The following is a 57,671-nucleotide window of genomic DNA, read 5'->3' as shown; positions in this document are numbered from 1 at the left end:
GATGAGTAATGATTTGGATCAGTCTCCAGCAGACATGAGGATCTTCCACCCCGTGTCCGTTGGACTGCCGCCAAGCAGTGGAGATGTCCGACTGATCTCGCCTGAGTGCTACAGCAGAAGGAGAAATCGATGCTGCCAAGTTCCGTTACGGAAAGGATCCTGTCTCGCGGATTGATGGACGTGCTCATTCGAGCTGGCCTGGTCACGATCCTTGCCATTTCCTGCTACCAGGTCTTCTATCCGTTCCTCAACCTGATGCTCTGGGCGTTGATCCTTGGCGTCACCTTCTACCCGCTACACCTCAGTCTCAAGGACAAACTGGGCCTGCGTGATGGCCATGTGGCCACGCTGATCGTCCTGGTTTCCCTGATCCTGCTGATGGTGCCGATCTACCTGCTGGCGTCTTCCATGGCGGAGTCGGTGCAGGGGGCCATCGAACTGGTCAAGGCGGGCGAGCTGAGCATCCCGCCGCCCAATGAGTCCGTCGCCAGTTGGCCCCTGATCGGCCAGCAGCTGTTCGACTTCTGGCAGCAGGCCTCGGGTAACCTGACCAGCCTGATCAAGGAGCTCCTGCCGCATCTGCGCGGCTTCGGCCTGAGTGCGCTCGGCAAACTGGCCGGGGTCGGGGCGGGCTTCCTGCTGTTCATCGCCGCGCTGATAGTGGGTGGCATCTTCATGGCCTTTGGCGAGAAAGGCCACCTCAGTGCGGTGCAGATCGCCACGCGCATTTCCGGGCCGGACCGCGGGCCGCAGATTGCCCAGCTGTGCACGGCGACCATCCGCGCCGTGGCTCAGGGCGTGGTCGGCATCGCCTTCATCCAGATGCTGCTGGTGGGGGTCGGTTTCGTGCTCATGGGTGTTCCGGGCGCCGGTCTGCTGGCCCTGGCCGTGCTGCTGCTCGGCATCATGCAACTGCCTGTGGTGGTGCTCACCATCCCGGTGATCGTCTTCGTTTTCGCCACCGAAGGGGCGACTGTCGCGACCATCATCTTCGCCATCTACAGCTTTGTCGCCGGGATGTCCGACAACATCCTCAAGCCGCTGCTGCTGGGGCGCGGCGTCAATGTTCCGATGCCCGTGGTGCTGATCGGCGCCCTCGGCGGCATGGTCACCGGCGGCATCATCGGGTTGTTCATCGGCCCGGTGATCCTCGCGGTGGGCTACATGCTGTTCTGGCACTGGGTGGAGGATCAGCCGCCGGCGCAGGCGCTTGAAGACGCGGAAGACGAGGGGCGAGCGGCCTGATCCGGACCAGGCGCCATGCTCCGTTCTACCTGTCTCCGTCTAGTCCTGCTGGGCGCGCTCGGCGTTGGCGGCTGCGTGCGCGTGGGACCGGACTTCCAGTCGCCCCGCGAGCCCTGGGTCGAGCACTGGAACAGCCCGGCTATCCTGCAGATGAGTCTCGAACGGCCGCAGCCCGACTTCCTGCATTGGTGGCAGGTGTTCGAGGACCCGGTCCTCGACGCCCTGATCGCCGAAGCGGACGCCTACAACCCCGGCCTGGAGATCGCCGGCCTGCGGGTAATGGAGGCCCGTGCGCAACTGGGCATCGCCTTGAGCGGCCGCTATCCGCAGTTCCAGCAGGCCAGTGCCGACAGCCTCTACCTGGACCGCCAGCAATCCGGTGGCCGGAACCCCCAGGACAGCCACTTCTGGCAGTACAGCGCCGGTTTCGACGTCGCCTGGGAACTGGACTTCTGGGGGCGCTTCAGCCGCGCCATCGAATCGGCCGACGCGGCCTATTTCGCGGCCCAGGCCAACTACGAGGATGCCTTGGTGCTGCTGCGCGCCCAGGTGGCGGACACCTACTTCGTGCTGCGGACCTTCGAGGCGCGACTGCGCATCGCCCGGGAGAACGCCGATCGGCAGAAGCGCAGCTTCGAAATCACCGAACGCCTGTTCCGCAGCGGCGACAGCTCCGAACTGGATTTCCAGCAGGCCAAGACCCAGTACCTGGGCACCCTGGCCACCATCCCCGACCTGGAGCAACAGGTCGTGCGCACCCGCAACGCCCTCGCGGTGCTGATCGGCCGTCCGCCGGGCCCCCTGAGCGAACTGCGCGAGCGGGAAGGGCTGATTCCGCTTCCCGACCGCGCGGTGCTGCAGGACGTCCCGGCCAACCTGCTGCTGCGCCGGCCGGATGTGCGCTCCGCGGAACTGGCGGTGGCCGCCCAGTCGGCTCTGATCGGCGTGTCCGAGGCTGATCTCTACCCCTCGGTGACCCTGTTGGGCAGCATCGTCTGGAGCGCTTCGACCCTCGATGGCGCTTCCAACACCCGCGACCTGGCTGCCGGCCCCAGCCTGGCCTGGAACGTATTCGACTACGGCAGGATCAAGAACGACGTGCGGGTGCAGGACGCCCGGCTGCAGCAGCTGATCGAGGCATACCGCGACCGGGTGCGCCAGGCCGCGCGCGAGGCCGATGACGCGGCCACCGGGTTGGCCCTGGCCCTGGAAAGCGAGCGCATCCGCCGCGAGAGCGCCCTGGCCGCCCTGCGTTCGCTGGACCTGGCCAATGCCCAGTACCGCGAAGGTTTCGCCGACTTCCAGCGGGTCCTGGATGCCCAGCGCGAGCTGTTCCAGCAGCAGGATAACTACCTGCTCAGCCGCAGCGATGCCGTGAGCAACCTCATCGCCCTGTACAAGGCCCTCGGCGGTGGCTGGTACCGGGACGGGCCGATGATCGACGACAGCACCCGCGATCAGATGAAACAACGCACCGACTGGGATGACCTGCTGGACGAACCGCAGCCCCCGGACCGGTCGGACGCCGATATCGAGCAAGGTGGACGAGAATGAGCGAACAACCCAAGGTCCCGGTCGAGGATTCGGCCAAGCCCGAGCCGGCCGCTGCGCCCGACGCCGCCGCGAAGGGCACCCGATGGGTGGCGCTGGTCATCATCCTGACCCTGGCCTGGTACCTCCTGGCTGATCGCTTCACCCCCTACACCCAGCAGGCGCGGGTGCAGGCCTTCGTGGTGCCGGTGGCTGCCGAGGTGGCGGGCCGGGTCGTGCGGGTGCAAGTCCGCAACAACCAGGACGTGGAGGCCGGCGCGGTGCTCTTCGAAGTGGACCCGAGCCAGTACCAGATCGCCGCCGACCGTGCTCGCGCCGACCTTGAAACCATGCGCCGACAGATCGGTGCCAGCACCGCCGGCATCGAGTCGGCGCAGGCGTCGCTACGGGCGGCCCAGGCCAACGAGCTGAAGGCCCGGCAGGACAACGACCGTCTCGAGCGCCTCTACCGAGAGGACCCGGGCACCATCTCCGTACGCCGCCTGGAAGTGGCGCGGGCGACCCTCGAACAGTCCATCAGCCAGGTGGCCGCGGCGCGGGCCGAGGTGCAGCGGGCGCGGGAGCAGCAGGGCGGCAGCGAGGAAGAGAACGCCCAGCTGCGCAGCGCCGCCACCGCGTTGGAGAAGGCCGAACTGGACCTGGCCAACACCCAGGTGCGGGCGCGTTCCGCCGGGCTGATCACCGACCTGCGAACCGACGTCGGCCAGTTCGTCGGTGCCGGCAGCCCGGTCATGACCCTGATCGCTATCCACGACCTCTGGCTGAGCGCCGAGATGACCGAGAACAACCTGGGCCATGTCCAGGTCGGCACGCCCGTGGCCATCGTGCTCGACGCGCTGCCGGGGCGGGTGTTCGACGGTCGCGTGCGCAGCGTCGGCTATGGCGTCAGCACGGGCCAGGCCCCGGCGCCCGGTACCTTGCCGACGGTGGAGAACAGCCGCGACTGGCTCCGCCCGGCCCAGCGCTTCCCGGTGATCGTGGAGTTCGCCCCCAGCGAGCTGGACGAGCTGAAGGGCCTGCGCGTTGGCGGCCAGGCGGAGGTCATGGCCTTTCCCGCCGAGGGCAATCCGCTCAATCCCCTGGGGCGGCTGTTCATTTACCTGATGAGCTGGCTGTCCTATGCCTACTGACGACCCGCGTGGCCGGCGCGCGCTGCGCCTGGCCAGCGGCGTGGCCCTGTGTGTGGCGATCAGTTTCGGCCTGGCCTTGCCGATTCCCTTCCTGTCGCCGATCTTCGTCATTCTCCTGCTGGCCATGAGCAACCGCCCGCTGCCGCTGAAGGCCGCCCCGGCGCTGGCGCTGGTGGTCATGCTCACCACCGGCATCGGCCTGCTGATGATTCCGCTGCTGCAGCATGCTCCACCCAGTGGGGTCCTGCTGGTGGGGCTGTGCCTGTTCCTCTGCTTCCGCTTTGGCCTGCGTGGCGGGAATGCCCTGGTGAGCCAGTTCCTGGTGATCGGCCTGACCATGATCTCGGCGGCCGGCACCTTTTCCTTCGGCCTGGCGGTCACGGTCATCGAGGCCCTGGCCAAGGGCATCATCCTCGCCGTGCTGATGGCGCTGGTCAGTCACATACTGTTCCCGGAACCGGCCAATGCCCCGACGCCGCCGCCCCGTCCCGCGCCGGACGCGACCGAGTCCGCCTGGATCGCCCTGCGTGCCACCCTGGTGGTGCTACCGGCCTTTCTCCTGGCGCTGATCGACCCGTCCAGCTACATGCCGCTGATCATGAAGGCGGTCAGCCTCGGCCAGCAGGTCTGCGGCGCCTCCGCCCGCACCGCGGGCCGCGAGCTGCTGGGTTCGACCCTGCTCGGCGGCCTGCTCGCCATGCTGTTCTGGAGTGCGCTCAGCCTGTTCCCGCACCTGTGGATGTTCTTCCTCTGGATGCTGTTGTTCGGCCTGCTGCTGTCCCGTCGGCTTTACGCCCTGGCGGCGACCCGACAGACGCCGGGGTTCTGGCTGAACACCCTGGTGACCCTGATCATCCTGCTCGGCCAGTCGGTGCAGGACAGCGAGGCCGGCAAGGACGTCTACACCGCCTTCGCCGTGCGCATGGGGCTGTTCATCGCCGTCACCCTGTACGCCTGCGCGGCGGTCTACCTGATAGATCGCCGGCGTTTCCAGCGGCAACGCCGCCAAGCCCGCTGAGAGGTCGCTGTCATGCTGCTCAATCTGCTGGTCGGGATTCCCGTGATGGTGCTCTGCCTGGTCATGCAGGCCGTGTTCGTGGCCTTCAGCCTGAGGCCGTACGTTCGCTATGTGCGGGGAGGGCGGGTCAGCGCATCGCCGTGGCGCGTCACCCTGCTGCTATCGACCGTGATGCTGGTGATGTTGTTGGGCAATTTCGTGCAGATGGGGATCTGGGGCGCGCTGTTTCTGGCACTCGGGGAGTTCGACAGCTTTGCCAAGGCGCTTTACCACTCGGCGGTGAACTTCGTCACGTTGGGCTACGGCGACATCGTCATGAACGAGCGGTGGCGGCTGCTGGGGCCGCTGGAGGCCGCCAACGGCGTCCTGATGTTCGGGGTTTCCACGGCGGCCCTGACGGCGACGCTGTCGGATGTCATCAAGTCCCAGTTCGAGAAGGGCAAGCCCAACTAGCACACGGCTAGACTGAAACTGTTCGTTCCCATGCAGCGACTCCGGGAGGTGCAGCATGGCGATCCGCGAAGGTTTCATCGGTAGCGTCGGCAACACACCCCTGCTGCGTCTCATTGGCCTCAGTGCCGAAACCGGCTGTGACATTCTGGCCAAGGCCGAATTCCTCAACCCCGGCGGCTCCGTCAAGGACCGCGCGGCCCGTTTCATCATCGAAGACGCCGAGCGCCAGGGCCGCCTGCTGCCGGGTGGCACGGTGGTGGAGGGCACCGCCGGCAACACCGGCATCGGCCTGGCGCATATCTGCGCCGCCCAGGGTTATCGCTGCATCATCGTGATCCCCGACAACCAGTCCCCGGAAAAACTGGACCTGCTGCGCACCCTGGGGGCCGAGGTGCGCCCGGTGCCGCCCAAACCCTACAGGGACCCGGACAACTACCAGAAGATCGCCGGTCGCCTCGCCGCCGAGCTGCCCGGCGCGATCTGGGCCAACCAGTTCGACAATACCGCCAACCGCCAGGCCCACTTCGAGACCACCGGTCCGGAGATCTGGGCCGAAACCGATGGCCGGCTCGACGCCTTCGTCTGCGCCACCGGCACCGGCGGCACCCTGGCCGGGGTGGCGCGCTACCTCAAGGCGCAAGACCCGAAGGTGCGCATCGTCCTCGCCGACCCCATGGGCAGCGCGCTGTACAACTGGGTGAAGACGGGCGAACTGCTGGCCGAAGGCAGCTCCATCACCGAAGGCATCGGCACCACGCGGGTCACCGCGAATCTCGAAGGCACGCCCATTGACGATGCCGTGCAGGTGGACGACCCGGCCTGCGTGGCCATGGTCTACCGGCTGCTGCGGGAAGAGGGGCTGTTCGTCGGCGGCTCCTCCGGCATCAACCTCGCGGCCGCCGTGCAGGTCGCCCGCGAGATGGGGCCGGGCCATCGGATCGTGACCTTGCTCTGCGATCGAGGCGGGTTGTACGCCGGGCGGTTGTTCAATCCGGAGTGGTTGAAGGAGAAGGGGTTGGCGGAGGCGGCGGGGGTTTAATCCGGTGGCGCGGAGCCTATTGTAGGGTGCGCCATGCGCACCGAAACACCGTGCGGAGGTTTCGGTGCGCGCAGCGCACCCTACGGGCAGGGGAGTGCGGATTACCAGCCGAGCTGCTTGTTGAAGCCGAGCGCGTCGTAGTAGTCGCCCTGGTAGGTGATCTTGCCGTTCTTCACCCGCACGAAGCTGACACCTTCGAACTTCAGCGGCTTGTTGGTGGCCGGGGTCTCGGCGCTCCAGGCGCCGCTGTTGGTGCCGGCAAACTCCCACTGGAAGGCGATGCCATCGGCGCTGACGATGGGCTCGCTGGTCATCTTCCAGGTCAGGTTCGGCACGGCGGTGATGAACACCTTGATCACGTTGTCACGCGCCGCCGCGCGGCCCTGTTGCGGGGTGCCGACGGTGGCATCGAAGTAGACGGCGTCCTCGGCCATGAAGCTGGCGGCCTTGTTGACGTCGTGGGCGTTCCAGGCGGCCATGTAGCCATCGACTATGGCCTTGGCATCTTCCGTCGCCTGGGCCATCCCGGCCATGGCGCAAAGCAGGATGAAGCTGAAATTACGCAAGGTGTTACGCATCGCTTGTTCTCCTGGTGGGGTGGTGCGGGGTACATCCTGTGGGGCATTTCTTCCTGTAGGGGCGAATTCATTCGCCAAGCAGGCCGCAGGCCTGCCCTTGAAACCCTCATGGGGCAGCTGAGCTGCCCTTGGCGAATGAATTCGCCCCTACAAGGAGCCGGTCGGAGCCAGCCCGTTAGTGCTTGAACATCACATGGCGAATGGCGGTGTAGTCCTCCAGCCCGTACATGGACATGTCCTTGCCGTAGCCGGAGTGCTTGACGCCGCCGTGGGGCATTTCGCTGACCAGCATGAAATGAGTGTTGACCCAGGTGCAGCCGTACTGCAGGCGTGCGGACAGGCGGTGGGCGCGACCCACATCAGCGGTCCACAGGGAGGAGGCCAGGCCGTAGTCGGAGTCGTTGGCCCATTCCAGCACCTGCTCTTCGCTGTCGAATTGGGTGACCGAGACCACCGGGCCGAACACTTCGCGGCGGACGATTTCATCGTCCTGGCGGGCGCCAGCCAGCACGGTGGGCTGGAAGAAGAAGCCGGGGCCTTCCACGCGCGCACCGCCGGTGACCACCTGGATGTGCGGTACGGCGGCGGCGCGCTGGACGAAGCCCTCGACGCGTTGCAGGTGTTGCTCGGTGATCAGCGGGCCGAGCTCGGTGGCCGGGTCGTCCTGCAGGCCAGTCCTGATGCTGCCGACGGCCTCGCCCAGCTTGGCCACGAACTTCTCGTAGATGCCTTTCTGCGCGTAGATGCGGCAGGCGGCGGTGCAGTCTTGCCCGGCGTTGTAGAAGCCGAAGGTGCGGATGCCGTCCACGGCGGCTTCGATGTCGGCGTCGTCGAAGATGATCACCGGGGCCTTGCCGCCCAGTTCCATGTGCATGCGTTTCACACTGTCGGCGGTGCCGGCGATTATGCGGCTGCCGGTGGCGACCGAACCGGTGAGGGAGACCATGCGCACTTTCGGGTGGGTTACCAGCGGCTCGCCAACGCTCGGGCCACGGCCGAACACCAGGTTGACCACGCCTGCGGGGAAGATGTCGGCGATGAACTCGGCCAGCTTGAGGGCGGTCAGCGGGGTCTGCTCGGAGGGTTTCAGTACCACGGTGTTGCCGGCAGCCAAGGCCGGGCCCAGCTTCCAGGCCGCCATCATCAGCGGGTAGTTCCACGGCGCGATGGAAGCGACCACGCCCACCGGATCGCGGCGGATCATCGAGGTGTGGCCGGGCAGGTACTCGCCCGCTGCGGAGCCGCTCATGCAGCGGCTGGCGCCGGCGAAGAAGCGGAACACGTCGGCGATGGCCGGCAGTTCATCGTTCAGTGCGGCAGCGTAGGGCTTGCCGCAGTTCTGCGATTCCAGCCGGGCCAGCTCTTCGGCATGGGCGTCGATCTTGTCGGCGAGCTTCAGCAGCAGGGTGGAACGGTCTTTCGGCGAGGTCTGCGACCAAGCCGGGAAAGCGGCATCGGCGGCACGCACGGCGGCGTCCACCTGGGCCGGGCTGGCCTCGGCAATTTCCACCAGGGCGGTGCCCAGGGACGGGTTGAGCACGGCGAGGCTGGGGCCTTCGCCGGCGATCAGTTGGCCGTTGATCAGGAGTTTGGTTTGCATGGGGTAAACCTCGCTGAGTGCTAGCCCCTCTCCCTCCGGGAGAGGGGTTGGGGTGAGGGAAATTCGGTGCGGCTCGGACTACTCTCATCCGATCGCGGCCCGCCCCGGCCCCTCTCCCGGAGGGAGAAGGGAGGGGAGAAAAGCGAAGGAGAGGGAGCCGGTCTGAAACTGTCGTTACTTCCCGCTACCCGCCACGCTCTCGCCACCCTTGGTCAGGTAGTAGGCGGCAAGGATGGGCAGCATGGTCACCAGCATTACCAGCATGGCCACCACGTTGGTCACCGGGACGTCGCGCGGGCGGCTGAGTTGGTTGAGCAGCCAGATCGGCAGGGTGCGTTCGTGGCCGGCGGTGAAGGTGGTGACAATGATCTCGTCGAAGGACAGCGCGAAGGCCAGCATGCCGCCCGCCAGCAGGGCCGAGCCGAGGTTCGGCAGGATGATGTGGCGGAAGGTCTGCCAGCCGTCCGCGCCCAGGTCCATCGAGGCTTCGATGAGGCTGTGGGAGGTGCGGCGGAAGCGCGCGATCACGTTGTTGTGGACGATCACCACGCAGAAGGTGGCGTGGCCGATGACGATGGTCAGCAGCCCCGGCTCGATGCCAAGCCCCTTGAACGCCGAGAGCAGCGCGATGCCGGTGATGATGCCGGGCAGGGCGATCGGCAGGATCAGCATCAGCGAGATGCCTTCCTTGCCGAAGAAGTCGCGGCGGTACAGCGCAGCCGCGGCCAGGGTGCCCAGCACCATGGCGATCAGCGTGGCGATGCAGGCAACCTGCAGCGACAGCTTGATCGCTTCCACCACATCGGCGCGGCCGAAGGCGACGCTGAACCAGTGCAGGGTGAAGCCCTGCGGCGGGAAGCTGAAGGCGGCGTCTTCGGTGTTGAAGGCGTACATGAAGATGATCAGGATCGGGATGTGCAGGAATGCCAGCCCGCCCCAGGCGGCGGCTTTCAGCCCCCAGGAAGCGCGTTCAGAGTGCATCGAAGGCCCCCAGACGTTTGACGATGGACAGGTAGAGGGCGATCAGCACGATCGGCACCAGGGTGAAGGCGGCAGCCATGGGCATGTTGCCGATGGCGCCCTGCTGGGCGTAGACCATGCTGCCGACGAAGTAGCCGGGCGGGCCCACCAGCTGCGGCACGATGAAGTCGCCCAGGGTCAGGCTGAAGGTGAAGATCGAACCCGCGGCGATGCCCGGCACCGACAGCGGCAGGATCACCTGCAGGAAGGTCTGCCGCGGGTGCGCACCCAGGTCTGCCGAGGCTTGCAGCAGGGACGGCGGCAGGCGCTCCAGGGAGGCCTGAATCGGCAGGATCATGAACGGCAGCCAGATGTAGACGAACACCAGGAAGCGGCCGAAGTGCGAGGTGGACAGGGTGCTGCCGCCGACGCCGGGCACGCCCAGCAGCAGTTCCAGCACGGGCTCGAGGTGCAGCGCCTGGACGAACCACATCACCACGCCGCCCTTGGCCAGCAGCAGGGTCCAGGCGTAGGCCTTGACGATGTAGCTGGCCCACATGGGCATCATCACCGCGATGTAGAAGAACGCCTTGGTCTTGCCCGTGGTGTAGCGCGCCATGTAGTAGGCGATGGGGAAGGCCACGGCGGCGCTGGCGATGGACACGACCACCGCCATGCTCAGGGTGCGCAGGATGATGTCGAAGTTGGCGGCCTGGAACAGCGCGGCGAAGTTGGCCAGGGTCAGCTCCGGCGACACCGACATGGTGAAGTCGTCGAAGGTGTAGAAGCCTTGCCAGAGCAGCGTCAGCAGCGAGCCCAGGTAGATGGCGCCGAACCACAGCAGTGGCGGCACCAGCAGCAGCGAGAGGTACAGGGCCGGCTTGCGGTAGAGCAGGCCCGACAGCCTGCGCATCAGGCCGTTGGCGGCGCGGGGCCGCTCGGCGTTGAGGGTCAGTTCCATGTCACACACCCTCGGCCAGCTGGACCATGGCGTCGCGCGCCCAGCGGGCGGTCACCACCTGGCCCTGCTGGTGCAGCGGCGCGGCATCCTGCCACTGGCTGTTGGCCAGACTGACGCAGAGGTTCTGGCCGTTATCCAGGCGGATCTCGTAGCGGGTGGCGGCGCCCTGGTACTGGATGTCGTGGAGCAGGCCGCGGATTTCCACCTCGTGGCTGCCGATATCGCCCTGGGCGAAGCGGATGTGCTCGGGGCGGATGGAGAAGGGCTGATCGGCGCCGGTGAGCTGGCGCGCCAGGTCGCCACGCAGCACGTTGGAGGTGCCGACGAACTCGGCGACGAAGGGGGTGGCCGGCTTCATGTAGAGGTTGCGCGGGGTGTCCACCTGCTCGATGCGGCCCTTGTTGAACACGGCCACGCGGTCGGACATGGACAGCGCTTCGCCCTGATCGTGGGTGACGAAGATGAAGGTGATGCCCAACTGGCGCTGCAGCTTCTTCAGCTCGCTCTGCATCTGCTCGCGCAGCTTGAGGTCCAGCGCGCCCAGGGGTTCGTCCAGCAGCAGCACGCGCGGCCGGTTCACCAGGGCACGGGCCAGGGCCACGCGCTGGCGCTGGCCGCCGGAGAGTTGCGCCGGCTTGCGGTCGCCGTAGCCGGCCAGAGCGACCATCCCCAAGGCTTCCTCGGCGCGGGCCAGGCGTTCGGCTTTCGCCACGCCCTTCACCTTGAGGCCGTAGGCGACGTTGTCGCGCACGTTCATGTGGGGGAACAGCGCGTAGTCCTGAAACACGGTGTTCACATCGCGCTCGTAGGGCGGCAGGCCTGCGGCCTCTTCGCCGTGGATGCGGATGGAGCCCGCAGTGGGCTGCTCGAAGCCGGCGATCAGACGCAGGCAGGTGGTCTTGCCGGAGCCCGATGGGCCGAGCATGGAGAAGAACTCGCCGTCCTTGATATCGATGGATACCCGGTCGACGGCCTTGACCTCGCCGAACTGGCGGGAAACCTGGGTGAACTGGACAGCAAGTGTCATGGTGGGGCTCCGGTGACGCGAAAAAAAAGCATGACTTGAGCGGAGCCTCGCGGTGGAAGCCCTGCGGAAATCTCATGTGGCTCGAACTGACTCCCTCTCCCTCCGGGAGAGGGTTGGGGTGAGGGGAGCGTCAGCCGCTCGGTGCTTCATGGGGATTCGGACCAGCTTTGCTCGAGAGGGAAACACTGCGCGAGCTCGGACCTCCCTCACCCCCGGCCCCTCTCCCAGAGGGAGAGGGGTGACGTCTGGGGAGAGTTCGGCGCGAATTACCTGCCGCCCATGATCGCGATGTAGTCCTGGGTCCAGCGGCTGTACGGGACGAACTTGCCGCCCTCGGCCTGCGGGGTTTTCCAGAAGGCGATCTTGTCGAACTGCTCATAACCATTGGTGGCGCAACCCTCGGCACCGAGCAGGGCGCTGGACTTGCAGCCGGCAGGTACGGCGGGCAGGGCGCCGAACCAGGCGGAGACGTCGCCCTGCACCTTGGGCTCCAGCGACCAGTTCATCCACTTGTAGGCGCAGCTCGGGTGCTTGGCGTCCACGTGCAGCATGGTGGTGTCGGCCCAGCCGGTGACGCCCTCTTTCGGGAATACGGTGGCCACCGGCTGGCCCTCGGCCTTCAGGGTGTTGGCCATGTAGCCCCAGGTGCTGGAGGCGGCCACGCCTTCGTTCTTGAAGTCGCTCATCTGCACGGTCGCGTCGTGCCAGTAGCGGTGCACCAGGCCGTGCTGCTTGCGCAGGACGTCGAGCACGGCAGCGTACTGCTCTTCGGTCAGTTGGTAGGGGTCCTGGATGCCCAGTTCCGGCTTGGCGGACTTCAGGTAGAGGGCGGCGTCGGCGATGTAGATGGGGCCGTCGTAGGCCTGCACGCGGCCCTTGTTGGCCTTGCCATCGGCCAGTTGCTGCGGCTCGAACACCGCGCTCCAGCTGTCCGGCGCCTTGGTGAAGGCCTTGGTGTTGTACATCAGCAGATTCGGGCCCCACTGGTAGGGAGTGCCGTAGGACTTGCCGTCGACGGTGAACCAGGGCGCGTCCTTCAGGCGCGGGTCGAGGTTCTTCAGGTTGGGGATCAGCTCCGGGTTGATCGGCTGCACGCGCTTGCCGTAGATCAGGCGCAGGGAGGCATCGCCGGAGGCGGTGACCAGGTCGTAGCCGCCCTTGGCCATCAGGCTGACCATCTCGTCGGAGGTGGCGGCGGTCTTCACGTTCACCTTGCAGCCGGTGTCCTGCTCGAACTGGCTCACCCAGTCGTAGTTCTTGTCCGATTCGCCGCGCTCGATGTAGCCGGGCCAGGCGATGATGTCGAGCTGGCCTTCGCCCTTGCCAACTTCCTTGAGGGCCTCGGCAGCCTGCAGGCTGGTGCTGGCCAGGACGGCGGTGGCGATGGCGCTGAGCAGAGCGGTCTTGCGCACGGACATGGTGTTTCCTCTTGAGTAGTTATTGGTCGAGGCAGTTGAAGCGGGTGGAGCCGTTGTTGTCTTGCTAGAGCGTCTGTCCGTGGCGGGCCATGATGTGCCGCACCACGCTGTAGTCCTGCAGCGAATCGCTGGACAGGTCCTTGCCGTAGCCGGAGCGTTTGAGCCCGCCGTGGGGCATCTCGCTGGCCAGCATGAAATGGGTGTTGATCCAGGTGCAGCCGTACTGCAGCCGCGCGGCCACCTGCATGGCCTTGTCCAGGTTCTGGGTCCAGACGGACGAGGCCAGGCCGTACTCGGAGTCGTTGGCCCAGTCCACGGCCTGGGCCAGGTCGTCGAAGCGGGTGACGGTGACCACCGGGCCGAACACTTCGCGCTGGACGATCTCGTCCTGCTGCTTGCAGCCGGCCAGCAGGGTGGGCTGGTAGTAATAGCCCGCGCCGGAGTGCACAGCGGCGCCGGTGACCCGCTCGATATGCGGCTGGCCGAGGGCGCGCTCGACGAAGCTGGCCACGCGGTCGCGCTGGCGCGAGCTGATCAGCGGGCCGATCTCGTTGTCCTGGTCGCGCTTGCGGGCGAAGCGCAGGCCGGCCACGGCCTCGCCCAGCTCGGCTACCAGGCGATCGTGGATACCGGCCTGGGCGTAGATGCGGCAGGCAGCGGTGCAGTCCTGCCCGGCGTTGTAGTAGCCGTGGGTGCGGATGCCCTGGACCACGGCGTCGAGGTCGGCGTCGTTGCAGACGATCACCGGCGCCTTGCCGCCCAGCTCAAGGTGGGTGCGTTTCAAGGTGCGGGCGGCGCTCTGCAGGATCTTCTGGCCGGTGACGATATCGCCGGTCAGCGACACCATGCGCACCTTCGGGTGGCCCACCAGTTGGCTGCCGACGCTGTCGCCGCCGCCGCAGAGGATGTTGATCACGCCGGGCGGGAGGATTTCCGCCAAGGCCGGCGCCAGGGCCAGGATCGACAAGGGCGTGTGTTCCGAGGGCTTGAAGATCAGCGTATTGCCGGCGGCCAGGGCCGGGGCGATCTTCCAGGCCGCCATCATCAGCGGGTAGTTCCAGGGCGCGATGGAGGCCACCACGCCCACCGGGTCGCGGCGCACCAGGCTGGTGTGGCCGGGGATGTACTCGCCGGCCAACTGACCCTGCTGGCAGCGCACGGCGCCGGCGAAGAAGCGGAACACGTCGGCGGTGGCCGGAATGTCGTCCTGGCGCGCCAGGTGCAGCGGCTTGCCGCAGTTCAGCGCTTCCAGGCGGGAGAGTTGTTCGGCGCGCTTGTCGATGGCGTCGGCGATGGCCAGCAGTGCGGTGGAGCGCTGCGCCGGGGTGGTCCGCGACCAGCCGGCGAAGGCGCGGTGGGCGGCGGCGACGGCGGCTTCCACCTGTTCAATCGAGGCTTCGGCGATGGCCACCAGGGTTTCGCCGCTGGCGGGGTTGATGATCGGCTCGGCCAGCCCCTCGCCGATGACCAACTGGCCGTCGATCAGCAGTTCGCTGTGCAGGGTGGGAGTGCTCATGGCGCCGGTCATCTTGCTGGCTCTCTTTCGCTCTTTTTGTGGTTCGGACATCCCGGTGCTCCTTGGGGAAGCCCGGTATGCCTCTGCCTATGGTTCGAGAGACTAGAGGCCGGGCTTGAGGTCGACAAATTCTAAATATTGAAAGTAGCGTTCGATTAAATCGAAAGCCTGCGGTTGTTCGGCTGTTCCCGCGCCACGGTGAGGAAGGGATCCACCAGGGCCGGGCGCGCGGTGCCGCGGCGCCAGGCCAGGCCCACGTCCAGGGGCGCGCCCAGGTCCACCAGGGGCCGGGCTTCGATGATGTCGCCCTCCAGGGACCAGGGGCGGTAGGTCATGTCCGGCTGGATCGACAGGCCGAGGCCGGCCGCCACCAGGCTGCGCACCGCTTCCACCGAGGCGGTGCGCAGGGTCACCTGGGGCGTCAGCCCGGCGCGGGACCAGATGCGCTGGGTGTGCAGGCCCATCTCGTCGGCATTCAGCTGGATCAGCGGTTCCCCGGCCACGTCCGCAAGGCCGATGCTGTCGCGTTCCAGCAAGGGGTGCTGGGCCGGCAGCCAGAGGCGGTGGGGCGAGTGGGTGAGCACCTCGGTCTGCAGGGCATGGCGGTCCTCCAGGTTGGAGAGGATCAGCACGCCGACGTCGATCTCGCCACTCACCAGCAGGTGTTCGATATAGGGGCGTTCGTCTTCCACCACGCGGGTCTTCACATTGGGATAGGCGCGCTGGAAGCGGGTGATGAGGTCGGCCAGGTAGTAGCCGGCCACCAGGCTGGTCACGCCGATGGTGAGGCTGCCGGCGACCTGGTCGGTGCTCTGCTGCAGGCTGCGCTTGGCGTTCTCCACCGTCGCCAGGATCAGGTGCGCCTGGCGCAGGAACTGGTGGCCCTGGTGGGTCAGGGACATGCCCTTGGCGTGACGGTTGAACAGGCTCACCCCGATTTCCTCTTCCAGCTGCTGGATGGCCAGGGTCAGGGTGGATTGGGAAATGAACACCGCCTGGGCGGCGGCGGAAATCGAGCCGGTTTCGGCCACGGCGATGAAATGGCGGATCTGGCGGAGGGTCATCATGGGCGGATGGTGTCCCTTGATTATCGAAATCAGAACGAAGGTTTCGCTTTTTTAGATGGTTACGCGCGAATCCGCCACCTTGCGGATCCGCAGTGATGATTTTGGTTCGATGTGTAAGGGGCCATAGGAAATCTCCGAAACCGGGATCGACTCTTCTCTACCTGCGGTTGGGCGCTTGCTAGGGCGTCGTCTGGTTTCGACCATCTCGTACTTTCCGAGTCGAAGTTCGCGAAGGTCGAGGCCCCGTATGGATACCCGCAGTCCTCTCAACCAATGCATCGCCCTGGTCCTGATCGGCATCCTCTTCCTCGACCCGATCGTCGCCACTGCCGCCCAGCTGGCGGTGGATCAGGCGGCGGGCGGCAATACCCAGCTGGGCCAGGCCGGCAACGGCGTGCCGGTGGTCAACATTGCCACCCCCAACGCCAATGGCCTGTCCCACAACCGCTTCCGCGAGTACAACGTCGGTGCCGAGGGGCTGATCCTCAACAACGCCACCGAGCGGGCCCAGGCCAGCCAGTTGGGCGGGCTGATCCTCGGCAACCCCAACCTCCAGGGCCGCGCCGCCGGCACCATCCTCAACGAAGTCACCGGCGGTAATCGCAGCCTGCTCGGCGGCTACACCGAAGTGGCCGGGCAGTCAGCGCGGGTCATTGTCAGCAACCCCCACGGCCTCACCTGCAACGGCTGCGGCTTCATCAACACCCCGCGCGCCACCCTGACCACCGGCAAACCGGTGCTGGAGGCGGGACGGCTCGAGCGCTTCCAGGTAGACGGCGGCGATATCACCCTCGAGGGCGCCGGCCTCAACGCCAGCAACGTCGACCAGTTCGAGCTGATCACCCGCAGCGCGCGGCTCAATGCCGAACTCCATGCCCGCGACCTCACCATCGTGACCGGCCGCAACGACGTGCAGGCCGACAGCCTGGCCGCCACCCCGCGCTCCACCGATGGCGGCGCCGCTCCGGCCCTGGCCATCGACAGCTCCGCCCTGGGTGGCATGTACGCCGGGGCCATCCGCCTGGTGGGCACCGAGGCCGGGGTGGGCGTGAAGCTGGCCGGCGACATGGCGGCCAGTGCCGGCGATATCCGCATCGACGCCAACGGCCAGGTGACCCTGGCGCAGACGGCGGCCGCCCGCGACCTGCAGGTCAGGGCGCAGGGCGCCGAGCTGACCGCCCAGGCCTATGCCGGCGGCAGCGCCGTATTGGAAACCCAGGGCGACCTGGCCATCCGCCAGAGCCTGGCGGCGAAGGACGCCGTGCGCCTCAACAGCGGCGGACGCACCCTCAACCAGGGGGTAGTCGAGGCCGGGGTCAACCCGGACAACAGCCGTAATGGCGTCGGCGACGTGCAGCTACAAGCGCGGGAGGTGCGCAACGCCGGCACCCTGGCGGCCAGCCGCAACCTCGAGGTCAGCGCTCGCCAGACCTTGGACAACCAGGGCGGCACCCTCAGTGCCCAGTCACAGGTCAAGGTGGCGGCTTCCAAGCTGGACAACCGCCAGGGCCGGGTGCTGGCCAAGGGCGACCTGGCGCTCAGCGCCGGCGAACTGGACAACCAGGCCGGGCGGGTGAACGGCGCCGGCCGAGTGCAGGCGCAGGTGGGCCACCTGGACAACCGTGGTGGCGAGGTCTCCAGCCGTAGCGTGCGGTTGCAGGCGGAGAGCGTCGACAACCGGGGCGGCAAGGTGATCGGCGAACAGCAGCTGCAGCTGAACGCCAGCGCGTCCCTGGACAATAGCGACGGGTTGCTCGGCAGCAACGGCGACGTGCGCCTGGAGGGCGGCTCGCTCCGCAATCGCGCCGGTGAGATCTCCAGTGGCGGTGCCACCCGAATCCAGGCCGCCAGCCTGGACAACCAGGGCGGTGCAGTGCTGGGCGACCAGGGCCTGTCGGTGACCCTGAACGGTGCGTTGGACAACCAGGGCGGCACGCTCGGCACCGGGCGCGACCTCGACCTGCAAGCCGCCAGCGTCGACAACCGCCGCGGCACCCTGGTGGCGGATGGCGCACTGAACGCCCGCGTCAACGGCCTGCTCGACAACCAGGAGCAGGGCGGCCTGCTCGCCAAGGGACCCTTGGCGATCCACGCGGGTCGCTTGGATAACCACGCCGGCCAGGTCAGTGGCCAGGGGCCGGTCACCGTTACCGCGAACCACCTGGACAATCGCGGTGGCAGGCTCGCAGCGAATGGTCCGCTGGTGCTCCGTGCGAATCAGTTGGACAACCGTCAGCAGGGCCAGATCACCAGCAAGGACCGCCTCGACCATCAGGGCCAGCGTGTGGATAACCAGGGCGGACGCATCTCCGCCGCCGGTCCCCTGTCGATTGAGGCCGAGGAGGTGCAGAACGCCCAGGGCCGTATCGCCAGCCAGGGTGATCTGAACGCAACGCTCGGTATCTTGGCGCAGCAGGGCGGCGAACTGGTCGCCCAGGGCACCCTGCAGCTCCAGGCCCGCGCCCTGGACAACCGCCAGGGCGGTCTGGTGGGCAGCACCAAAGCGCTGAAACTCGAGGTTGGCGACATCGACAACCGTGGCGGCGAGCTGTCCAGCCAAACGAGCGTCAGCCTTGCCGGCCAGCGCCTCGACAACAGCGGCGGCAAGCTGTTGGCGGGCAACCAACTGGTCCTCGCCGTGGATCGGCTGATCAACCAGGCCAAGGGCCTGATCTTCGGCCGTCACGCCACCACCCTCGACACCCACAGCCTGGACAATAGCGGCGGCACCCTGGCCAGCGCCACGTCGCTGGTCATCGCCCTGACGCCCAAGGCCGGCGGGTCGGCAGGCGAACTGGTCAATCGCCAGGGCCTGATCAGCAGCGAGGGTACCCTGGCGCTCCAGGCCAGCCGGATCGACAACCAGGGTGGCGCCCTCTCCAGCGCCGCCGACCTGGGGCTGGTCAGCGCCGGCCAACTCGATAACAAAGGCGGCTCCATCGTCAGCGACGGCAACCTCGCTGTGGCCAGCGCCAGCCTCGACAACAGCGAGGCAGGCGTACTCAGTGCCAAGGGCAACGCACGGATCGACACCGGTGCGCTGAACAACCGCCGGGGCGGCAAGCTCACCTCCGCCGGCATCCTGGACCTGGACGCCGGTCAGGTCGACAACAGCGCCAAGGGCCGCATCGCCGGCGGCCAGGGCCTGACCGCCAAGGTCACCGGCCTGGACCAGCACGACGGTGGTGAGCTGTTCAGCCAGGCCGACCTCAGCCTCGACCTGCAACAGGGCCTGTTGAACAACAGCGGCGGCCTGATCAACAGCCCCGGCCAGCTCCTACTGCAGAACCTGGGGCGGGTGATCAACCGTGGCGGCGAAATTTCCAGCCAGCAGGGCTTCACCCTGGCCGCGCGCCAGCTCGACAACGCTGGCGGCAAGCTGCTCAGCAACCAGGCGCTGGTGCTGCGCATCGCCCAGGCCCTGGATAACGTCAAAGGCACGGTCTCCGCCAAGGGGCTGGACCTGCGTGCGGGCAGCCTGGATAACCGTGAAGGGCTGCTCAACAGCCGAGACCGGTTCACGCTTGCGGTCACCGGCCACTTCGACAACCAGCGTGGTGCCGTGGTGGCCAGCGGCAAGCTCGACCTGACCGCCAGCACCCTGGACAACCGCGCTGGCGAGATCGCCGGCAAGGCGGATGTCCAGGCGAATATCGGCACCCTCGACCAGCGCGGCGGGCTGCTGATCGCCCAGGGCGCCCTGAGCCTGAAGGGCCAGCGCCTCGACAACAGTGCCAACGGCCTGGTCGGCGCGACCCGGGGCGTGTCCCTCGCTATCGATGAGATCGACAACCGTGGTGGCGAGATCTCCAGCCAGGAGGCGGTCCAGATCGTCGGCGGGCAGCTCGATAACAGCGATGAGGGCCGGCTGCTGGCCGGCACCCGCCTGGTTCTCGCCGTCGAGCAGGTGATCAACCGCGCCAAGGGCCTTATTTCCGGCCAGGCCGGGGTGGGCCTGACCGGCAGCAGCCTGGACAACAGCGGCGGCCGCCTGCTCAGCCAGCAGGCCGTGGACATCACTCTGCAGCAGGCGTTGACCAATGGTCAGGGCCTGATCAACAGCGAAGGTCGTCTCGCCCTCGCTGCCGGCGGCCTCGACAATAGCGGCGGCACTGTTTCCAGCGCGGGCGCCATGAATATCCTCAGTCGTGGTGTGCTTGCCAACGACGGCGGCCAACTGCTGACGGACAGCACCTTGACGCTGTCCAGCGACAGACTGAGCAATCGTCAGGGCGTGCTGTCGGCCAAGGGCAAGACCCAACTCGCCACCGGCCGCCTCGACAACAGCCTGGGGCAACTGACCAGCGCCGATGCCCTGAACCTGACCACGGGTGAGCTCATCAACCACGGCGGCCGCCTCGGCAGCCAACAGGTCCTCACCGTCAGTGCCAGTGGCCTGGCGCAGCAGGGCGGCCAGCTGTTCAGCAATGCCGGCCTCAGCCTCGACCTCCAGGGTGGTGACCTGGACAACCGCCAGGGCCTGATCAACGCCCCCGGCCACTTGCTGCTGAAGAACCTCGGCAAGGTCGACAACCAGGGCGGCGAAATCTCCAGCCAGCAGGCCTTCACCCTGGCCGCGCGCAGCCTCGACAACGCCAGCGGCAAGCTGCTCGGCGCCCAGGCCCTGACCCTGCGAATCGAGCAGGCGCTGGGCAACCTCAAGGGCCTGATCGCCGCCGCCCGCCTCGATGTCGCGGCCGCCAGCCTGGCCAATACCGGCGGCACCCTGACCAGCCGCAGTACGACCCAGGTAGACATCAGTGGCGCCCTGGCCAACGACCAGCAAGGCCTGATCAACGCCGCCCGGCAGCTCACGCTGAAGGCCGGCAGCCTGGACAACCGCGGCGGCAGCCTGCTGGCCGGCAGTGCCCTCGACCTGCGCGCCCAGTCCATCGACAACCGCGACAACGGCCTGATCAACAGCCAGGGAAAGCTCGACCTGCAGGCCGGCACACTGGATTCCAGCCAGGGTGGCGAAGTCTCCGCCCAGGGCGCCCTGAGCCTGTTCCTCGACCGGTTGATCCAGCGCCAGGGCCGGCTGATCGGTGCCGTCGGCCTCACCCTCGACCTCAACGGTGGCGACCTGGACAACCAGGGCGGTCTGATCCTTGCCCAGGGCCCGCTCAGCCTTCAGCGGCTGCGCGACCTGGCCAACCAGGGCGGCGAGATCAGCAGCAGCCAGGGCTTAAGCCTGGTCCTGCGCGACCTCGACAACCGCGGTGGCAAGCTGATCAGCAGCGGCCAGCTCGACCTGAGCGGCGTACAGCTGCGCAACCAGCTCGGCTTGCTCTCCGGCTGGCAGGGCCTCAGCGTCAGCGGCCAGAGCCTCGACAACCGCCACCTCGGCACCCTCTCCAGCCGTGATGGCAATCTGTCCGTGACCCTGAGCGGTGCCCTGCAGAACAGCGGCGAAGGTGCACTGGCCAGCAAGGGTCGCCTGGACCTCAAGGCCGCCAGCCTGGACAACAGCAACCGGGGCATCCTCTCCAGCGGCGGCGACCAGCAGCTCGACGTCGCCACCCAGCTGGACAACAGCGCGGGCGGGCAGATCGACAGCGGCGCGAAATTGACCCTGAACGCCGCCAGCTTGAATAACGCCGCCGGTACCGTGCAGGCGCAACAGGCGCTGGTCCTGCGTGCCACCGACCTCGACAACAGCGGCGGCAGCATTGCCGGCAATGGTGCCGTCACGCTGGACCTGCTCGGCACCCTCGACAATGCCAACGGCAATCTGGCCAGCGTGGGGCCGCTGCTGCTGCAGGGGGCGATCCAGGTCAACAACCAGAACGGCCAGATCGTCAGCCAGGGCCTGCTGACCCTGCTCACCGGCAGTCTGGACAACCGCCATCGCGGCACCGTCGCGGCCAATGGCGCCCTGCTGCTGACGGCGACCGGCGCCGTGCAGAACGATAACGACGGCCTCATCTACAGCCGCGATGCCGGCGTGCGCATCGAGTCCGCCAGCCTGGACAACGGCCTGGGCGCCATCCAGGCCAGGGGCGATCTGGAGATCGTCAGCGGGGCCTTCTCCAACCTCGGCGGACGGGCTATCAGCCAGGCTGGCAACCTGGAGATCCGCGCCGACAACCTGGACAACCGCGGCGGCACACTTGCCAGCCTGGAAGGCTGGATCAAGGCCCGCCTGAGCGGTTGGCTCGCCAACGGTCTCAACGCCGGCCAGGGCGGCGTGGTCCAGGGGCAGTCCCTGGAGCTGACGGCCGCCTCCGTGGCCAACCAGGGCGGGCACCTCTCGGCCCTCTCCGGCAACGCCCTGCTGAGCGTCGCCAGCCTGGACAACAGCCAGGGCGCGCTCTTCGCCAAGCAGTTGCTCAAGCTCAGCGGTGACAACCTGACCAACGCCGGACAGATCGCCGCCGGCACGGTGGACTTCAGCCTGGCCGGCGTGCTGAACAACCAGGCCGGCATCATCGAAAGCGACACCACCCTGACCCTGGCCGCAGCATCCCTGGACAACCGCGGTGGCCAGCTGCGCGCCCTGGGCACCGGCGGCCGCACCCAACTGACCGTGCAAGGCCTGTTGGACAACCGTAACGGCATCCTGGAAACCGCCAACCTCGACTTCGGCCTGGTGGCGGGGAGCTTCCTCAACGTCGGCGGCAGCCTGCTCCACGTCGGCAACGGCGCCTTCGACATCGCCCTGCCCAATGTAGTCAACGCCGGTGGCAGCCTCGTCACCAATGGTGGCCTGACCCTCAATGCCGACAGCTGGACCAATAGCACTGTCATCCAGGCCGGCCGCCTGACGGTGAATGTCGGCCAATTCCACCAGACCGCCAGCGGCCAGCTGCTGGCCCGCAGTAGCTTCACCGGCAGCGGCGGCAACTGGCTCAACGATGGCTTGATCGCCAGCGATGGCACACTCAGCCTTGCCCTCAGCGGTACCTACAGCGGCAACGGGCGAGTGACCAGCCTAGGCGACCTGGGCCTCAGCGCCGCTCAGCTCACCCTGCCCACGGCCGGCCGCATCACCGGCGGCGGCAACACCACCATCAGCGTGGGCAGCCAGCTCAGCAACAGCGGAGTGATGACCTCGGCCAGCGGCCTGACGGTCAACGCCGGACAGCTGAACAACCACGGCACCCTGGGCAGCGCGGAGCAACTGCGCCTGGTGACGCCGAGCCTGCTCAACGAAAACGGCCTGATCTTCAGCGGCGGCGACATGGCGCTGCGGGTGGGCAGCTTCACCAACCGCTACGCGGATGTGTACAGCCTCGGCGCGCTGGATATCGCCGCCAACGATGCAGGCGCATACAGCACCTTGCTGGAAAACGTCTCCGCGACCCTGGAAAGTGGCGGCGACATGCGCCTGGCGGCGTCCAGCATCATCAACCGCAAGGATGCCTTCCAGCTGGATCGTGAGCTGGTTTCGAGCGTCGTCGCGCTGACCTGCCGCAGGTGCCGCGGCAATACCTGGGACATCAGTTTCGTTGCCAAGGAACAGTACCAGTCCACCCTCCTGGTGGACTCAGCTGCGTCGCTCATATCCGCGGGTGGGAATCAGGTCGTTGCTTCCGAATCCTTCCAGAACCTGCAGAGCCTCGTTTCTTCGGGGGGCAATCTCGACATCGCCACCGGCGTCTTCAGCAACCAGGGCGCTGCCGCCGGCACCATCGACCGTACCCGGGTCTACAACACCGGCGGGGTCACCAATGGAACCGCTTCGCGCCTGATCATCGATGTGCTGCTGCCGTTCAACCAGCGCAACGACCCGGATTTCCCGGGCCTGCGGATAGCCGACGCCTCTGGACAGATCCATACCGTCCTTCCCGAAGTGAAGAAGATCGGCAAGGACGATCCTCCGGCTGCCTACTATTCGTTCGGCGATGTCATCGGCAGGACGGTCAATCTCCCTACGAACTACCCCGTATACAAGGACCAGGTGCTTGCACCGCCGTCGCAATACGATCCCGATAGACATGAGCCGCTGCCCGCTGGGATCACCCAGTGGGGCGTCGCCAGCGATTCGGAGATCAGCCAGAGCACGGGGGTTGCCGCGCAGGCGACCATCCAGGCTGCGGGAAGCGTTCGCATTCAGGCCGGTGAGCGGCTGGAGAATGGTGTCGTCGCACCTTCCCAGCAGTACAGCGTCGGCGTGAACAGGGTTGGCGCCACATCGGCCCAGGGAGCCGGCGCTGCCACCTCCATTGTCATCAATGGCCAACTCCCTCCAGACCTTGCCCAACAACAGGTCAACCCCCTCGCCCTGCCGGGTTTCAGCATCCCCTCGGGTTCCAACGGGCTGTTCCGACTCAGCACCACCAGTGGCAGCGAGGCCCAGGCCGACCAGGCCGCGCAAGGCCCGCAGAGCTGGACCCTGGGAGGCGCCAGCATCGGCCTGGCCGAACGCGAGCAGGTGCTGACCGATGCCCAGGCGCGCCAGGTGCAGGTCAATGACGCCGGACAGACGATCATCGGCGGCCGCCAGTTGGAACTGGGTGCTCGCCTGCAGGCCGAGGGCGCCGGTATCGGCGCCATCCAGGTCAAGGCGGACGACGCCCCTTTCGGTTCCGTGGTACCCGATCGCTCCGGCGCTGCCGGCGGCAGCCAGCCGCAGGATCAGAGCATCGCCCGCGTCCAGGGGCTTCCGGGTAACCAGGCACCCTCCAAGCCCCACAAATACCTGGTCGAAGCCAGTCCGGAACTGACCAACCTCAAGCAGTTCCTCAGCTCCGACTACCTGCTCGGCAACCTCGGCTACGACCCTGACCAGGCGCAGAAGCGCCTGGGCGACGGCTTCTACGAACAGCGTCTGGTGCGCGAGGCCATCGCCGCCCGCACCGGCCAGCGCTTCCTCGATGGCCTGACCAGCGACGAAGCAATGTTCCGCTACCTGATGGACAACGCCATCGCCAGCAAGCAGCAGCTCGGCGTCAGTGTTGGCGTGGGCCTGTCCGCGGCCCAGGTGGCGGCGCTGACCCACGACATCGTATGGATGGAAGAGCACGTGGTGAACGGCGAGCAGGTGCTGGTGCCGGTGCTCTACCTGGCCCAGGCCAATGGCCGCCTGGCGCCCAACGGTGCGCTGATCCAGGGCAAGGACGTGACGCTGATTTCCGGCGGCGAGCTGGCCAACCAGGGCACCCTGCGCGCCAGCGACAACCTCAGCGCCACGGGCAAGAACCTCGTCAACAGCGGCCTGATCGAGGCGGGCGATCGCGTCTCGCTGCTGGCCATCGACAGCATCCGCAACGCTCAGGGCGGCATCATCGCCGGGCGCGATGTCAGCGCCATCGCCCTCACCGGCGACATCATCAACGAGCGCTCGGTGACCAGTGTTCTGGGCAATACGGCGGGCCGAACCGAGCAGCGGGACTATCTGGACAGCGCGGCCCGCATCGAAGCCGCCAACGGCCTGAGCCTCTCCGCCGGGCGCGATATCGCCAATATCGGCAGCGTGCTGCAGGCCGGCGGCGACCTCTTCCTGAGTGCCGGCCGGGACGTACAGATCCTCTCCCAGCAGGAAAGGGTCGGCCAGGCCTTCGGTCCCGGTTACCGGGACGAGAGCGTTACCCAGCACGGCTCCACCGTGACCAGTGGCCGTGACCTGAGCATCGAGGCGGGCCGCGACGTCACCGCCATCGCCAGCCAGTTGGAGGCCAAACGCGACATCCGCATGGATGCGGACGGAGACATCCTGCTGGCCTCGGCGGCGAACGAGGAGCACTTCTACTCGAAGAGCAAGACGGTCACCCGCCAGGAAGACCACGTGCGCCAACAGGAAACCTCAGTGGTGGCGGGGCGTGACGTTGACCTGCAGGCCGGCAAGGACCTCACCCTGGTAGCCAGCCGGATCGAAGCCGGCGACGAAGCCTTCCTCTACGCCGGCAACGACCTCAGCCTGCTGGCCGCCGAAGACAGCGACTCCTCGCTGTACGAGAAGAAGAAAAAGGGTTCGTTCGGCAGCAGCAGCTTCAAGCGCGATGAAGTCACCGACATCCGCCACGTTGGCAGCGAGATCACCACCGGCGGCGACCTCACCCTGGTCAGCGAAGGCGACCAGCGCTACCAGGCCGCCCGGCTCGAATCCGGCGCCGACCTGACCCTGGACAGCGGCGGCGAAATCGCCTTCGAAGCGGTGAAGGACCTGCACCAGGAAAGCCATGAGAAGAGCAAGGGCGACCTCGCCTGGACCAGCGCCAAGGGCAAGGGCACCACCGACGAAACGCTGCGCCAGAGCGAACTCATCGCCCAGGGCGAAATCGCGATCAAGGCCGTGGACGGCCTGAAGGTCGATCTCAAGCACATCGACCAGCAGACCGTCAGCCAGACCATCGACGCCATGGTCCAGGCCGACCCGAACCTGGCCTGGATCAAGGAACTGGAACAGCGCGGGGATGTGGACTGGCAGCGGGTGAAGGAGGTGCATGACTCCTTCAAGTACAGCCATTCGGGAATCGGAGCCGGAGCCGCAATCGCCATCGCCATTCTCGCCGCCGCTGCAACCTATGGGGCTGCGAGTGGGATGGTGGGGAGTGCCGCGGGAGCCACCGCTGGGTCAGGTACTGCGATGGCGGCGGGTACCGCAACCACGACAACTGTTGCAGGCGTCGCGACGACTTCGACCGTAGCTGCTGGTTGGGGCAACGCGATGGCCGCGACAGCACTTTCTTCCGCTGCGGGAACGGGGGCGGCCAGCTTGGTCAGCAATCGCGGGGAATTGGGGGAAACACTGAAAGATGTGACAAGCAAGGACAGCTTGAAAGCATACGCCACTGCTGCCCTGATCGCAGGGTTTAGTGCCGGTGTAACGGACGGTTGGGGCCGAGAGTTGACGGCAGAGGGTAATTATAAATTCGACTATGGTGAGCGACTAAAAGCCTATATGGCAAATACGGCACTGAAAGGAATGTTAAGCGGCGAAGACAAAGAGGCTTGGTTGAGCATAGCGGCTACTGGGGCGTTGATGGAGTTGTATCAGTACTCAGTAGGGCGAGAGCCAGATGTTAGGCCCGGTGTAGACAGACCTGATGGTCCGAGAGCAATTCCATTGGAGGATGGGACGGTTCCTAATGTTCTTATGAATGGGGTTTCACGGGAGGGGAAGAATATAGGGCTGAATTGGCCTTCTCTTGATGCTTGTCAAAATATTTATTCTATTTGTCATGGGACGTATATTAGTGATGCGTTAAATATGCTTCCGGGGTTTAACTCGTTTGCCACATTGCATGATACTTGGATGAATCAACTGGAGATTCATAAGGGTGGAAGTATGTCCGTTTTAGAGAATTTGGGAAGCATGCCGCCTGCGTTGTTTATTAATTATGGTGCGATCTATGAGAAATATCGATTATTGAACGGTGCGGTGAGAGAGAATGAGGGTAGGTAGTTTGTATGCGGCTCTTCTTTTGGTGGGAGCTTGTGCGCCATCTAACTCTGCTTGGCGGGCTGGGATGGATGGCGCTGTAGGGAGGGATTTTAGTCTGTATCTAAATCCATATGGATACTATGGAGGTCTGTGGTCGCCAGTGAATAAGGAGAGAGGGTTTGATAAGGTTGTTGAAGAAGGAGGGGGGAGGCGTTACTTTATTAATTGGATCAGAAGTTGCCGATATTCGATGCTTGTTTCTGCTGACGGCGTGGTGAAGTCTTGGCGGTATGAGGTAGAAGACATAAAGGATTGCTATGTGTTCTAGGTGAAAAGGTATGTTTCGGAGGAGGGGAAAGGATCAGATCTATTTTCATACTCTAATTCCTTGGGGGGAAGGCAGGCTCTAGTTATCCATGGAGGTAGAAAATAGGCAAGGAAAAGCAAGGAAAAGGGAAAAGGGGACAGATTTATTTTCCCTACTCTAATTTTCATCCGGGGTGGGTCTGTAGGATTTAGGGATTCGTAGAGGGAGCAGCCATGCCCAGGGTCGGGCGAGTCTTATTGCCAAATTATCCACATCACATGGTTCAGCGTGGTCATAACCGGCAAGTCGTGTTTGCCGAGGACGCTGATTTCGAGCGCTACCTGGCCGACTTGCGCGAGTTGAAGGATGCCTTCGGGGTCAAGGTCTATGCGTACTGCCTGATGACCAACCATGTGCACCTGCTGTTGGCCCCGGATGATTCACTGGCAGGGCTCAGCCAGTTGATGAAGACCTTGGCGGCCCGCGCAACGCGCTACCGCAATCGTTTGGAAGGCCGTTCCGGCACTCTGTGGGAAAGCCGCTTCAAGTCAAGCATCGTGCAGTCCGATGCCTACTTGCTGGCCTGTAGTCGTTACATCGAACTGAACCCGGTGCGGGCGGGCATGGTGGCGGAGGCAGCGGATTATCCCTGGTCCAGTTATGCCCTGCGTATTGGGGGCGCACCTGAACAGAACTGGTTGGACGACGACCCGTGTTTCAAAGCGCTCGGCGCTACGGATGAAGAACGGCGCCGCCGGTATACCGAGTTCGTCAGGCAAGCAGTGCCCGCCGAGGAACTGAGCCTGATTCGAGAGGCCATTCAACGCGGCCAACTGACGGGGAACAACCGCTTCGTGGATGAGGTTGAGCGTATTGCGGGCGTACGGATTGAGCGGCGCAAGCAGGGACGGCCGAAATTAGAGTAGTGAAAATAAATCTGTCCCCTTTTGGTCCTTTTGGTCAGTCCCCTTTTGGTCAACAGAACTGGTTGGACGACGACCCGTGTTTCAAAGCGCTCGGCGCTACGGATGAAGAACGGCGCCGCCGGTATGCCGAGTTCGTCAGGCAAGCAGCGCCCGCCGAGGAACTGAACCTGATTCGAGAGGCCATTCAACGCGGCCAACTGACGGGGAACAACCGCTTCGTGGATGAGGTTGAGCGTATTGCGGGCGTACGGATTGAACGGCGCAAGCAAGGGCGACCGAAATTAGAGTAGTGAAAATAAATCTGTCCCCTTTTGGTCTTTCTTCCGCTGCGGGAACGGGGGCGGCCAGCTTGGTCAGCAATCGCGGGGAATTGGGGGAAACACTGAAAGATGTGACAAGCAAGGACAGCTTGAAAGCATACGCCACTGCTGCCCTGATCGCAGGGTTTAGTGCCGGTGTAACGGACGGTTGGGGGCGCGAGTTGACGACAGAGGGAAGTTATAAGGTCGACTTTGGGGGGCGACTCAAAGCCTATATGGCAAATACGGCCTTGAAAGGAATGTTAAGTGGTGAAAACAAAGACGCTTGGTTGAGCATAGCGGCGACTGGGGCGTTGATGGAGTTGTATCAGTACTCAGTAGGGCGCGGCCCGGATATTAGACCAGGAGTTGACAGGGAAGGAGGTGAAAAGTTTGAGGCGTTAGAAGGAGGGCTTGTGCCTCTGGCACTAAAGGATGGAATTGTTCGCGAAGGAAAAAATATCGGCCTAAACCAATCCTGTGAATCATTTTTAGCTATCTGTCACGGCACGCCGATTAGCAATGCCGTCAACTTAGTTCCGGGCATGAACTCATTCGCGACTCTGCACGATACATGGATGAATATGGTTGAGGCAGCAAAAAGAGCTGAATGGCAAGCGTTGGGGGCGATAGGGGTTCCTCCGGAAATGAATGTGCTTGAGAATATTGGAACTATGCCGCCTGCGTTAATTTTGAACTATGGAGCCTTATATGATCGATATAGGATCCTTATTGAGGCGGAGAGGGAAAGTGCGAATAAATAGTGTTTGCGCAACGATTTTTTATTTGTCGCTGGTTGGGTGTGCTCCTTCTCATCGGCAGTGGGTTGATGGGCTGAATATGTTCATTGGGACAAGGTTTGAGTCAAATATTTATGAGAGTTGTGAGAAGGGGTGTGGTAATTCTTATTGGTCTCCAATTAATCCTGATAAGAAGGTTGACAAAATAATTAGTGAGGGTGGGGGTGAGAGATATTATATAACCTGGGTTGCCGGTTGTAGTTATTCTTTTTATGTTTCGGCTGATAGGGTTATTAGGTCTTGGCGATATGAGACAAAATATCCTGGTAGTTGTTATGTTTTTTGATAGTAAAGAAAAGCGGGCGGATTTATTTTTCCTACTCTAATTCCGTAGGGGGATCGGAAAATGGCCCCCATTTTTGGTCAAATTTTTATTGCCGTTTTTATGTTTTTCTCCTTTTTCACTTTTTTTAAAAATATGGAGGAATCAGTGAATATTCAGCAAGCCATCGTTAAGTCTCGCATTCAATTCTCCATCGGCGTGCTGTTGATGCTAGGAGGGATGCTCTTCTATATCATTGCCACACTACTGTTCGTACACCGGCAAGCTCAGGTGCTGGCCCAGTCGCAGATCTTTGGGCACCTAGGCATATCTCTACAGAACCTAGTTGCCGATATCTATCAACTGACATCGCCCTACCTGGATTTCATTTGGAGCCATGCCCCGACACTGAGCCAAGAGGATCCATTCAGCTTCGGCAACCTTCTCGGCATGGGGTTACTAGGCATTATGACGGTGGGCGGGCAGATCATTGGCGCCAGTAGTCGTTTGCGCGACAGGGTCAAGCGTCATTTGGAGAGGATCGAAGAATACGAATGGAAGCGGTCTCTCCAGAACAGCGGCGGAACCGTGGTGAATGCTCGCGATGTGGGTGTGATTAATGTTTATAAGGAAGCCATGCCGCCTTCCAACGATAAAGAATGGTGGGAGCGACCGCTGGGAATAATTGGGTTGGCTATCATTGGCGGGTATATCGTTGGAGTACTGTTAAAAATTACCGGCATGCTTTGAGAAGGGCTGCGAGAAGAAGGACAAATTTACTTTATAATCCTGTATGAAGAATTCCCGGCATCTGCCGGGGATTTTCATTCCACAGCCCGTCACAGCCCCGTCTCTGCTCGTGATCGGTCTGATAAAACGACTGCGCATCGGGGACCAATAAGAGCAGCGCGCGGCTGGTGCAGAAGTAACCGGTAAGACTCTGCTCGAAGTATAAGTTGGTTCTGGCGAAAAATTTATTCGCTATTCTCAGCTAGAGGAAGATGGATAATTTTTTACTCTGGGAATAAGGGCACGGATTTATTTCCCCTTCGCGATCGTCATTGTGTCCGGGCAAGCGTGTGGGTTTCGCGGCGCTCTACCCACCCGGTATGGGAGTGGAAGCAAGGGAGGATGCATCACCTTGTTCCCCCAGCAGCAGATTCCGTTCCCGCGCGCAAAGCTCCAGCAGGAAATCCCACACCACCCGCAGGCGCACCGAGCGGTGCAGTTCCCGGCGGGCGCTCATCCAGTATTCGCGTTCGATGCCTTCCTCCGGCAGCACCGGCACCAGCAGCGGGTCACGGCTGCCCATGAAGTGCGGGAGGATGGCCAGGCCAATGCCGGCCTGGGCCGCCTGCTGCTGGGCGACCACGCTGGTGCTGCGGAACACCACGTGGGGGTGGCGGCAGAAACTGTGGTGGAACATCAGTTCCTGGCTGAACAGCAGGTCGTCGACATAGCCGATCCATTGGTGCCGGCCCAGGTCGTCGCGGTTGCGCAGCGGCGGCGCCTGCTCCAGATAGGCCGGACTGGCGTACAGACTGAGGCGGTAGCGGGTCAGGGAGCGGGTGATCACCAGGTCGGCGCCGGGGCGGTCGAGGGAGATGGCGATGTCCGCCTCGCGGTTGGTGATGCTGACAAAGCGCGGCACCGAAACCAGTTCCACTTCCAGCCCCGGGTAACGGCGCATCAGCTCGGCCACGCGCGGGGCGAGGAACACGCTGCCCAGGCCTTCGGTGACGCCGATGCGGATCTGCCCGAGTGGGGAAATGCCCTGGCTCATGTCCTCCTGGGCCAGCAGGGCGGTGTTCTCCATGGCCTCGGCATGCTTGAGCAGGGCCTGGCCGGCCGGGGTCAGCTGATAGCCGCCGATGTGCTGGACGAAGAGCTGCGTACCGAGGTCGCGCTCGATGTTCTCGATATGCCGGGCGACGGTGGCGTGGGTGGTGTTGAGGCGCTTGGCGGCGGTCAGCAAGCGGCCGCTGCGGTGCAGTTCGAGAAAGTAACGCAGGTCATTCCAGTCGAACATCGCTCGGCCCCTTCCGTGCGGGTCGTTGTTAGAAAACGAACAATAGCTGATACGAAACGTTTGTTTTTTTATCGCGAACGAACGACTAGCCTCGAACCACTCGAAGTCGCCGACGGCGCCCGCCCCCCTGGTAAGGACGCCAAGGCCACGACAATAACGACAAGACGAGGATCGCCATGTCCGCGGCAAGGGATACCTTCGACTACCTCATCGTCGGCGCCGGTCCCGCCGGTTGCCTGCTGGCCAACCGGCTTTCCGCCGACCCCGCCAACCGGGTGCTGCTGCTGGAAGCCGGCGGCCGCGACAACTACCCCTGGATCCACATTCCGGTCGGTTACCTCTACTGCATCGGCAATCCGCGCACCGACTGGTGCTTCGACACCGACGCCGTGCCCGGCCTCGCCGGCCGCGCCCTCAAATACCCCCGCGGCAAGGTGCTGGGCGGCTGCTCCTCGATCAACGGCATGATCTACATGCGTGGCCAGGCCCGTGACTACGACCAATGGGCGGCGGCCGGCAACCCCGGCTGGAGTTGGCAGGAGTTGCTGCCGCTGTTCCGTGGCATGGAGGACCACTTCGCCGGCGCCAGCGACCTGCACGGCGCCGGCGGCGAATGGCGGGTGGAGCGCCAGCGCCTGTCCTGGGCCTTGCTGGATTCATTCCGCGAGGCAGCGGCACAGACCGGCATCGCCAGCGTCGAGGACTTCAACGGCGGCGATAACGAGGGCTGCGGCTACTTCCAGGTCAACCAGCGCGGTGGGGTGCGCTGGAATGCCTCCAAGGGTTTCCTCCGGGGCGTCATGCAGCGGCCCAACCTCACTGTGCTGACCGGCGCGGAGGCGCAGCGGGTGCTCCTCGAACAGGGACGGGCCAGGGCGCTTTTGGTGCGCGTAGACGGCCAGGTGCGGCGCTTCGAGGCGCGCCGCGAGATCGTTCTCAGCGCCGGTGCGATCGGCTCGCCCTGCCTGCTGCAACGCTCCGGCATCGGTTCGCCGGCCTTGCTGGAACGCCTGGGGATAGGCGTCGCCCATGAACTGCCCGGGGTGGGCGGCAACCTGCAGGATCACCTGCAACTGCGCCTGATCTACAAGGTCAGCGGCGTGCCGACCCTCAATCAGATCGCTGGCAGCCTCTGGGGCAAGCTGGGCATGGGCCTGCGCTACCTGCTGGACCGCAGCGGACCCTTGTCCATGGCGCCGAGCCAGCTGGGGGCCTTCGCACGTTCCGATCCCGGGCAGCCCTCGGCCAACCTCGAATACCACGTGCAGCCGCTGTCGCTGGACCGCTTCGGCGAGCCGCTGCACGACTTCCCGGCCTTCACCGCCTCGGTCTGCGACCTGCGCCCGCACAGCCGCGGTACGGTGCAGATCCGCTCGGCCGACCCGGGCCTGGCGCCGTCGATCCAGCCCAACTACCTGAGCGACCCGCGCGACCTCAAGGTGGCGGCGGACGCCATCCGCCTGACCCGGCGCATCGTCGCCCAGCCGGCGCTGGCGCCTTTCCAGCCGGAGGAATACAAGCCCGGCCCGGACTACCGCAGCGAGGACGACCTGCACCGCGCCGCCGCCGCCATCGGCACCACCATCTTCCACCCCGCCGGCACCTGCCGGATGGGCCAGGATCACGAGTCGGTGGTGGACGCTGAGCTGCGCGTTCACGGCATCCCCGGCCTGCGCATCGCCGACGCCTCGATCATGCCCAGCCTGACCTCCGGCAACACCTGCTCGCCGGTGCTGGTGATCGCGGAAAAGGCCGCACGGATGATCCTCGCCGAACAGCAGCGCCAGGAGCGTCCCCAGCAGCTGGGCGTGGTGGCGGGCAAGGCGGAGGACAAGATCGGGGCTTGAGCGAGGGACCTTCGCCCGCCCGGAACATCCAGCATCGCGCGGCGCCTTGCGCCGTGGTGGTCGAGGCTGATCAGCAGAGGCATCCACAACAACAAGAGCCCTCACGAGGGGCAGGAGAGCCGCAATGACCGAGTACGCAACGACCCCCTATGCCGTACCCGCCACCACGCCCAGGGAAGAGCGCAAGGTGATCTTCGCCTCCTCCCTGGGCACCGTGTTCGAGTGGTACGACTTCTTCCTCTACGGCGCCCTGGCGGCGGTGATCAGCAAGCAGTTCTTCGCCGGGGTGAATGACACCACGGCCTTCATCTTCGCCCTCATGGCCTTCGCCGCCGGCTTCCTGGTGCGCCCATTCGGTGCCCTGGTGTTCGGCCGCCTGGGGGACATGATCGGGCGCAAGTACACCTTTCTAGTGACCATCCTGCTGATGGGCCTGTCCACCTTCGCCGTGGGCCTCTTGCCCACCTACGCCTCCATCGGCGTCGCCGCTCCGATCATCCTGGTCTGCCTGCGCATGCTCCAGGGGCTGGCCCTGGGCGGCGAGTACGGCGGGGCGGCGATCTACGTCGCCGAGCACGCGCCGGCCAACAAGCGCGGCGGCTACACCAGCTGGATCCAGTCCACCGCCACCCTCGGCCTGCTCCTGTCGCTGCTGGTGATCCTGGCCTGCCGGCAACTGACCGGCGACGAATTCGAGACCTGGGGTTGGCGCCTGCCATTCCTGCTGTCCATCGTGCTGCTGGGCATCTCCACCTGGATCCGCCTGTCCATGCAGGAGTCGCCGGCTTTCCTGAAAATGAAGGCCGAGGGCAAGTGCAGCAAGGCGCCGCTGCGGGAATCCTTCACCAACTGGAGCAACCTCAAGGTGGTGCTCACCGCGCTGTTCAGCATCAACGCCGGCCAGGCCGTGACCTTCTACACCGCGCAGTTCTACGTGCTGTTCTTCCTCACCCAGGTGCTCAAGGTGGACGGCGGCACCGCCAACGGCCTGCTGATCGCCGCCCTGGTGCTCGGCGCGCCGTTCTTCCTGGTGGCCGGCTGGCTGTCCGATCGCATCGGCCGCAAGCCGGTGCTTCTGGCCGGCCTGCTGCTGGCCACGCTCTGCTACTTCCCGCTGTTCAAGGCGCTGACCCACTACGCCAACCCGGCCATCGACCAGGCCAGCCGGCAGGCGCCCATCAGCGTGATCGCCGATCAGGCCACCTGCACCTTCCAGTTCGATCCGGTGGGCAAGGCTAAATTCGACAGCCCCTGCGACAAGGCCAAGACCTTCCTGGTCAAGAGCGGCCTGCCGTACTCCAGTGTGGCCGCGCCGGCCGGCAGCGAGGTGCTGGTGAAGATCGGCGACACCGAGATTCGCGGCTTCGACGCCGTAGCAATGGGCGCGGCGGTGAAAGCGGCGGGTTATCCACAGCAGGCCGACAGCGGGCAGATCGACAAGCCGATGGTGATCGCCATCCTCTTCGCCCTGGTGCTGATCTCCACCCTCTGCTACGGCCCGCTGGCCGCGCTGATGGTGGAACTGTTCCCGACCCGCATCCGCTACACCTCGCTGTCCCTGCCGTACCACATCGGCAACGGCTGGTTCGGCGGTTTCCTGCCCACGGTGTCCTTCGCCCTGGTGGTGTACACCGGCGATATCTTCTATGGCCTCTGGTACCCGGTGCTGATCACCGGCGGTAGCCTGGTCTGCGCATTGTTCTTCCTGCGCGAGACCCGCCACGTGGATATCCACAAGTAGCCATTGAATTGGCCCACCAAATGGGGAACCCGTCGTAGGGTGGACCACGCTTCACCGGTCCACCATTGGAGGCCCGGCGTAGCGCCGCTGGTGGATGGAAAAGCGTCATCCACCCTACGGAACTGCGGCGTTGACATGGGATTGCCCACGGCGACGCATCGCGCGGCAATGCAATATCCGGAAGCACTCTGCCCCCTGCGGCGGGGAATCCCTCCGGCTAGAGTCGGTCGATCACTGGACCCGACTCATCGCCTGGAGGCTGTCATGAACACCCGTGGATTGCTCGATCAACTGCTCAAATCCGGCCAGGAGCTGCTGCAGCAGAAGACGGCCGGCAAGTCCGGCAATGGCAATCTGGGCAGCCTGCTCAGCGGTGCCGGTGGCGGCGCGCTGGCGGCCGGGGCCCTGGGCCTGCTGCTGGGCAACAAGAGCGCGCGCAAGCTGGGCGGCAAGGCATTGACCTACGGCGGCCTGGCCGCCCTCGGCGTACTGGCCTACAAGGCCTACGGCAACTGGCAGGCGCAGCAGGCCGCAGCGCCTCAGGCCGACCCGCAGACCCTGGACCGCCTGCCGGCGCCACAGGCCGAGCAGCACAGCGAGGCCATCCTCAAGGCGCTGGTGGCGGCGGCCAAGGCCGACGGTCACGTGGATGCCCGCGAGCGGCAGCTTATAGAAGAAGAGCTGGCCAAGCTGACCCAGGACGCGGACCTGCGCGGCTGGCTGGACGCCGAACTGAACAAGCCGCTGGACCCGGCCGAAGTGGCACGCGCCGCGCGCACGCCGGAAATGGCTGCGGAAATGTACCTGGCCAGTGTGCTGATGGTGGACGAGGAGCATTTCATGGAGCGCGCCTACCTCGAGGAGCTGGCGCGCCAGTTGCAACTGGACCCGGGTCTCAAGGCCGAACTGGAACGGCAAGTTCGGCTGGAACTGGCTTGACGGCCCGGTGGATTCCGGCGGGCGACTCTGAATCCAGTCTCATTTCTCTGAACCCTTACTCCTGCAAACCGCGAACTTTCTGCCAAACTCCCCAGAAGCCGGCGATCCGCCGGCTTTCTGGCGGCATAAATGTACCGTTTGCCGAACTTGCGGCCGCCTGGACTAGTCACTAGAGTCGCCGCCACGGCTTCGGGCCGCCATCAATCCGGGCACAGGTAACTGGGGAAGAATGTGAAGAACTGGACAGTTCGCTTGCGTATCCAGGCAAGTTTCGCGGTGATCATCGTCATCATGCTGTTGATGGCCGTCAGTTCCTACGTGCGCCTGGTCACCATCGAGAAGGGGGCCAACCGGGTGCTGGAGGACGCGGTGCCGGGCATGTACCACATCACCAAGGTACGCGGCGCCTGGACCGATCACATGCTCAAGACCCAGGCACTCTTCGGCCTCCACGAGGACCATGCCGAGCACGGCGAACAGGGCCTGACCCAGCAGGACCTGGCGAGCTTCGAGACCAGCGTCCGGGATATCGACGCTTCGCTCGCCGCCTACGAGGCGACCGTAGTCGAGCAGGACGACCGGGCCCTCACCAACGAATTCGAGAAGGCCCGCAAAGAGTACGAGGAGTTGCATGGGCAGATGCTCGCGCTCCTGCAGAAGAAGCAGATGGAGCCGGCGGCGGAACTGTTCCAGGGCCCGCTTACGGAGCGTTGGCGGGAGGGGCGCGCCAGGTTGGCCGAGCTGATCGAGATGAACAAGGCGATCGCCGAGCGCTCCTCGAACAGCATCGTTGCGGCCGTGCGCGACGCGGAGCTCAGCATGCTGCTGTCGATGCTGGCGGCCATCGCCGTCGCGGCGATATCCGGGCTGCTGCTCATGCGGGCGATCACCCGCCCGGTGCAGAACGTGGTCAGTACCCTGAAGGTCCTTGGCAGCGGTGATTTCTCCGCGCGCCTGCAGCTCAATCGGCAGGATGAGTTCAACGCCATCGAGACCGGCTTCAACAGCATGGCCGAGGAGCTCAAGACCCTGGTGTCCCAGGCCCAGCGCTCGGCGGTGCAGGTGACCACCTCGGTCACCGAGATTGCCGCCACCTCCAAGCAGCAGCAGGCCACGGCTACCGAGACCGCCGCCACGACCACCGAAATTGGCGCCACCTCGCGGGAGATCGCCGCCACCTCGCGGGACCTGGTGCGCACCATGGCCGAGGTGTCCGGCACCGCCGAGCAGACCTCGATCCTTGCCGGCTCCGGCCAGCTGGGCCTGGCGCGCATGGAAGACACCATGCACCAGGTGATGGGGGCCGCCGACCTGGTCAACGCCAAGTTGGCGATCCTCAATGAGAAGGCCGGCAACATCAACCAGGTGGTGACCACCATCGTCAAGGTGGCCGACCAGACCAACCTGCTTTCCCTCAACGCCGCCATCGAGGCGGAAAAGGCTGGCGAGTACGGCCGTGGTTTCGCAGTGGTGGCCACCGAAGTGCGCCGCCTGGCCGACCAGACCGCCGTGGCCACCTACGACATCGAGCAGATGGTCCGGGAGATCCAGTCGGCGGTGTCGGCCGGGGTCATGGGCATGGACAAGTTCTCCGAGGAGGTGCGCCGAGGCATAGCCGAGGTGGGGCAGGTGGGCGAGCAGCTGTCGCAGATCATCCAGCAGGTGCAGGCCCTGGCGCCGCGGGTGCAGATGGTCAACGAAGGCATGCAGGCCCAGGCCACCGGCGCCGAGCAGATCAATCAGGCCCTGGTGCAGCTGGGCGAGGCTACCGGGCAGACGGTGGAATCCCTGCGCCAGGCCAGCTCCGCCATCGACGAACTGAACCTGGTGGCCAACGGCCTGCGCACCGGCGTCAGCCGCTTCAAGGTCTGAGCCGCCGCCATGTGCGCGAGTCGAACCCGAGCCCCGGCCCGTGTCGCCAGGGGCAGGCTCTACCTGCAGTTCCGCATGGGCAGCGATCGCTACGCGCTGGATGTCAGCGAAGTGGCGGAAGTGCTGCCCCTGCGCCAGCTCAAGCAGGTGCCCGAGGCGCCGGCCTGGGTCGCCGGCGTGCTGGCCCATCGCGGCGTACTGGTGCCTGTTGTGGACCTTGGCGTGCTCGCCTTCGGCCGGCCGGCGCAGCTGCGCACCAGCACCCGGCTGGTGCTGGTGGATTATCCGCTGGCGGGCGAGTCCCGCTGGCTGGGGCTGATCCTCGAACAGGCCACCGACACCCTGCGCTGCCACCCGGACGAGTTCCGTGACTACGGCCTGGAGCAGGGTGGGGCGCGTTACCTGGGGCCGGTGTATCAGGGCGCCAATGGCCTGGTGCAACGCATCCGCGTCGCCGAGCTGCTGCCGGACGCGGTCCGCGCGCTCCTGTTCCCGGCCACGGAGGGCGCGGCATGATCGAGCGCTTCGAGGCCCTGTTGAAGAGCCGCATCGGCCTGGAAGCCGAGTCCGTCGGCCGGGTGGTCATCGAGCGCGCGGTGCGCCAGCGCATGGGCGCCACCGGTTGTCGCGACGAGGATGCCTATTGGTCCGTCCTCAATGCCTCGCCGTCCGAGCTGCAGGCGCTGGTGGAGACGGTGGTGGTCCCGGAGACCTGGTTCTTCCGCTATCCCGAATCCTTCGCCGCCCTGGGGCGCCTGGCCTTCGAGCGGCTGCCGGCGCTGGCCGGCGGGCGCGCCCTGCGTATTCTCAGCCTGCCTTGTTCCACCGGGGAGGAGCCGTTCTCCATCGCCATGGCGCTGCTGGACGCGGGCCTCGCGCCGGGGCTGTTCCAGGTGGACGCGGTGGATATCAGCGAGCGGGTACTGGAGCGCGCGCGCCAGGGGATCTACTGGCGCAACTCGTTCCGCGGCGAGGATCTGGGTTTTCGCGATCGCTATTTCATCCCCTCCGGCGAAGGCTATGCCCTGGTCCAGCAGGTGGCATCCCGGGTGCGCTTCCTGCGCGGCAACCTGCTCGACCCCGGCCTGCTGGCGGGGGAGGCGCCCTACGATTTCGTGTTCTGCCGCAACCTGCTGATCTATTTCGATCGGCCGACCCAGGCCGCCGTGCTGGAGGTACTCAAGCGCCTGATGCAGCGCGACGGCGCCATGTTCATCGGCCCGGCGGAGGCCAGCCTGCTGAGCCAGCAGGGCATGCAGCCGCTGGGTTATCCACAGGCGTTCGTGTTCCGTCACGCGGCCCTCCAAGGCGCCGCTAAGCCAACCCGGGCGCGCGTCCAGGTGCCGGCGCCGGTGGTGCCCGCGCCACTGCCCGTCCGTCCCCCGGCACGGACCCGACCGCCGCTGCCGAAGCTGGAGCCGCCGAAGGCGCAGCCTGCGGTGACGAACCGGGACACCGCCCTGACCGAAATCGCCAGCCTGGCCAACAGCGGCCGCAGCGGCGAGGCCCGGGCCGCTTGCGAGGCATTCCTCGCCGCCCATGGCCCCTCGGCGGATGCTTTCTACTGGCTCGGTCTGCTCGCCGACGTCGCCGGCAAGGCCGACGAGGCCCAGGATTTTTACCGCAAGGCCCTCTACTTGCAGCCGCAGCACAGCGAGGCGCTGGCGCACCTGGCGGCGCTGCTCGCCGCCCGGGGCGACCGGATCGGCGCCCAGCGCCTGCAGCAGCGGGCCGGCCGGGGAGTGAACGATCATGGCCGATAATCGCCTGCCGCTGATTGCCAGCGACCAGTTGCCGGCCGTGGACGACTGCTGGAACCGCATTGGCGTACGCGGCGACAAGTCCTGCGAGCGCCTGGCCAAGCACATCCATTGCCGCAACTGCGATGTGCATGCGGCGGCGGCCACCCTGTTGCTGGACCGCTACGCCCTGGTCAGGGACGACGCAGATCTCGTCGAATCCCCCGCGGACGACGGCCGCGAACGCCGGTCCACCCTGGTATTCCGCCTGGGCGACGAGTGGCTCGGACTGGCCACCCGCAGCCTGGTGGAAGTGGCGGCCATCAGTCCCATCCATTCGCTGCCGCACCAGCGCTCGATGGCGCTGCTGGGGGTGACCAACGTGCGTGGCGCCCTCGTGGCCTGCCTGTCCCTGGGCGAGTTGCTGGGACTGGAGAAGGGCGGCGCGGCAACTGGCGACCGTCGGGTGGTGCCCAGGCTGCTGATCCTCGCCAGCCAGGGTGGGCCGCTGGTGGCGCCGGTGGATGAAGTCGACGGCATCCATGGCATTCCGTTGGACGCGGTGGTGGACCCCGGCCGTTCCCCGGACCTGGCCGCACGCCAGTTCGCCGCTGGCGTCGTGCACTGGCGCGGACGCAGCATCACCCTGTTGGACGAGGGCCTGCTGCTGCAGGCCATGGCAAGGAGCCTGGCATGACGCCCGACCAGATGCGCGACGCATCCTTGCTGGAACTGTTCCGCCTGGAGGCGGAGGCCCAGACCCAGGTGCTCAATGCCGGCCTGATGGCGCTGGAACGCAACCCGACCCAGGCCGACCAGTTGGAAGCCTGCATGCGCGCGGCCCATTCCCTGAAGGGGGCGGCGCGTATCGTCGACCTGGAAGCCGGGGTGCGGGTCGCCCATGTGATGGAGGATCTGCTGGAGGCCGCCCGCCAGGGGCATGTACGCCTGCAACCGGACCATGTCGACGCCTTGCTGCAGGGTTCCGATCTGCTGCTGCGCATTGGCCGGGACGCCGACTGGGCGGACAACGCCGGGCGCGAATTCATCCAGGCCCTGATCGCCCGCCTGCAGGGGGAGGCCGTGGAGCCGGTAGCGAAGCAGGAACCGCTGGAACCGTTGATTCCGCAGGCGCCGGCGGCCCCGTTGCTGTCGGCACTGCCGGTGACGCAACCTGCGCAAACCGAATCGGCGCCATTCGAGGCGGATGTGCCCCCGGCCGGCGACACTGGCAGCGATGCCCGCGACCGGGTGTTGCGGGTCAGTGCCGAGCGCCTCGATCACCTGCTGGATATCTCCAGCAAGTCGCTGGTGGAATTCCAGCGCATCAAGCCCCTGAACGATGCCCTGCATCGGCTCAAGCGCCTCCAGGCCAGTGCCAGTCGCGCCCTGGACGTGGCCCGCGAGTCGGTGCTGGACGGCACCCTGGACACCCAGGGCCAGACCATGCTCGGCGAGGCCCGGCAACTGCTCGGTGAATGCCAGCAGATGCTCGCCGGCTACATGGCCGACTTCGACGAGTTCGGCTGGCAGGGCGGCCAGCGCGCGCAGTTGCTCTACGACGCCGCGCTGGCCTCGCGCATGCGCCCCTTCGCCGATGTGCTGGCCGGCCAGGCGCGGATGGTGCGTGATCTCGGGCGTTCCCTGGGCAAGCCGGTGCGCCTGGAAGTGAATGGCGAGGCCACCCAGGTCGACCGCGACGTACTGGAGCGCCTGGAAGCGCCGCTGACCCATCTGCTGCGCAATGCCGTGGATCACGGCATCGAGAGTCCGTCCGTGCGTGCGCGCCTGGGCAAGCCGGAGGAGGGCGTGATCCGCCTGCATGCGCGCCACCATGCCGGCATGCTCCTGCTGGAGCTTGCCGACGACGGCGCCGGGGTGGACCTGGAGCGCCTGCGCGACTCGGTGGTGGCCCGCCAGTTCGCCAGCTCCGACACCGCTGCGCGGATGACCGAAGAAGAGCTGTTGGCCTTTCTCTTCCTGCCCGGCTTCAGCATGCGTGACCAGGTCACCGAGGTTTCCGGCCGCGGCGTCGGCCTGGACGCTGTGCAGCACATGGTGCGCCAGCTGCGCGGTGGCGTGCGCATGGAGCAGCGCAGCGGGCAGGGCGCCCGGTTCCATATCGAAGTGCCGCTGACCCTGTCGGTGGTGCGCAGCCTGGTGGTGGAAGTGGGCGGCGAGGCGTACGCCTTCCCCCTGGCGCACATCGAGCGCATGACCCGCCTGCAGCCTGAGGACATCGTCCAGCTCGAAGGCCGCCAGCACTTCTGGCACGAAGGGCGCCATGTCGGCCTGGTGTCGGCCAGCCAGATCCTCCAGTGCGCCGAGGGCGCGCGCGACGAGGCCGGCATCCCAGTGGTGCTGATCAGCGAGCGGGATGCCTGCTACGGCCTCGCCGTCGAGCGCTTCCTCGGCGAACGCACCCTGGTGGTGATGCCACTGGACCCGCGCCTGGGCAAGGTCCAGGACCTGTCCGCCGGTGCGCTGCTGGACGATGGCCGGCCGGTGCTGATCCTCGACGTCGAAGACCTGTTCAAGTCGGTCGGCAAGCTGCTTGGCAGCGGCCGCGTGGAAAGGGTCGACCGCAGCGGCCGGCAGAGTGCCGGCGCCCAGCGCAAGCGCGTGCTGGTGGTGGACGATTCCCTCACCGTGCGCGAACTGGAGCGCAAGCTGCTGCAGAGTCGCGGCTACGACGTGGCGGTGGCGGTGGACGGCATGGACGGCTGGAACGCGCTGCGCTCGGAGCATTTCGACCTGCTGATCACCGATATCGACATGCCGCGCATGGACGGTATCGAGCTGGTTACCCTGGCGCGCCGCGACAATCGCCTGCAGTCGTTGCCGGTGATGGTGGTCTCCTACAAGGATCGTGAAGAGGATCGACGCCGTGGCCTGGATGCCGGCGCCGACTATTATCTGGCCAAGGCCAGCTTCCACGACGAGGCGTTGCTGGATGCGGTGGTCATGCTGATCGGGGAGGCGCAAGGGTGAGGATAGGGATAGTCAACGATATGCCCCTGGCGGTGGAGGCGTTGCGCCGGGCCCTGGCCCTGGAGCCGGCGCACCAGATCGCCTGGGTGGCCGGCAATGGCGCCGAGGCGGTGGATTATTGCGGCCGGGATCTTCCCGATGTGGTGCTGATGGACCTGCTGATGCCGGTGATGGACGGCGTCGAGGCGACCCGCCAGATCATGGCCCGCAGCCCCTGCGCCATCCTCATCGTCACGGTGGATATCGAACAGAACGTGCACCGGGTGTTCGAGGCCATGGGGCATGGCGCCCTGGACGCGGTGAACACGCCGGGCCTGGGCAGCGGCCAGGCCCAGGAAGCCGCCTTGCTGCTGCGCAAGATCCAGAACATCGGCTGGCTGGTGGGGCAGCCCGACAGCCGTGGGCGTGGCGCCGCCGAGCCGTCCCGGCCGCGCGGCGGCGGTCAGCGCCTGGTGGCCATCGGTGCCTCGGCGGGCGGGCCGGCGTCCCTGGCGCAGTTGCTCAAGCAGTTGCCGTCGAATTTTCCCGCTGCGGTGGTGCTGGTGCAGCACGTGGACGAGGTCTTCGCCGCCGGCATGGCCGACTGGCTGGGCAGTGAGTCCCGCCTGCCGGTGCGACTGGCGCGAGAAGGCGAGCCGCCGCAGCCCGGCACCATCCTCCTGGCCGGCACCAACAATCACCTGCGTTTGATGAAGCACGGCGAACTGGCCTACACCGCCGAGCCCACCAGCCATGTCTACCGACCGTCCATCGACGTGTTCTTCGACAGTCTGGTGGAGCACTGGAAGGGCGAGGCCATCGGTGTGCTGCTGACGGGCATGGGCCGCGACGGCGCCGAAGGCCTCAAGCACATGCGCGGCCGGGGCTTCCTGACCATTGCCCAGGATCAGGCCAGCTGCGCCGTATACGGTATGCCCAAGGCCGCCGCCGCCATTGACGCGGCGGTGGAAATCCTCGCCCTGGAGCGCATTGCGCCCCGGCTGGTCGAGGCATTCAGATGAATTTCACCTCAGGCCCGAGGGCCCGGAGAGCGTTATGCAATACCCCTATCGCAGCCACACGGACATGACCGCCGCGGAGACGTCGGCGATGGTCCTGCTGGTGGATGACCAGGCCATGATCGGCGAGGCGGTGCGCCGCGCGCTGGTTGCCGAGCCCGGCATCGACTTCCATTTCTGCGCCGACCCGCTGCAGGCCGTCGCCATCGCCTTGCAGGTCAAGCCGACGGTCATCCTCCAGGACCTGGTGATGCCCGGCGTCGATGGCCTCAGCCTGTTGGCCGAGTATCGCAAGGTGCCGGCGCTGCGCGACGTGCCGATCATCGTCCTGTCGACCAAGGAGGAGCCCACGGTCAAGAGCGCCGCCTTCGCCGCCGGGGCCAACGATTACCTGGTCAAGCTGCCCGATGCCATCGAACTGGTGGCGCGCATCCGTTACCACTCGCGTTCCTATGTCGCGCTGCAACAGCGGGATGAGGCCTACCGCGCCCTGCGCGAAAGCCAGCAGCAGTTGCTGGAAACCAACCTGGTGCTGCAGCGGCTGATGAACTCCGACGGCCTGACCGGCCTGTCCAACCGTCGCCATTTCGATGAGTACCTGGACATGGAGTGGCGCCGCGCCTTGCGCGAGCAGAGCGAACTGTCGCTGATGATGATCGATGTCGACCATTTCAAGTCCTTCAACGACAACTTCGGCCACGTGGCTGGCGACGACGCCCTGCGCCGCGTGGCCGACGCCATTCGCGGCGCCTGCAGCCGCTCCACCGACCTGGCGGCGCGCTACGGCGGCGAGGAGTTCGCCATGGTGCTGCCGGGGACCGCCGCTGGCGGCGCACGCCTGCTGGCCGAGAAGGTGCGGCGCAGCATCGAGGCGCTGGCCATCCCCCATGATGTGCCGGCACCGGGGTCGCGGCTGAGCGTCAGCATCGGCGTCTCCACCCTCACGCCCAAGGCCGGCCAGGCCTCGCTGGTGCTGGTGGACATGGCGGACCAGGGCCTCTACCAGGCCAAGAACAATGGCCGCAACCAGGTGGCCATGGTGGCGGACAACCCCAACCCCTGACGGGCGATTGGCGGCGCGCCCGTGCGTCGCCGTGTCGGGCAAATCTCGGCTGGCATGCTGCCGGTATCTGGCGACTCGGGTATACTCGCTGGCTTTTCCGAAAGTTTTGCCAGCGAGCGCTTCCAGCCATGGAAATCAACCCGATCCTGAACAGCATCAAGGACCTCTCCGATCGCACCCTGTCCATTCGGGGGTATCTTTGACTACGATCAAAAGCATGATCGCCTAGTCGAAGTAAACCGCGAGCTCGAAGACCCTAACGTCTGGAACAACCCCGAGTACGCCCAGAATCTCGGTCGCGAGCGCGCCACGCTTGCGCAGATCGTCGAGACGCTGGACGACCTGACCAGCGGCCTCGCCGACTCCAGGGATCTCCTGGACATGGCGGTCGAGGAAAACGACGAAGGCGCGGTGAACGACGTCGCCACTGAAGTCGGGCGACTGCGCGAGATCCTCGAGAAGCTGGAATTCCGCCGCATGTTCAGCGGCGAGATGGACATGAACAACGCCTACCTGGACATCCAGGCCGGCTCCGGCGGCACCGAGGCCCAGGACTGGGCCAACATGCTGCTGCGCATGTACCTGCGCTGGGCCGACAAGCGCGGCTTCGACGCCACCATCATCGAACTGTCCGAAGGCGAAGTCGCCGGCATCAAGGGCGCCACTGTCCATGTGAAGGGCGAGTACGCCTTCGGCTGGCTGCGCACCGAGATCGGCGTGCACCGACTGGTGCGCAAGAGCCCCTTCGACTCCGGCAACCGTCGCCACACCTCCTTCACCGCGGTATTCGCCTCGCCCGAAATCGACGACAACATCGAGATCGAGATCAACCCGGCGGACCTGCGCATCGACACCTACCGCTCCTCCGGCGCCGGTGGTCAGCACGTGAACACCACCGACTCCGCGGTGCGTATCACCCACGTGCCGACCAACACCGTGGTGGCGTGCCAGAACGAACGCTCCCAGCACGCCAACAAGGACACCGCCATGAAGATGCTGCGGGCCAAGTTGTACGAGCAGGAAATGCAGAAGCGCACTGCCGCCTCGCAGGCGCTGGAAGACACCAAGTCCGACATCGGTTGGGGCCACCAGATCCGCTCCTACGTTCTCGACCAGTCGCGGATCAAGGACCTGCGCACCGGCGTCGAGCGCAGCGATTGCGACAAGGTGCTGGACGGCGACCTGGACGAATACCTGGAAGCCAGCCTGAAGCAGGGCCTCTGACACGCCGCACTTTTGCAGGAGCGAGCCGGTTCGCTCCTGCCGAAAACCCATTTGAAGATACGCCAGGCAGATAGAACGACCATGAGCGACCAACAACTCGACCAGCACGAACTGCAACAGGAAGAAAACAAGCTGATTGCCCAGCGCAAGGAAAAGCTTGCCGCCGTCCGTGAGCAGGGCAACGCCTTCCCCAATGACTTCCGCCGCGAAGACTACTGCGCGGACCTGCAGAAGCAGTACGTCGACAAGACCAAGGAAGAACTGGAAGCCGCAGCCATCCCGGTCAAGGTCGCCGGTCGCATCATGCTCAACCGTGGCGCCTTCATGGTGATCCAGGACATGAGCGGGCGCATCCAGGTCTACGTCAACCGCAAGACCCTGCCCGCCGAGACCCTGGAATCGGTCAAGCACTACGACCTGGGCGACATCATCGCCGCCGAGGGCACCCTGGCCCGTTCCGGCAAGGGCGACCTGTACGTCGAGATGACCAATGTCCGCCTGCTGACCAAGTCCCTGCGCCCGCTGCCGGACAAGCACCACGGCCTGACCGACACCGAGCAGCGTTACCGCCAGCGCTACGTCGACCTGATCGTCAACGAGGAAGTGCGCGACACCTTCCGCGTACGCACCCGGATCATCAGCCACATCCGCAAGTTCCTCGCCGAGCGCGACTTCCTCGAAGTGGAAACGCCGATGCTGCAGACCATCCCCGGTGGCGCCGCGGCCAAGCCCTTCCAGACCCACCACAACGCCCTGGACATGGCCATGTTCCTGCGCATCGCGCCGGAGCTGTACCTCAAGCGCCTGGTGGTCGGTGGCTTCGAGAAGGTCTTCGAGATCAACCGCAACTTCCGTAACGAAGGCGTTTCGACCCGGCACAACCCCGAGTTCACCATGCTCGAGTTCTACCAGGCCTACGCCGACTACGAAGACAACATGGACCTCACCGAGGAGCTGTTCCGCGAGCTGGCGCAGCTGGTCCTGGGCACCACCGACGTGCCGTACGGCGACAGGGTGTTCCATTTCGGCGAGCCCTTCGCGCGCCTGTCGGTGTTCGACTCCATCCTCAAGTTCAACCCGGACATCCTTGAGTCCGACCTCAAGGACATCGACAAGGCTCGCGAGATCGCCAAGAAGGCCGGCGCCAAGGTGCTCGGCTTCGAGGGCCTGGGCAAGCTGCAGGTGATGATTTTCGAGGAGCTGGTGGAGCACAAGCTGGAACAGCCGACCTTCATCACCAAGTACCCCTTCGAGGTTTCGCCGCTGGCTCGCCGCAACGACGAGGACCCGAGCGTCACCGACCGCTTCGAGCTGTTCATCGGCGGCCGCGAGATCGCCAACGCCTACTCCGAGCTCAATGACGCCGAAGACCAGGCCGAGCGCTTCATGCAGCAGGTCAAGGACAAGGATGCCGGCGACGACGAGGCCATGCATTTCGACGCTGACTTCGTTCGCGCCCTGGAATACGGCATGCCGCCCACCGCCGGCGAAGGCATTGGTATCGATCGCCTTGTGATGCTGCTGACCAATTCGCCGTCTATCCGTGACGTCATCCTGTTCCCGCACATGCGGCCCGAGGCTTGACGACGGAGTGAGAAAAAACCGCCCTAGGGCGGTTTTTTCTTGGCCGGAGCCCGGCGATTGAACCTTTGCCGGGCAACGCCACTCCAGGTAGACGCTCGTCAGGGAGGACTGAGCCTTTTCTTACCAGCTCCTGCATTGATTAGCCGGATAAATGGTCAACACTTTCACCTTGAGTGAGTTCGGAGGGTTTCCTGTCTTGAACCAGTCGTCCCGCAGTGACAGTGCCGCGCGCGTGGCCAGCGCGGTTGCCGAAAGCGTGAAGTACCAGGGTCGCAAGGCCAGCCGCCAGGGCAGCGAGCAGCGCCGCCAGGCGATCCTCGATGCCGCCATGCGCATCATCATCCGTGACGGCGTGCGCGCCGTGCGCCACCGCGCGGTGGCCGCGGAGGCCCAGGTGCCGCTGTCGGCCACCACCTATTACTTCAAGGACATCAACGACCTCATCACGGACACCTTCGCCCAGTTCGTCGAGCGCAGCTCGGCGGTGATGGCGGCCTTCTGGGCCAGTGTGGAGGATGACCTCCAGGCCATGGCCGCAGTGCTCAGCCGCGACGGCGATTCGCGCCGCTCGATGACCGACCAGATCGTCGAACTGGCCATCCAGTACGTGCGCAGCCAACTGGAGGAGAACCGCGACCAGTTGTTGGCTGAACACGCTTTCCGTCAGGAAGCGCTACTCAATTCCGGCCTCCGTAATCTTGCTGACGCACACCGCAGGATACTCTCGCAGGGCGCGGAGCATTTCTTCCAGGTACTGGGCTCGGCCGAGCCTGCCGAAGACGCCAAGGTGTTGACGGCTGTGATTCTGCGGATGGAATATCAGGGCCTGCTCGACGGCGTGGAAAACCTCGACATCGACGAAATGCGAGCCGTCCTGAAGCGCTACCTGTACTTGGTGATGGGACTCTAGGCGCGTAGATTCAAACCCCGCTGCAGCGGGGTTTTTCGTTATCACAAGGAGAGCGAGATGATTGTCTGGCGTGCCGTGGTTGCCCTGTCCTTCCTGTTGTTGGGCGGCTGCCTGGTCACCTTCAAGGACCCGATCCCGGCCAACGAGCCGGCTCCCATTCCCCTTCTCGGGGACTGGACCCGCAAGGACGAATGGGGCGAGCGGCAGTATCTGGAAATCAGCCGCGCCGGCTCCAACCTGTACAAGGCACGCAGCTTCGAGGGCAGCAAGGACAACCTGGAGGGCATGGAGGAGTTCGGCTTCACCGTCGCCCACCATGGCCGCCGCTGGTACCTGTCCGCCGGCGTGCCGAAGCGGCTGGGCAACAATTTCGCCATCGCCGGTTTCGAGCTGACCACCGACAACGAGCTGGTGGTCTACAACCTGGACATCGAACGCATCGAACAGGAAGTGCAGGGCGGCAAGTTCCAGGGCCGGATGGTGGATACGCCCGAAGGCGACGGCGTGCTCATCACCAGCCCGCTGGATAGCGTGTTCGCCTGGCTGGACGATCCGGCCAACTCCGACGTTTTCGTCGAAGTGGCGCGTTACCAGCGCGCCGCCGAGGAGTGAGCAGCCGATGACCCGTCGCAAGCTGCCGGACGACTACCAGAAGACCATCCGCGCGCTGTCCGACCGCATCGTCCAGGCGCAGACGCCGATTCGTGTGCTGGACGCGGTGAAATGGGACGACAGCGTCCGCCAGGGCTTCCTCAAGCACAAGGGCAAGGCCATGCCCCCGGTGGACCGCGCCTACTATGAGAGCCGCCCGCTGGCCTTCGACTCGGTGGAAAAGAAGCTGGAGTTCCAGAACATCGAGCGCGACATCACCCGCCATCTGGGCCAGTTCAACCCGGTGGGGCAGATCATGCGGCGCATGTGCAAGGAGTACCGCATGGTGATCCGCATGCTCGAAGCGCGCGGCACCGCGGATTTCGGCCTGATCTCCCAGGAGCTCTACGGCGCGGCGTCCGATGCCTTCCACGCCGGCGACCCGACCCTGGCTGACCTCGGCCTGATGCTCTCCGACTACCTGAACAACATCGCCCACCGTGGCGACCTCAAGGACGAGGCGAAGACCCTTACCGCCAAGGACGCGGTAGACCTGCTGCAGAGCCGGCTGGGCTCGGTGTTCGGCGATGACACCATCCGCGTGATCGAGTCCGACGGCATAGTCGCCGACGCCGCCGCCGGCGCCGACTACATCAAGATCCGCGCCGACGCCATGTTCAACGAGCGCGACGTGCGCGCCCTGGAGGTCCACGAGGGGCTGGTGCACGTGGGCACCACCCTGAATGGCCAGAACCAGCCGATCTGCACCTTCCTCGCCAAGGGCCCGCCGTCCTCCACTGTGACCCAGGAAGGCCTGGCGATCCTGATGGAGGTGATCGCCTTCGCCTCCTACCCGACCCGGCTGCGCAAGCTGACCAACCGCACCCGCGCCATCCACATGGCGGAGGAGGGCGCCGATTTCCTCGAGGTCTACCACTTCTACCGCGAGCAGGGTTACAGCATGGAGGAGAGTTACAGCAGCGCCAGCCGCGCCTTCCGTGGCTCTTTGCCGGGTGGCCTGCCTTTCACCAAGGACCTGTCCTACCTGAAGGGATTCATCCTGATCTACAACTACATCCAGCTCGCCGTGCGCAAGGGCAAGCTGGAACAGATCCCGCTGCTGTTCTGTGGCAAGACGACCCTGGAAGACACCCGCACCCTGCGCCAACTGGTGGACGAGGGCCTGGTGGTGCCGCCCAAGTACCTGCCAGCACAGTTCCGCGACCTCAATGCGCTGTCGGCCTGGATGTGTTTCTCCAACTTCCTCAACCACCTGAGCCTGGAGCGCATCGAGGCGGACTACGCCAATATCCTTTGATCGCCAGGTGGGCGCCCCTGCGCCGGCCCTGTAGGGGCGAATTCATTCGCCAACCAGCCCGCAGGGCTGGCCTGTGATGTTTTCAGGAAGGAAATGCACATGCCCGGTTCCCGCCTCCTGCTGATCCTCTTCGCACTGGTGCTGCAAGGCTGCAGCGCCCTGCTGTTCTACCCCGACCGCCACCTGGCCTTCACGCCGGAGCGGGCGAAGCTGGAATACCGCGACATCGATCTCGCCGCCGCCGACGGCACGCGCCTGCACGCCTGGTGGTTGCCGGCCAAGCCGGGTGTCGAGGTCAAGGGCACCGTGTTGCACCTGCACGGCAATGGCGGCAACGTCGCCAGCCACCTGGGAGGCAGCTGGTGGCTGCCGGCCCAGGGCTACCAGGTGCTGTTGCTGGACTACCGGGGCTATGGGCACTCCGAGGGTTCGCCAAGCCTGCCGGAGATCTACCAGGACATCGATGCCGCCTTCGCCTGGCTCGGCCAGGCGCCGGAAGTGCAAGGCAAGCCGCTGGTGCTGCTCGGCCAGAGCATCGGCGGCGCCCTGGCGGTGCACTACCTCGCCGAGCACCCCGAAAACCGCAGTCGACTCAAGGCCCTGGTGCTGGACGGGGTGCCCGCAAGCTACCGCGATGTGGCGCAGTACAGCCTCTCCAACGCCTGGATCACCTGGCCGCTGCAGGTGCCGCTGTCCTGGCTGGTGCCCGATGGCGACAGCGCCATCCGCTCCATCGGCCGGTTGAAAGGCCTGCCCATGCTGATCTACCACAGCATCGATGATCCGGTGGTGCCCTTTTCAAACGGTGTGCGCTTGTATCAAGCTGCGCCCCCGCCGCGGGTGTTCCAGCCGGTCCGCGGTGGCCATGTGCAGACCTTCGCCGACCCCACCTGGCGGAAGGTGATGCTGCTTTACCTCGAAGACCCGACGGGCTACGTCGGGCTGCGCCGGCTGGCCGAAGTCCCGAATACAGAGAGTCCCCAATGAGCGAACGCAATCCCATCCCGCTGATCCTCACCGGCATCGGCAGCATCGTCGGCACCGTGGCGGTGCTCTGGTACTACGGTTACCTGCACTTCGCGAAACCCGAGGACGCCCTGTTGCTGAACGAGTTCACCATGCTCAAGACCATGCCCGGCGAAGACTACAAGGTCTCCTTGGAGCCCGCCGCCCAGGTCGCCCAGTGCATCGACGGCGTGCTGGTGCTGTTCGACACCCAGCAGAAGGGCCTGACCGGCGTGCTGGTGGACAACAGGAAGAAAGCGGTTCGCTGCATGGGCCAGGAAACCCCGCAGGAAGTCCGTTAAGGGACTAGCCTCCGGAATGGAGGTACGTCACATGGACATCAGTATCTGGCAGGGCGATATCACCACCCTGAACGTCGACGCCATCGTCAACGCGGCCAACTCCTCGCTGCTGGGCGGCGGGGGTGTCGACGGCGCCATCCACCGGGCCGCCGGCCCGGAACTCCTGGCCCACTGCCGCACCCTCGGTGGCTGCCCCACGGGCGAGGCGCGCATCACTCCGGGCTTCCGCCTGCCGGCGCGCTTCGTGATCCACACCGTGGGTCCGGTCTGGCACGGCGGTAGCCATCGTGAACCCGAACTGCTCGCCGGCTGCTACCGCAACAGCCTGGCCCTGGCCGAAGCCGAAGGGCTGGCCAGCATCGCCTTTCCGGCCATCAGTTGCGGGGTCTATGGCTATCCGCTGGAGGAGGCGGCGAGGATCGCCGTGGCGGAGCTGAAGCGGCCCAGGCCGGCGGGCAGCAGCCTGAAGGAGGCGCTGCTGGTGGCGTTTGGGGCGGATATGGTGCGGATTTATCGCGAGGTGCTGGGAGAAGGGTAGATCCAGTCAGGCCGACCTTCCCTCACCCCAGCCCTCTCCCAGAGGGAGAGGGGGCTGTCCGTGCGTTAGTCTGACTGTGGTATTTCGTTGCCGGCGCGAGTCACCCCTCTACCTCCGGGAGAGGGGCCGGGGGTGAGGGTTGCATCCGGCAGCTCCGACCTCCATCACCACAACGACTTCACCGACAACAACCTCATCCCGTTGAACACCACCAGCAGGCTGGCGCCCATATCGGCGAACACTGCCATCCACAGGGTGCCTTCACCCATCAGGGTCAGCGCCAGGAACACGGCCTTGATCCCCAAGGCCAGGCTGATGTTCTGCATCAGCACCGCGTGGGTACGACGGGACAGGCGGATGAACCGCGGCAGCTTGCGCAAGTCGTCGTCCATGAGGGCCACACCGGCGGTTTCGATGGCGGCGTCGGTGCCGGCCGCGCCCATGGCGAAGCCGATATCGGCGCGGGCCAGGGCCGGGGCGTCGTTGATGCCGTCGCCGACCATGCCCACCACAGCGCCGCCCGCCTGGCGCCGGCCGATCTCGGCCAGCTTGTCCTCCGGCAGCAGGTTGCCGCGGGCGTCGTCCATGCCGACCTGGCTGGCGATGGCCTGCACCGTGTGCGGGTTGTCGCCGCTGAGCATCAGGGTCTTCACCCCCAGCTCATGGAGTTGGCCGATGGCCTCGCGGCTACTGTCGCGCACCGTGTCGGCCACGGCGAACAGCGCCAGCACTGCGTCTTCGCTGCACAGGGCCACCACCGTCTTGCCCTGGGCCTCCAGGGCGTCCAGGCGCGCTTCCAGCTCTTCGGAGCAGATCCGGAGTTCTTCGATCAGCCGGTGGTTGCCCAGGTGGTAGTTGCGGCCTTCGATGAGGCCGGTGACACCACGGCCGGGAAGGGCGGCCAGACGATCCACGGCATAAAGGGCGATGCCATCGGCCTCGGCGGCACGGGCCACAGCCTGGGACACCGGGTGGTCGGAGCGGGCGGCGAGGCTTGCGGCCAGGGCACGGGGATCGCGCTCGGCTTCCTGCAGCCGTTCGAAGTCGGTCTGCCGCGGGCGTCCTTCGGTGAGGGTGCCGGTCTTGTCCAGGGCCACCCAGCCCAGCTTGCGACCCTGTTCGAGGAACACTCCGCCCTTGATCAGGATGCCGCCCCGGGCCGCCGCCGCGAGGCCGCTGACGATGGTCACCGGGGTGGAAATCACCAGGGCGCAGGGGCAGGCGATCACCAGCAGTACCAGGGCGCGGTACAGCCAGTCCAGCCAGAGGCCGTCCAGCAGCAGGGGCGGCAGCAGGGCGGTGAACACGGCGATCAGGATCACCACTGGCGTATAGATGCGCGAGAACTGGTCAACGAAGCGTTGGGTCGGCGCCCGCGAACCCTGGGCGGCCTCCACGGCGTGGATGATGCGTGCCAGGGTGCTGTCGTCGGCGGCGCGGGTGGCGCGGTATTCCAGCTCGCCTTCGCCGTTGATGGTGCCGGCGAACAGCGGGTCGCCCAGGTCCTTCTCCACCGGCAGGCTTTCGCCGGTGATAGGCGCCTGGTTGACGCTGGAGCGACCGCTCAGCACTTCGCCGTCGAGGGCAATGCGCTCACCGGGACGCACCCGCAGGCGGGTACCGGGCTGCACCTCGCGTGCCGGGCGTTCTCGCCATTGGCCGCCCTCGAATACCGTGGCCTGCACGGGGGCCAGCTGCAGCAGACCGCGAATGGCATCCCGCGCACGCTCCAGAGAGCGGGCTTCGATCAGTTCGGCGATGGCGAAGAGCACGCTGACCATGGCCGCTTCCGGCCATTGGCCGATCAGCAGGGCGCCGGTGACGGCGATGCTCATCAGCGCGTTGATGTTCAGGTTGCGGTTCTTCAGGGCGATCCAGCCCTTGCGGTAGGTGGGCAGGCCGGCACCGAGGATGGCCAGGATCGCCAGGGCGGCAACCAGCCACTGGGGGGCGAGCTCGAACCATTCGCAGGCTTCGGCCGCCAGTGCGGCGAGGCCAGCCAGGGCCAGCGGCCACCAGGGCTTCTTAACCGCGGCCGGCGCGCTGGTGGAGGCATCTTCGGCCAGGGGTACGGCCTGCATCCCCAGGCCTTCGATCAGGCGCTGCAGCGGCTCCAGGTCGTCGAAACGGTGGCGCACCCGCAAGAGGCGCTGCATCAGGTTGAATTCCAGCGCTTCGATGGCCGGGACCTTGCCCAGGGCATCGCGGATCAGGCGTTCCTCGGTGGGGCAGTCCATGGCATCGATGCGCAGGTTGCTCCAGCGCGGCTCGGCGGTGGCGGCAATGCCCGCCAGGTCCGGTGTGGCGGAGCGGGGCGCGTGGTCATGGTTGTGGCAGCAATGTTGGCTCATGGGGTCAATTCCTGTTTGACGCATCGATGGCCATTGCACACCCTGTAGCAACTACAGAGTCAAGCGGAGGCAGGCAATGAAGATCGGCGAACTGGCCACCCTCACCGGCTGCCCGGTGGAGACCATCCGTTATTACGAACGCGAGGGCCTGCTCCCCGCGCCGTCACGCAGCGCGGGCAACTATCGGCAGTACGACGTGGCCCATGTGGAGCGGCTGTCGTTCATCCGCCACTGCCGCTCGCTGGACATGACCCAGGAGGAAATCCGCGCGCTGCTGGCCCTGCGCGATCGCCCCGAGGCCGATTGCGGAACCGCCAACCGGCTGATCGACGAACACCTGCACCATGTGGAGGTGCGCATCGCCGAGCTGCAATCCCTGCGCGGCCAGCTGCGGGACCTGCAGGCGCGCTGCAGCGGGCACGGCGCCAGCGAGGCCTGTGCCATTCTCCGCGAGCTGGAGCAGCCGGGACCGCCGCCGGTGACCAGCGAGGAGTGCGCGCACGCCGGCCACCTGCACGTACCGGGCGTGCATCGCAGAGGATGAGACCGAACGCGGCTGCCCTTAGTGGTTAGTGCTGTCGCGCTGGTCGCTCAGCTGTTGCAGGTAACGGCGTGACAGGGCCAGGAAGCGCGGCGTCGGTCCGATGTCCTCATAGAGCGGGTCGCCCTGCTCATCGGTGGCGACCACCTGGCTGCCCCTGACGTAGGGGAAGCTGGCTTCCAGTTCTTCCAGTGCGGCGCCCACCAGCTCGCCGATCAGTTCCTCGACACTGCGCTTGGGGTACATCTCGGCCAGCGCTGCCAGGCGGGCGGCGGACTCCAGGTCCAGGTGAATGCTGTATTCGCTGCGGGTCAGGCGACCCTTGGCGTTCTGCTCCCAATGGCGGACCAGTTCTCGGATCTTCATAGACACCTCATCCTCTTCCCACGTGGTGGTGGGTGGCTGCGAAGCACCGGGCGATCTCTGCCGCCCGGGAGTCGTCATTCGTGATGGCGGCTAATCTTCAGACTAGCTTGCGAACGCGGCTGGATACGCCGTTCGTCGCGCTCTTGTATCTATACGGCGCGCTGGGCAATCTGGAGGTCGGAATCCGTTACGGGGATACGCAAATGGCCGAAATCGATGCACGCCTGCGCGAAGATGTCCACCTGCTCGGCGAATTGCTCGGCGACACCATCCGCGCCCAGATGGGCGAGGCCTTCCTCGACAAGATCGAGCGCATCCGCAAGGGCGCCAAGGCCGCGCGCAAGGGGTCTGCCCAGGGCGAGCGACAGCTCATCGAGACCCTTGACGGCCTCACCGAAGACGAACTGCTGCCGGTGGCCCGTGCCTTCAACCAGTTCCTCAACCTGGCCAATATCGCCGAGCAGTACCACCGCATCCGCCGTCGTGGTCCGAATGAACCGCTGCCGTTCGAGGACCGCGTACTCGGCGATCTGCTGCAGCGCCTGCTGGCCGCCGGCCATGGCCCGGAGCAATTGGCCCGGCAGATGGGGCGCCTGGAAATCGAGCTGGTGTTGACCGCCCACCCCACGGAAGTGGCTCGCCGCACCCTGATCCAGAAGTACGACGCCATGGCTGCCCAGTTGGCCGCGCAGGACCACGCCGACCTCAGCGAAGCCGAGCGCGAGCGCGTGCGTCGGCGGCTGCTGCGGCTGATCGCCGAAGCCTGGCACACCGAGGAAATCCGCCGCAGCCGGCCGACCCCGGTGGACGAGGCCAAATGGGGCTTCGCGGTGATCGAACATTCCCTCTGGCACGCCCTGCCCAACGTGCTCAGGCATGTCGACCAGGTCCTGCAGGCTGCGACCGGCCTGCGCCTGCCACTGACCGCCGCGCCCCTGCGCTTCGCCTCCTGGATGGGCGGCGACCGTGACGGCAACCCCAACGTCACCGCTGCGGTCAGCCGCCAGGTACTGCTGCTGGCGCGCTGGATGGCTGCCGACCTCTATCTGCGCGATGTCGACCACCTGGCCGCCGAGCTGTCCATGCAGCAGGCAAGCGACGAGCTGCGGGTGCGGGTGGGCGTCCATCCCGAGCCCTATCGCGCTGTGCTCAAGCAACTGCGCGAACGCCTGCGCGCTACCCGTGCCTGGGCCGAGGCGGCCCTGGACGCCGAGGTATCGCCAGGTCCCTCGGTGCTTCATGAAAACAGCCAACTGCTGGAGCCCCTGGAACTCTGCTACCACTCGCTGCACGCCTGCGGCATGGGCGTGATCGCCGATGGCGCGCTGCTCGATTGCCTGCGTCGCGCGGCCGCCTTCGGCCTGTTCCTGGTGCGCCTGGACATCCGCCAGGACGCTGCCCGTCACGCCGCGGCCCTGGGCGAGATCACCGACTACCTGGGCCTGGGCAACTACGCCGAGTGGGACGAAGAAGACCGCCTGACCTTCCTCCAGCGCGAACTGGACAACCGTCGCCCGCTATTGCCGCCGCATTACCGGCCCTCGGCCGATACCGCCGAGGTGCTCGCCACCTGCCGGGTGGTGGCCAATGCGCCGGCGGCGTCCCTCGGGTCCTACGTGATTTCCATGGCCGGCTCAGCCTCGGACGTGCTGGCCGTGCAACTCTTGCTCAAGGAAGCCGGGTTGCAACGGCCGATCCGTGTGGTGCCACTCTTTGAAACCCTGGCCGACCTGGACCACGCCGGACCTGCCATCGACCGGCTGCTGCGCCTGCCGGGTTACCGCGCCCGGTTGCACGGGCCGCAGGAGGTGATGATCGGCTACTCGGACTCGGCCAAGGACGCCGGCACGGTTGCCGCGGCCTGGGCGCAGTACCGGGCCCAGGAGCAACTGGTGGAAATCTGCCGCGCGCACCAGGTCGAACTGCTGCTGTTCCATGGCCGCGGTGGTACCGTCGGGCGCGGCGGTGGCCCGGCCCATGCGGCGATCCTGTCGCAACCGCCGGGTTCGGTGGCGGGACGTTTCCGTACCACCGAGCAGGGCGAGATGATCCGCTTCAAGTTCGGCCTGCCCGGCATTGCCGAACAGAACCTCAACACCTACCTGGCCGCCGTGCTGGAGGCGACCCTGCTGCCGCCTCCCGAACCCGAGCCGGCCTGGCGCGCAGCCATGGATCGCCTGGCCGCCGACGGCGTGGCCGCCTACCGCGCGGTGGTGCGCGAGCATCCGCAGTTCGTCGA

At 65.8% G+C, this 57,671-nt stretch carries 41 protein-coding genes and 1 pseudogene (1 of these 42 cut by a window edge); 31 read left to right on the top strand and 11 right to left on the bottom strand.

Translation table 11 applies throughout. The features are described 5' to 3' along the window. Positions 1-129 precede the first annotated feature (129 nt). Genes ACFW0H_RS03130 through ACFW0H_RS03105 form a run of 6 tightly spaced genes read left to right on the top strand, consistent with a single transcriptional unit; the run spans position 130 to position 6,436 of the window. Positions 130-1,245, top strand: a complete 1,116-nt coding sequence (locus ACFW0H_RS03130; protein ID WP_422912439.1) for an AI-2E family transporter — start codon at positions 130-132, stop codon at positions 1,243-1,245. Positions 1,246-1,260: 15 nt separating this feature from the next. Then, on the top strand, positions 1,261-2,799 hold the full coding sequence (locus tag ACFW0H_RS03125) for an efflux transporter outer membrane subunit (protein WP_422912438.1): 1,539 nt from the start codon (positions 1,261-1,263) through the stop codon (positions 2,797-2,799). Further along, entirely contained in the window at positions 2,796-3,926 is a 1,131-nt protein-coding gene (locus ACFW0H_RS03120; RefSeq protein WP_422912437.1) for an HlyD family secretion protein, read from the top strand. Before ACFW0H_RS03125 ends, ACFW0H_RS03120 begins: the two co-directional genes overlap by 4 nt. Further along, positions 3,916-4,944 (top strand): DUF2955 domain-containing protein, encoded by a 1,029-nt coding sequence (locus ACFW0H_RS03115; RefSeq protein WP_422912436.1) that lies wholly within the window; start codon positions 3,916-3,918, stop codon positions 4,942-4,944. Before ACFW0H_RS03120 ends, ACFW0H_RS03115 begins: the two co-directional genes overlap by 11 nt. A 12-nt stretch (positions 4,945-4,956) precedes the next feature. After that, a complete protein-coding gene (locus ACFW0H_RS03110; protein ID WP_422912435.1) occupies positions 4,957-5,397 on the top strand; it encodes an ion channel in 441 nt (146 codons plus the stop codon). A gap of 55 nt (positions 5,398-5,452) precedes the next feature. Then, positions 5,453-6,436, top strand: a complete 984-nt coding sequence (locus tag ACFW0H_RS03105; protein ID WP_422912434.1) for a cysteine synthase A — start codon at positions 5,453-5,455, stop codon at positions 6,434-6,436. Between the two features lie 101 nt (positions 6,437-6,537). On the opposite strand, the gene ACFW0H_RS03100 is transcribed toward ACFW0H_RS03105, so the two are convergent. The 8 genes from ACFW0H_RS03100 to ACFW0H_RS03065 form a co-directional block, all read right to left on the bottom strand. Then, positions 6,538-7,014, bottom strand: a complete 477-nt coding sequence (locus ACFW0H_RS03100; RefSeq protein ID WP_422912433.1) for an ester cyclase — start codon at positions 7,012-7,014, stop codon at positions 6,538-6,540. A gap of 175 nt (positions 7,015-7,189) precedes the next feature. Then, positions 7,190-8,614 carry a gamma-aminobutyraldehyde dehydrogenase gene (locus ACFW0H_RS03095; RefSeq protein ID WP_422912432.1) on the bottom strand — a complete coding sequence of 475 codons (1,425 nt, stop codon included), beginning with the start codon at positions 8,612-8,614 and terminating at the stop codon, positions 7,190-7,192. 174 nt (positions 8,615-8,788) lie between these two features. Further along, entirely contained in the window at positions 8,789-9,595 is an 807-nt protein-coding gene (locus ACFW0H_RS03090; RefSeq protein ID WP_422912431.1) for an ABC transporter permease, read from the bottom strand. Next, positions 9,585-10,535 carry an ABC transporter permease gene (locus ACFW0H_RS03085; protein WP_422912430.1) on the bottom strand — a complete coding sequence of 317 codons (951 nt, stop codon included), beginning with the start codon at positions 10,533-10,535 and terminating at the stop codon, positions 9,585-9,587. Before ACFW0H_RS03085 ends, ACFW0H_RS03090 begins: the two co-directional genes overlap by 11 nt. A 1-nt stretch (position 10,536) precedes the next feature. After that, entirely contained in the window at positions 10,537-11,562 is a 1,026-nt protein-coding gene (locus ACFW0H_RS03080) for an ABC transporter ATP-binding protein (protein ID WP_422912429.1), read from the bottom strand. Between the two features lie 266 nt (positions 11,563-11,828). Continuing rightward, the gene (gene ydcS / locus ACFW0H_RS03075) at positions 11,829-12,980 is read right to left on the bottom strand and encodes a putative ABC transporter substrate-binding protein YdcS (protein ID WP_422912428.1); all 1,152 of its coding nucleotides are present in this window, start codon (positions 12,978-12,980) and stop codon (positions 11,829-11,831) included. A 64-nt stretch (positions 12,981-13,044) separates the two neighbouring features. Then, entirely contained in the window at positions 13,045-14,547 is a 1,503-nt protein-coding gene (locus tag ACFW0H_RS03070; protein ID WP_422912427.1) for a gamma-aminobutyraldehyde dehydrogenase, read from the bottom strand. A gap of 104 nt (positions 14,548-14,651) precedes the next feature. Next, on the bottom strand, positions 14,652-15,563 hold the full coding sequence (locus ACFW0H_RS03065) for a LysR family transcriptional regulator (protein WP_422912426.1): 912 nt from the start codon (positions 15,561-15,563) through the stop codon (positions 14,652-14,654). Positions 15,564-15,810: 247 nt separating this feature from the next. On the opposite strand from ACFW0H_RS03065, the gene ACFW0H_RS03060 reads away from it, so the two are divergent. The 5 genes and pseudogenes from ACFW0H_RS03060 (at position 15,811) to ACFW0H_RS03040 (ending at position 30,233) form a co-directional block, all read left to right on the top strand. Beyond that, complete coding sequence (locus ACFW0H_RS03060; protein ID WP_422912425.1) at positions 15,811-26,910, top strand: two-partner secretion domain-containing protein; 11,100 nt, start codon at positions 15,811-15,813, stop codon at positions 26,908-26,910. A 519-nt stretch (positions 26,911-27,429) separates the two neighbouring features. After that, on the top strand, positions 27,430-28,122 hold the full coding sequence (locus tag ACFW0H_RS03055) for a transposase (protein WP_422912424.1): 693 nt from the start codon (positions 27,430-27,432) through the stop codon (positions 28,120-28,122). A 50-nt stretch (positions 28,123-28,172) separates the two neighbouring features. Next, positions 28,173-28,412, top strand: a pseudogene (locus ACFW0H_RS03050) (transposase); the annotation flags it as partial. Next, positions 28,412-29,185, top strand: a complete 774-nt coding sequence (locus ACFW0H_RS03045; protein WP_422912423.1) for a DUF637 domain-containing protein — start codon at positions 28,412-28,414, stop codon at positions 29,183-29,185. The pseudogene ACFW0H_RS03050 and the gene ACFW0H_RS03045, both read left to right, overlap by 1 nt. Positions 29,186-29,567: 382 nt before the next feature. Next, positions 29,568-30,233: a hypothetical protein gene (locus ACFW0H_RS03040; RefSeq protein ID WP_422912422.1), complete on the top strand. Its 666-nt coding sequence runs from the start codon at positions 29,568-29,570 to the stop codon at positions 30,231-30,233. Between the two features lie 346 nt (positions 30,234-30,579). Here the strand turns inward: ACFW0H_RS03040 and ACFW0H_RS03035 are convergent, their stop codons facing one another. Continuing rightward, the gene (locus ACFW0H_RS03035) at positions 30,580-31,512 is read right to left on the bottom strand and encodes a LysR family transcriptional regulator (protein WP_422912421.1); all 933 of its coding nucleotides are present in this window, start codon (positions 31,510-31,512) and stop codon (positions 30,580-30,582) included. Positions 31,513-31,688: 176 nt separating this feature from the next. On the opposite strand from ACFW0H_RS03035, the gene ACFW0H_RS03030 reads away from it, so the two are divergent. The 18 genes from ACFW0H_RS03030 to ACFW0H_RS02945 all read left to right on the top strand — a co-directional run bounded on the left by ACFW0H_RS03030 (position 31,689) and on the right by ACFW0H_RS02945 (position 52,174). Beyond that, entirely contained in the window at positions 31,689-33,359 is a 1,671-nt protein-coding gene (locus ACFW0H_RS03030; RefSeq protein WP_422912420.1) for a GMC family oxidoreductase, read from the top strand. A gap of 124 nt (positions 33,360-33,483) precedes the next feature. Beyond that, entirely contained in the window at positions 33,484-35,100 is a 1,617-nt protein-coding gene (locus ACFW0H_RS03025; RefSeq protein ID WP_422912419.1) for an MFS transporter, read from the top strand. A gap of 264 nt (positions 35,101-35,364) precedes the next feature. Beyond that, a complete protein-coding gene (locus ACFW0H_RS03020; protein WP_422912418.1) occupies positions 35,365-36,039 on the top strand; it encodes a tellurite resistance TerB family protein in 675 nt (224 codons plus the stop codon). Positions 36,040-36,270: 231 nt separating this feature from the next. Next, on the top strand, positions 36,271-37,911 hold the full coding sequence (locus tag ACFW0H_RS03015; RefSeq protein WP_422912417.1) for a methyl-accepting chemotaxis protein: 1,641 nt from the start codon (positions 36,271-36,273) through the stop codon (positions 37,909-37,911). 9 nt (positions 37,912-37,920) lie between these two features. Then, on the top strand, positions 37,921-38,427 hold the full coding sequence (locus ACFW0H_RS03010; protein ID WP_422912416.1) for a chemotaxis protein CheW: 507 nt from the start codon (positions 37,921-37,923) through the stop codon (positions 38,425-38,427). Continuing rightward, positions 38,424-39,674: a CheR family methyltransferase gene (locus tag ACFW0H_RS03005; RefSeq protein ID WP_422912415.1), complete on the top strand. Its 1,251-nt coding sequence runs from the start codon at positions 38,424-38,426 to the stop codon at positions 39,672-39,674. Before ACFW0H_RS03010 ends, ACFW0H_RS03005 begins: the two co-directional genes overlap by 4 nt. Continuing rightward, positions 39,664-40,347, top strand: a complete 684-nt coding sequence (locus tag ACFW0H_RS03000; protein ID WP_422912414.1) for a chemotaxis protein CheW — start codon at positions 39,664-39,666, stop codon at positions 40,345-40,347. The genes ACFW0H_RS03005 and ACFW0H_RS03000 overlap by 11 nt, the downstream gene beginning before the upstream one ends. After that, positions 40,344-42,641: a hybrid sensor histidine kinase/response regulator gene (locus ACFW0H_RS02995; RefSeq protein ID WP_422912413.1), complete on the top strand. Its 2,298-nt coding sequence runs from the start codon at positions 40,344-40,346 to the stop codon at positions 42,639-42,641. The genes ACFW0H_RS03000 and ACFW0H_RS02995 overlap by 4 nt, the downstream gene beginning before the upstream one ends. Beyond that, positions 42,638-43,642 carry a chemotaxis response regulator protein-glutamate methylesterase gene (cheB, locus tag ACFW0H_RS02990; protein WP_422912412.1) on the top strand — a complete coding sequence of 335 codons (1,005 nt, stop codon included), beginning with the start codon at positions 42,638-42,640 and terminating at the stop codon, positions 43,640-43,642. The genes ACFW0H_RS02995 and cheB overlap by 4 nt, the downstream gene beginning before the upstream one ends. A gap of 34 nt (positions 43,643-43,676) precedes the next feature. Then, on the top strand, positions 43,677-44,702 hold the full coding sequence (locus tag ACFW0H_RS02985) for a diguanylate cyclase (protein WP_422912411.1): 1,026 nt from the start codon (positions 43,677-43,679) through the stop codon (positions 44,700-44,702). 128 nt (positions 44,703-44,830) lie between these two features. Next, a protein-coding gene (gene prfB / locus ACFW0H_RS02980) for a peptide chain release factor 2 (RefSeq protein WP_422912410.1) occupies positions 44,831-45,926 on the top strand; the annotation gives its coding sequence in 2 pieces (ribosomal slippage) (positions 44,831-44,902 and positions 44,904-45,926; 1,095 coding nt in all). 81 nt (positions 45,927-46,007) lie between these two features. Next, positions 46,008-47,510 (top strand): lysine--tRNA ligase, encoded by a 1,503-nt coding sequence (lysS, locus tag ACFW0H_RS02975; protein WP_422912409.1) that lies wholly within the window; start codon positions 46,008-46,010, stop codon positions 47,508-47,510. A gap of 196 nt (positions 47,511-47,706) precedes the next feature. Further along, positions 47,707-48,420 (top strand): TetR/AcrR family transcriptional regulator, encoded by a 714-nt coding sequence (locus ACFW0H_RS02970; RefSeq protein WP_422912408.1) that lies wholly within the window; start codon positions 47,707-47,709, stop codon positions 48,418-48,420. A gap of 57 nt (positions 48,421-48,477) precedes the next feature. Beyond that, positions 48,478-49,032, top strand: a complete 555-nt coding sequence (locus ACFW0H_RS02965; RefSeq protein WP_422912407.1) for a hypothetical protein — start codon at positions 48,478-48,480, stop codon at positions 49,030-49,032. A gap of 7 nt (positions 49,033-49,039) precedes the next feature. Beyond that, positions 49,040-50,329 carry a flavohemoglobin expression-modulating QEGLA motif protein gene (locus tag ACFW0H_RS02960; protein WP_422912406.1) on the top strand — a complete coding sequence of 430 codons (1,290 nt, stop codon included), beginning with the start codon at positions 49,040-49,042 and terminating at the stop codon, positions 50,327-50,329. A 93-nt stretch (positions 50,330-50,422) separates the two neighbouring features. Further along, positions 50,423-51,316 (top strand): alpha/beta hydrolase, encoded by an 894-nt coding sequence (locus tag ACFW0H_RS02955; RefSeq protein ID WP_422912405.1) that lies wholly within the window; start codon positions 50,423-50,425, stop codon positions 51,314-51,316. Next, a complete protein-coding gene (locus tag ACFW0H_RS02950) occupies positions 51,313-51,636 on the top strand; it encodes a hypothetical protein (protein WP_422912404.1) in 324 nt (107 codons plus the stop codon). Before ACFW0H_RS02955 ends, ACFW0H_RS02950 begins: the two co-directional genes overlap by 4 nt. Before the next feature lie 31 nt (positions 51,637-51,667). Beyond that, positions 51,668-52,174, top strand: a complete 507-nt coding sequence (locus ACFW0H_RS02945; protein ID WP_422912403.1) for an O-acetyl-ADP-ribose deacetylase — start codon at positions 51,668-51,670, stop codon at positions 52,172-52,174. A gap of 164 nt (positions 52,175-52,338) precedes the next feature. Here ACFW0H_RS02945 and ACFW0H_RS02940 read toward each other — a convergent pair whose 3' ends face one another. Next, a complete protein-coding gene (locus ACFW0H_RS02940) occupies positions 52,339-54,525 on the bottom strand; it encodes a heavy metal translocating P-type ATPase (RefSeq protein WP_422912402.1) in 2,187 nt (728 codons plus the stop codon). A gap of 76 nt (positions 54,526-54,601) precedes the next feature. Here ACFW0H_RS02940 and cadR point away from each other — a divergent pair, with 76 nt between their 5' ends. Beyond that, entirely contained in the window at positions 54,602-55,069 is a 468-nt protein-coding gene (gene cadR / locus ACFW0H_RS02935) for a Cd(II)/Pb(II)-responsive transcriptional regulator (protein WP_422912401.1), read from the top strand. Between the two features lie 18 nt (positions 55,070-55,087). On the opposite strand, the gene ACFW0H_RS02930 is transcribed toward cadR, so the two are convergent. Further along, positions 55,088-55,432, bottom strand: coding sequence for a pilin assembly protein (locus ACFW0H_RS02930; protein WP_422912400.1), 345 nt, complete (start codon positions 55,430-55,432; stop codon positions 55,088-55,090). 203 nt (positions 55,433-55,635) lie between these two features. On the opposite strand from ACFW0H_RS02930, the gene ppc reads away from it, so the two are divergent. Continuing rightward, a protein-coding gene (gene ppc / locus ACFW0H_RS02925; protein ID WP_422912399.1) for a phosphoenolpyruvate carboxylase crosses the window boundary here: on the top strand, positions 55,636-57,671 show its 5' portion. The gene runs 601 nt beyond the window's last position; only the first 2,036 of its 2,637 coding nucleotides appear in the window; it begins with the start codon at positions 55,636-55,638; its stop codon lies beyond the right edge, outside the window.

It is taken from the genome of Metapseudomonas cellulosilytica (assembly GCF_049334135.1).
Classification (GTDB): domain Bacteria; phylum Pseudomonadota; class Gammaproteobacteria; order Pseudomonadales; family Pseudomonadaceae; genus Metapseudomonas.
Note: the sequence above shows the minus strand (reverse complement) of the source record. Positions and strands in the feature narration are given on the sequence as shown.

Bases quoted from the DNA above. Each gene is read 5' to 3' on its own strand.
- ACFW0H_RS03000 (WP_422912414.1), top strand. From the start codon at position 39,664: ATGGCCGATAATCGCCTGCCGCTGATTGCCAGCGACCAGTTGCCGGCC.
- lysS (WP_422912409.1), top strand. From the start codon at position 46,008: ATGAGCGACCAACAACTCGACCAGCACGAACTGCAACAGGAAGAAAAC.
- ACFW0H_RS02955 (WP_422912405.1), top strand. From the start codon at position 50,423: ATGCACATGCCCGGTTCCCGCCTCCTGCTGATCCTCTTCGCACTGGTG.
- ACFW0H_RS03035 (WP_422912421.1), bottom strand. From the start codon at position 31,512: ATGTTCGACTGGAATGACCTGCGTTACTTTCTCGAACTGCACCGCAGC.
- ACFW0H_RS03110 (WP_422912435.1), top strand. From the start codon at position 4,957: ATGCTGCTCAATCTGCTGGTCGGGATTCCCGTGATGGTGCTCTGCCTG.
- ACFW0H_RS03080 (WP_422912429.1), bottom strand. From the start codon at position 11,562: ATGACACTTGCTGTCCAGTTCACCCAGGTTTCCCGCCAGTTCGGCGAG.
- ACFW0H_RS03040 (WP_422912422.1), top strand. From the start codon at position 29,568: ATGGCCCCCATTTTTGGTCAAATTTTTATTGCCGTTTTTATGTTTTTC.
- ACFW0H_RS03065 (WP_422912426.1), bottom strand. From the start codon at position 15,563: ATGATGACCCTCCGCCAGATCCGCCATTTCATCGCCGTGGCCGAAACC.
- ACFW0H_RS03005 (WP_422912415.1), top strand. From the start codon at position 38,424: ATGATCGAGCGCTTCGAGGCCCTGTTGAAGAGCCGCATCGGCCTGGAA.
- ACFW0H_RS02945 (WP_422912403.1), top strand. From the start codon at position 51,668: ATGGACATCAGTATCTGGCAGGGCGATATCACCACCCTGAACGTCGAC.
- ACFW0H_RS02950 (WP_422912404.1), top strand. From the start codon at position 51,313: ATGAGCGAACGCAATCCCATCCCGCTGATCCTCACCGGCATCGGCAGC.
- ACFW0H_RS03090 (WP_422912431.1), bottom strand. From the start codon at position 9,595: ATGCACTCTGAACGCGCTTCCTGGGGGCTGAAAGCCGCCGCCTGGGGC.
- ACFW0H_RS03130 (WP_422912439.1), top strand. From the start codon at position 130: ATGCTGCCAAGTTCCGTTACGGAAAGGATCCTGTCTCGCGGATTGATG.
- ydcS (WP_422912428.1), bottom strand. From the start codon at position 12,980: ATGTCCGTGCGCAAGACCGCTCTGCTCAGCGCCATCGCCACCGCCGTC.
- ACFW0H_RS03070 (WP_422912427.1), bottom strand. From the start codon at position 14,547: ATGTCCGAACCACAAAAAGAGCGAAAGAGAGCCAGCAAGATGACCGGC.
- ACFW0H_RS02995 (WP_422912413.1), top strand. From the start codon at position 40,344: ATGACGCCCGACCAGATGCGCGACGCATCCTTGCTGGAACTGTTCCGC.
- ACFW0H_RS03120 (WP_422912437.1), top strand. From the start codon at position 2,796: ATGAGCGAACAACCCAAGGTCCCGGTCGAGGATTCGGCCAAGCCCGAG.
- ACFW0H_RS03100 (WP_422912433.1), bottom strand. From the start codon at position 7,014: ATGCGTAACACCTTGCGTAATTTCAGCTTCATCCTGCTTTGCGCCATG.
- ACFW0H_RS03115 (WP_422912436.1), top strand. From the start codon at position 3,916: ATGCCTACTGACGACCCGCGTGGCCGGCGCGCGCTGCGCCTGGCCAGC.
- ACFW0H_RS03095 (WP_422912432.1), bottom strand. From the start codon at position 8,614: ATGCAAACCAAACTCCTGATCAACGGCCAACTGATCGCCGGCGAAGGC.
- ACFW0H_RS02930 (WP_422912400.1), bottom strand. From the start codon at position 55,432: ATGAAGATCCGAGAACTGGTCCGCCATTGGGAGCAGAACGCCAAGGGT.
- ACFW0H_RS03020 (WP_422912418.1), top strand. From the start codon at position 35,365: ATGAACACCCGTGGATTGCTCGATCAACTGCTCAAATCCGGCCAGGAG.
- ACFW0H_RS03105 (WP_422912434.1), top strand. From the start codon at position 5,453: ATGGCGATCCGCGAAGGTTTCATCGGTAGCGTCGGCAACACACCCCTG.
- ACFW0H_RS03010 (WP_422912416.1), top strand. From the start codon at position 37,921: ATGTGCGCGAGTCGAACCCGAGCCCCGGCCCGTGTCGCCAGGGGCAGG.
- ACFW0H_RS02940 (WP_422912402.1), bottom strand. From the start codon at position 54,525: ATGAGCCAACATTGCTGCCACAACCATGACCACGCGCCCCGCTCCGCC.
- ACFW0H_RS02965 (WP_422912407.1), top strand. From the start codon at position 48,478: ATGATTGTCTGGCGTGCCGTGGTTGCCCTGTCCTTCCTGTTGTTGGGC.
- ACFW0H_RS03025 (WP_422912419.1), top strand. From the start codon at position 33,484: ATGACCGAGTACGCAACGACCCCCTATGCCGTACCCGCCACCACGCCC.
- ACFW0H_RS03055 (WP_422912424.1), top strand. From the start codon at position 27,430: ATGCCCAGGGTCGGGCGAGTCTTATTGCCAAATTATCCACATCACATG.
- ACFW0H_RS03060 (WP_422912425.1), top strand. From the start codon at position 15,811: ATGGATACCCGCAGTCCTCTCAACCAATGCATCGCCCTGGTCCTGATC.
- ACFW0H_RS03085 (WP_422912430.1), bottom strand. From the start codon at position 10,535: ATGGAACTGACCCTCAACGCCGAGCGGCCCCGCGCCGCCAACGGCCTG.
- ACFW0H_RS02985 (WP_422912411.1), top strand. From the start codon at position 43,677: ATGCAATACCCCTATCGCAGCCACACGGACATGACCGCCGCGGAGACG.
- ACFW0H_RS03125 (WP_422912438.1), top strand. From the start codon at position 1,261: ATGCTCCGTTCTACCTGTCTCCGTCTAGTCCTGCTGGGCGCGCTCGGC.
- cadR (WP_422912401.1), top strand. From the start codon at position 54,602: ATGAAGATCGGCGAACTGGCCACCCTCACCGGCTGCCCGGTGGAGACC.
- ACFW0H_RS03030 (WP_422912420.1), top strand. From the start codon at position 31,689: ATGTCCGCGGCAAGGGATACCTTCGACTACCTCATCGTCGGCGCCGGT.
- ACFW0H_RS02960 (WP_422912406.1), top strand. From the start codon at position 49,040: ATGACCCGTCGCAAGCTGCCGGACGACTACCAGAAGACCATCCGCGCG.